Here is a 57671-nt window from a genome sequence, read left to right as displayed (position 1 = left end):
CATCCGACCCACTATCCCGAACTTTTCGAGAAACTTGGAAAAATGACGCAAGTCCCCCGCGCGATTGCAGATCAGGTACTGGCTGAGACTCAGCATGTCGCCAAGACGGCCAAGGAGAGAAGCGGCCTAACCAACGTGCAGCTTGAATCTGCGCTGTGCGACTTGGATAAGCAAAAAAAATCTGAGGGAAGCCGCTTCAGCGAGCTGCTCAATGGTCGTAGAAGTGCATGCCGTGGCCTGGTAGGAATGCATAACGAATTCGTGGCGGCCGGTTACATCGACCCTCCTGGCGATGACTTTGGCATCATCACGAGCAACGAGGCGCGCCGCTCACGGGAGGTTGACTTTGCGGCGGAGGCCAAAAAAGCCGAAAACTTTTATAAGGCACGCAACAAAGCTGCGCAGGCCTTGCAAGAACTGGCTGAAGTCATGGCGCACCCTTTGACTCCTGACCCCGATCGCCATAGCTACCAACCATCGCGCTTTCTTTTTTCGCTGCTGCGGAACTACTATCTGCGCGAGGTGGACAGGGTTGAGGCGACGGCAGCAGAACAGGTCGATCGGCTAGCGGGCTGGGTCTCTGACATGTCCTTCATGTCCACTAGTGGATGGGACTGGTCGAAGTCAAAGAGTGGTGCAAAAGTGGTGCACTCAGAGCCAAAATTGAAGCCGAAGGTAGATGAGTGACGAGGGATGTAGAAGAGAAAAAATCATTGTTGATCAACGACTTATCATGCAAAATGACGATTGATCATTGGCGTTGATTCTGGCTTTTAATCCGTTGGTCACAAGTTCGAATCTTGTACGTCCTACCACCCGATTCAAAATGCGCTCATGAGTGCGTTTGTTGCCAAAAGCCTCCCTCGGGAGGCTTTTGTTTTTGGCGGTGAGGTCGGCGCCAGTTACTGGGCCGTCATGTCTCGTGACTGGCGTGCTTGGCCACGGCCCAGCGGATATCAGTGGGGGGGGGCGTTCGTCTCAGCCGGTGGTGCGAAAAGGTCCCAGCTGGCCATGAACAAGGCCGCTATCACGGGCCCGATCACAAACCCAGTCAGGCCGAACAAGGCCATGCCGCCGAGGGTGGAGATCAGCACGATGTAGTCGGGCATCTTGGTGTCCTTGCCCACCAGGATGGGGCGCAAGATATTGTCGACGAGCCCGATCACGAAGACGCCAAACGCCGTCAACACCACTCCCTGCCACACGGCGCCGGTTGCCAGAAAGTAGATGGCCACCGGCACCCAGATCAGCCCGGCACCCACGGCCGGCAGCAGCGACAGGAAGGCCATAAGGACACCCCACAGTACCGGCCCCTGGATGCCCAAGACCCAGAAAATCATGCCGCCCAGTGCGCCCTGAGAGGCGGCCACCACGATGTTGCCTTTGACCGTGGCCCGGATCACGGTGGTGAACTTGGTGACCAGCTGGCGCTTATGGGTCTCTTCCAGAGGGGTTGCCTGACCGATGTGCACCGCCAGGCTGGCGCCGTCGCGCAGCAGGAAGAACAGCAGATACAGCATGATGCCGAAACTGACGATGAACTCCAGCGTGTTTTGCCCGATGCTGAGCGCTTGGGTCGCTACAAATTGACTGGCCTGCACGGCAAAGGATGAAAGTTTTTGTTGCAGCTCTACCGCGCTGGTGAGCTGCAGGCGGTCGAGCAGACCGGCGGCCCAGGCTGGCAACGCCGCTATGACCTGTTGCAGGTAAAGCCCAAAATTGATCTGTCCGGAGCGTACCCGTTCATAGATTGCTGTAGCTTCCTGAATCAACGATACCGTGATGGCTGCCATGGGCAAGATCACCACCACCAAACACAATCCGAGTGTGCACAACGCAGCCAGCGTGGGCCGTTTGGGCATTCTTTTCAGCAGTTTGCGGTGCAGGGGGGCAAAAAGAATTGCAAGGATGACGCCCCAGAAAACGGCGCCGTGGAACTGCCACAGGATGGCACCGAATGCGACGGTGACAAGGGCAAGCAGCAGCAAAAAGGCTTTGTCCTGAAGGTGGTGGTGCGGCATGTAATGAGCGTTGCAACGGGATACCCGGAATGTACGCGAGGCGCTGATCAGCGCTGCCTTTTTGCGCTGCGCGGAAATGGCCTGTATCCAAGCTTTTGAGGGTGGACGTCCGTTCGGTGGCACAATGTCGGCCGTACCAAGGCCCTTCCCCAGCCACAGTCGCATCCGCCAACCGGTTCAGCCGTGTCGCGGAAGGTTTCTCAACCAGCTAATGCTTTCCCAAGGAAAGCGGAGGTCAGCGGAATATGAGCGATACGACATCCGTCTATCAAGCCTACCAAGGCAATACTTACCTCTTCGGCGGCAATGCGCCCTATGTCGAAGAGATGTACGAAAACTACCTGGCTAATCCCGGTAGCGTCCCCGACACGTGGCGCGAGTACTTTGATGCGCTGCAGCACGTTCCCGCGGTGGATGGCAGCAACGCCAAAGACGTTCCGCACCTGCCCGTCATCAATGCCTTTGCCGAGCGCGCCAAGCAAGGCGGCACCAAGGTCGTGGTTGCCACCGGCGCTGATTCTGAACTGGGCCGCAAGCGCACCGCCGTTCAGCAGCTGATCGCCGCTTACCGCAACGTGGGCCAGCGTTGGGCCGATCTGGATCCCCTCAAGCGCACGGAGCGTCCCGCGATTCCTGAGCTGGAACCCTCGTTCTACGGCTTCAGCGACGCTGACCAGGAAACCGTGTTCAACACCAGCAACACGTTCTTCGGCAAGGAGTCGATGACGCTGCGTGAGCTGATCAATGCGCTGCGTGAAACGTACTGCGGCTCCATCGGCGCCGAATACATGTATGCCACCGACCAGAACCAGAAGCGCTGGTGGCAGGAAAAGCTGGAAAAGATCCGCAGCAAGCCCAGCTTTGGTGCCGACAAGAAAAAGCAAATCCTTGATCGCTTGACGGCTGCTGAAGGCCTCGAGCGCTTTTTGCACACCAAGTACGTGGGCCAGAAGCGCTTTTCTCTGGAAGGCGGCGAGAGCTTCATCGCTGCAATGGACGAGCTCATCCAGTCTGCTGGCGCGAAGGGCGTGCAGGAGATCGTGATCGGCATGGCCCACCGTGGCCGCTTGAACGTGCTCGTCAACTCGCTGGGCAAGATGCCCAAAGACCTGTTTGCAGAGTTCGATCACACCGCCCCCGAAGACCTGCCTGCAGGTGACGTGAAGTACCACCAGGGCTTCAGCTCGGACGTGACCACCCCTGGCGGCCCCGTTCACCTGTCGCTGGCGTTCAACCCTTCGCACCTGGAAATCGTCAATCCTGTGGTCGAAGGCTCGGTGCGCGCGCGCATGGACCGTCGTGCTGACCCCCATGGCAAGCAGGTTCTGCCTGTGCTGGTGCACGGCGATGCCGCCTTTGCAGGCCAGGGTGTCAACCAGGAAACCCTGGCGCTGGCCCAGACCCGTGGCTACTACACGGGTGGCACGGTGCACATCATCATCAACAACCAGATCGGGTTCACGACGTCTGACCCGCGCGACACCCGCTCCACGCTGTACTGCACCGACATCGTGAAGATGATCGAGTCGCCTGTGCTGCACGTGAACGGTGATGATCCAGAGGCTGTGGTGCTGGCCACCCAGCTGGCTCTTGAATTCCGCATGGAGTTCAAGAAGGACGTGGTGGTGGACATCATCTGCTTCCGCAAACTGGGCCACAACGAGCAGGACACCCCGGCGCTGACCCAGCCGCTGATGTACAAGAAGATTGGTGCGCACCCTGGTACGCGCAAGCTGTATGCCGACAAACTGGCCACGCAGGGCTTGGGCGAATCGCTGGGCGATGACATGGTGAAGGCCTACCGCGCAGCCATGGACGCGGGCAAGCACACGGTTGACCCGGTGCTGACCAACTTCAAGAGCAAGTACGCGGTGGATTGGAGCCCGTTCCTGGGCAAGAAGTGGACGGACGCTGGCGACACGGCCATTCCCCTGGCTGAGTGGAAGCGCCTGGCTGAGAAGATCACGACCATCCCGGAAAGCGTCACACCTCACCAACTGGTCAAGAAGGTGTACGACGACCGTGCGGCCATGGGCCGTGGCGACATCCCGGTGGACTGGGGCATGGGCGAGCACATGGCTTTTGCCTCGCTGGTGGCCAGCGGCTATCCCGTGCGCCTGTCTGGCGAAGACTGTGGCCGCGGCACGTTCACGCACCGCCATTCGGTGATTCATGATCAAAAGCGTGAAAAGTGGGATATCGGCACCTACACGCCCCTGCAGAACGTGGCTGAGAATCAGGCTCCATTTGTTGTCATCGACTCCATCCTGTCGGAAGAAGCGGTGCTGGGCTTTGAGTATGGCTATGCATCGAACGACCCCAACACCCTGGTGATCTGGGAAGCGCAGTTCGGCGACTTCGCGAACGGTGCACAGGTCGTTATCGACCAGTTCATTGCCTCCGGCGAAGTGAAGTGGGGTCGCGTCAACGGCATCACCCTGATGCTGCCCCACGGTTACGAAGGCCAGGGCCCAGAGCACAGCTCGGCCCGTCTGGAGCGTTTCATGCAGCTGGCAGCTGACGCCAACATGCAGATCGTGCAGCCCACCACGGCCAGCCAGATCTTCCATGTGCTGCGCCGCCAGATGGTGCGTGATCTGCGCAAGCCGCTGATCATCATGACGCCCAAGTCGCTGCTGCGTAACAAGGATGCCACCTCGCCGCTGTCCGAGTTCACCAAGGGCAGCTTCCAGACGGTGATTCCCGAGCAGGACGAGGCCATCGTGAAGAAGGCTGCCAAGGTCAAGCGCGTGATCGCCTGCTCTGGCAAGGTGTATTACGACCTGGTCAAAAAGCGTGCCGAGAAGGAAGTCGATGATGTGGTGATCCTGCGCGTTGAGCAGCTCTACCCCTTCCCGCACAAGGCGTTTGCGGCCGAACTGAAGAAGTACCCCAATGCCACCGATGTGGTGTGGTGCCAGGACGAGCCACAGAACCAGGGCGCCTGGTTCTTCGTGCAGCACTACATCCACGAGAACATGCTCGACGGCCAGAAGCTGGGCTACTCCGGCCGCGCTGCTTCGGCATCGCCAGCCGTGGGTTACTCCCACCTGCACCAGGAACAACAAAAGGCGCTGGTGGACGGCGCGTTTGCCAAGCTCAAGGGTTTTGTCCTGACCAAGTAAGGCCAGTTGCGACCCGACAACAGAACAAAACCCCATTCCGAAAGAATTGATATGGCTATCGTAGAAGTCAAAGTCCCCCAGCTGTCCGAATCCGTGGCCGAAGCCACCATGCTGACCTGGAAGAAAAAGGCCGGTGAGGCCGTCGCCGTCGACGAAATCCTCATCGAGATCGAAACCGACAAGGTTGTGCTCGAAGTGCCCGCTCCGTCGGCGGGCGTGCTGGCCGAAATCATCCAGGGCGATGGCGCCACGGTGGTGGCCGAGCAGCTGATCGCCAAGATCGACACCGAAGGCAAGGCGGGTGCGGCTGCTCCGGCTGCCGCCCCGGCGGCTGCAGCGCCTGCTGCCGCAGCGGCGCCTGCTGCTGCAGCCCAACCCGCCGCTGGCGGTTCGAAGGGTGATGTGGCCATGCCTGCGGCCGCCAAGCTGCTGGCCGACAACAACCTGTCTGTCTCGGCCGTGGCCGGTTCGGGCAAGGACGGCCGCGTGACTAAGGGCGATGTGCTGGCCGCTGTGGCGGGCGGCGCCAAGGCTGCCGTTGCTGCTCCCAGCGTGATCCCCACCGGCGTGCCTACGAAGGCACTGCCCCAGGTGGCAGCGCCCGCTGGCAAGGAAGACCTGAGCGGCCGCCCCGAACAGCGCGTTCCCATGAGCCGTTTGCGCGCCCGCGTGGCCGAGCGCCTGCTCCAGTCGCAATCGACCAACGCCATCCTGACCACGTTCAACGAAGTGAACATGGCCCCGGTGATGGACCTGCGCAAGAAGTTCCAGGACAGCTTCACCAAGGAACACGGCACCAAGCTGGGCTTCATGTCCTTCTTCGTGAAGGCTGCCGTGCATGCCCTCAAGAAGTACCCTGTGTTGAACGCGTCGGTGGACGGCAACGACATCGTCTACCACGGCTATTTCGACATCGGTATCGCCGTGGGCTCGCCCCGTGGCCTGGTGGTGCCCATCTTGCGCAATGCCGACCAGATGAGCTTCGCCGACATCGAAAAGAAGATCGCCGAGTTCGGCAAGAAGGCGGCAGAAGGCAAGCTGGGCATTGAAGAAATGACCGGCGGCACGTTCTCGATCTCCAATGGCGGCACCTTTGGTTCGATGATGTCCACCCCGATCATCAACCCTCCACAGTCGGCCATTCTGGGCGTGCACGCCACCAAGGACCGCGCCATGGTCGAGAACGGGCAGGTCGTGGTGCGCCCGATGAACTACCTGGCCATGTCCTATGACCACCGCATCATCGACGGCCGCGAAGCCGTGCTGGGCCTGGTGGCGATGAAGGACGCGCTGGAAGACCCATCGCGTCTGCTGTTCGACATCTGATCCCCTGACTGCATCGACCCACCCGCGTGGCCCGACCTCTGGTCCTGCCCGCCGGTGGGTCTTTCTCCAACTGACTGAACGAGATTTCCCATGAGCAAACAATTTGATGTGATCGTCATCGGCGGCGGCCCTGGTGGCTACATTGCCGCCATTCGCGCGGCCCAGCTGGGCTTCAACGTGGCCTGTATTGATGAGTGGAAGAACGACAAGGGCGGCCCTGCACCCGGCGGCACCTGCACCAACGTGGGCTGCATCCCCTCCAAGGCGCTGCTGCAGTCGTCCGAGCATTTCGAGCATGCCAACAAGCACTTTGCGGAGCACGGCATCACCGCCACCGGCGTCAAGATGGACGTGGCCAAGATGATCGCCCGCAAGGACACCGTCGTGAAGCAGAACAACGACGGCATCCTGTACCTGTTCAAGAAGAACAAGGTCAGCTTTTTCCACGGTCGTGGGTCGTTCGTCAAAGCGGCTGAAGGCGGCTACGAAATCAAGGTGGCTGGCGCCGCCGACGAAACGCTGACCGGCAAGCAGATCATCATCGCCACGGGCTCCAACGCCCGTGCGCTGCCTGGCACGCCGTTCGACGAAGAACTGGTGCTGTCCAACGACGGCGCGCTGCGCGTGGGTGCGGTGCCCAAGAAGCTCGGCCTGATCGGCTCGGGTGTGATCGGCCTGGAAATGGGCTCCGTGTGGCGCCGCCTCGGCGCTGAAGTCACCATTCTCGAAGGCCTGCCCACGTTCTTGGGTGCAGTGGACGAACAGATTGCCAAGGAAGCCAAGAAGGCGTTCGACAAGCAGGGGCTGAAGATCGAACTGGGTGTGAAGGTCGGCGAGATCAAGACTGGCAAGAAGGGCGTTTCCATCGCTTACACCAACGCCAAGGGCGAAGCCCAGTCGCTGGATGTGGACAAGCTCATCGTCTCCATCGGCCGCGTGCCCAACACCATCGGCCTGAACACCGAAGCCGTGGGCCTGGCCCTGGACGAGCGCGGCGCCATCGTGGTGGATGCCGACTGCAAGACCAACCTGCCCGGCGTCTGGGCGGTGGGCGACGTGGTGCGCGGCCCCATGCTGGCGCACAAGGCCGAGGAAGAGGGCGTTGCCGTGGCCGAGCGCATTGCCGGCCAGCATGGCCATGTCAACTTCAACACCATCCCCTGGGTCATCTACACCAGCCCCGAGATCGCGTGGGTGGGCCGCACCGAGCAGCAGCTCAAGGCCGACGGCGTCAAGTACAAGGCCGGTAGCTTCCCGTTCCTGGCCAATGGCCGCGCACGGGCGCTGGGTGACACCACCGGCATGGTCAAGATGCTGGCCGATGCCGAAACGGATGAAATCCTGGGCGTGCACATCGTGGGCCCACAGGCCAGCGAGTTGATCTCCGAAGCCGTGGTGGCCATGGAGTTCAAGGCGAGCAGCGAAGACATCGCGCGCATCTGCCATGCGCACCCCAGCTTGAGCGAAGCCACCAAGGAAGCGGCGCTGGCCGTGGACAAGCGCACGCTCAACTTCTGATATTTGGATATCAATCGGCTGCAAGTGCATGATTTTCATGCGCTTGCAGCTATCAATTTTGTAGTATCAGAGCATCCGTAACGTGACCGTCAAACAGGCTTACCTGGCCGAGCTGGCCGCCAAAGGCTACCAAAGCGACCCCGCCCAGCTGCGTGCAGTGGATGCCCTGCAGCGCTGTGCTGACGAGTGGGCCCAGTACAAGGCACGACGCTCCAACGCGATCAAGAAGCTGATCAACCGCCCGGAGATTCCGCGGGGCGTCTACATGTACGGCGGCGTGGGGCGGGGCAAGAGCTTTTTGATGGAGTGCTTTTTTGATGCTGTGCCCCTGAAGCGCAAGGTGCGCCTGCACTTTCACGAATTCATGCGTGAAGTACATCGCGAACTTGCAGCCCTTCAGGGCACGGTCAATCCGCTGGACGTTTTGGGCGAGCGCATCGCCAAACGCTACAAGCTCATTTGTTTTGATGAGTTCCATGTGGCGGACATCACGGACGCGATGATCCTGCATCGGTTGCTGGTGGCGTTGTTCGACAACGGCGTCGGCTTTGTGACCACTTCCAATTTCAAGCCTGACGACCTTTACCCCGGTGGCTTGCATCGCGACCGCATCCTGCCGGCGATTGACCTGCTCAATGAGCGGCTCGAAGTGGTCAACGTGGACAACGGCACAGACTACCGCCGCCGGACGCTGGAGCATGTGAAGCTGTATCACACGCCGCTGGGCTCGGAAGCGGACGCCGAGATGAACCAGGCGTTCGATCAACTGGCCGAAGTGCATGACGAAGACCCGGTGCTGCATATCGAGGCGCGCGAGATCCGGGCCCGTCGCAAGGCCGGGGGCGTGGTGTGGTTCGACTTCAAGACCCTGTGTGGTGGCCCTCGGTCGCAAAACGACTACCTGGAAATTGCGACGCAGTTCCACACGGTGTTGCTGTCCGATGTCCCCTATATGCCAGTGAGCATGGCGTCGCCTGCGCGGCGGTTTACCTGGCTGGTGGATGTGTTGTACGACCGCCGAGTCAAGCTCATTCTGTCGGCAGCGGTGCCGCCTGAGCAGCTGTACACCGAAGGGCCTCTGGCTCACGAGTTTCCTCGCACCGTGTCCCGTCTCAACGAGATGCAGTCCAAGGAGTTTCTGGCGCTGGAGCGTCGCACTGTGGATACGGGGCTGACATGAGCAGATCCGATAGGCGGTGGGTTGCGCTTTCGTGGGTGCTGGCCGCCGTCATGGCGCCCGTGGTGGTGGCTTCTGCAAGGGCAGCAACCGCACCAGAAGAAGAGTCCGTGTCCGCGCCTTCGGCGGCCGCCGCGCACCGCAAGGCAGAGCATGGCCGCATAGCGCACGAACGCGAGGCACTGACAGCTCGGCGCCAGCAAGAAGAGGCCGTGTGCTACCAGCGCTTTGCGGTGGAAGATTGCTTGCGCGGCGTGCGTGCGAAGGTGCGGGAGGCGCAAGACCGATTGCGCGCGCAGGAAATTGAGCTCAATGATGCAGAGCGCCGTGAGAAGGCGGCGCTGCGTCTGCGGGTCATCGAAGAAAAGCAGGCGACCGTGCTGCCAGCAGGCAAACGCGCCGATGCGCAGGTCCGCAAACCAGCCGCCGACCCGGATGCTGCCAAGGTGCAGCGGGATCAGGACGCACACCAGCGCGCGCAGCAACAAAACAGCCGTGCACAGACCCAGGCCAATGAACAGGCCGCCCGCGCCACCGCGACAGCCGACCGCGCTGCCCAGTCGCGCGCCAAACATGCCCAGGCGCTGCAAGCTGCCGAGGAACGCCGTGCACGGGTCGAAAAATCTCAAGCCGATGCGCTGGCCCAAGGCCGCAAACCTTCGGCGCCCTTGCCAGTACCTGCGGCCTCTGCGCCGCTGCACTGAGCCATTGAGAACCGCTGGGCCGGGCGATGAAAGGCCCAATGGTTGTCTGTAGGGTGGGTCTATCTACTGGTTGCCCGATGGACCTCCGCGCACCCATCGGCGCTCCCGATGGGTGAGGGTGACCTAACCCTCAGGGTCGGCCCATATCCAGCGGTGTCAGGCGTGCAATCTTCTTCTCTTCGGCCAGCGCCTCGATTTTGACGACGACGAGGGACAAGTTGTCGCCGCCTCCGCGCGCCCGCGAGCGGGCCTTTTCAATCAAAAATTCCGTGGCTTCGCGGGGCGACAGCGAATCGACTACCGACGCCAGTTCGGTGGGAGAAAAGTAGTGCCATACCCCGTCGCTGCAGGCCAGCAAGACATCGCCCGGTTGCAGCTGCGGAATGATGTGGGTGGTAATGGGCGGGTCGCTCTCGGTGCCAAGGCAGCCGACCAGAATGTTGGAGTGAGGATGGTTGTTGGCCTCAGCCTCTGTCAGCTCACCCCGGTCCACCAGCGCTTGCACGTAGGAGTGGTCGCTGGTGCGAAACGCGAGTCGGGGACCTTGAAAGTGGTAGATGCGCGAGTCGCCTGCATGGACCCAATGGCAGTCGCCTCGGGGGTTGATGAGAAATGCGGCGATGGTGCTGTGCGGTTCCTGCTCTGCCGAAATCGCCGTCAGTCGAATGACGATGTGGGCCTCTTCCACCATGTTCTTGAGCATTGCCACCGGGTCATCGGTGTCGGGGGAATAGCGTTCGAACAATTGCCGTGCCGTCATCATGACCTGGTCCGAGGCCTTGCGCCCCCCGCTGCGGCCACCCATTCCGTCGGCGACCACCCCCAGAACACAGCCGTTGTGCCGTTCGTGAGAGATCAGTGCCACCTGGTCTTGCTGGTATTCGCGGTCACCCTTGTGGATGCCGGTGGAGGCGATGAGGCGAAACGCTTTGGTCATGCTGCAGATTGTGGGGGCGCCTACGCGAACGCCTGTCGTGGAAAGCGGGCCAAGCGCGTATTATCCGCCCGCCTGTGGCATTTTTGCCATGTCTGCGGCCTCCTGCCTTGAAACCCAGCCTGCACTCCCCCCACCGTCAGTTGATCGAGCTACGCATGGAGCATGCCGATCTTGACGCGTTGATCGACCGGTGTACGCCCGACGTGGCGCCTGACGAACTCACCCTGCGTCGACTCAAAAAGCGCCGTCTCGTGCTGCGCGACGCGCTTGAGCGGCTTGAGCAGCAGCTGCAACCCCAAGAGCCTGCCTGATGTCGCTGGTGGCCATGGTGCCGGAGGTCTTTGCCCCCGATGGCGTACTGGCTCGGGCAGATGGGCATTTTCAACCGCGTGATGGCCAGACCCAGATGGCCGTTGCAGTGGCGCACACCATTGCCGAGGGTGGGGCACTGGTGGTGGAAGCGGGCACGGGAGTGGGCAAGACCTATGCGTATCTGGTTCCGGCCTTGCTGAGTGGCGAGCGGGTGCTTTTGTCCACGGCGACCAAGGCCTTGCAAGACCAGCTGTTTGCGCGAGATCTGCCTCGCTTGGCGCAGATCCTGGGGCTGCCCGTCCGCATGGCCCTGCTCAAGGGGCGCGCCAGTTACTTGTGCCTGCATCGCATGGAGCAGGCGCGCCTGGATGTCCAGGCTCAGGACCGTGGAGTGGTGCGTGTGCTGGCCAAGGTGGAAGACTGGTCGCGCCATACCGTGTCGGGCGATCTGGCGGAGCTGACAGGACTGGATGAACGCTCCCCCGTGATTCCGCTGGTCACTTCGACGCGTGAGAATTGCCTGGGCTCACCGTGCCCCCGGTTTCGCGAATGCCACGTCCATCGTGCGCGGCGCGAGGCGCTGGCGGCCGATATCGTGGTCATCAATCACCATCTGTTCTTTGCTGATGTGGCGGTGCGCGAATCGGGCATGGCCGAGTTGTTGCCCACGGTGCGTGTGGTGGTCTTCGACGAGGCCCACCAGATCAATGAGACAGGCGTGCAGTTTTTAGGTGCGCAGATTTCCACGGGTCAATGGACGGACTTTGCCCGTGACCTGCTGATGGCCGGGTTGCAACATGCGCGGGGTCTGGCTGACTGGGCAGGTATTGCGCAGCGTGTGGAGTTGTCTGCGCGGGACCTGCGTCTGGCGGTGGGCGTGGTAGCGGTCAATGGCGGGGGCAGCGTGTCAGGGGGGAGCAGGCTGCGCTGGACAGACGAGATACCCGAGGGGGTATCAGGCTCTGCGTGGCAGGCCGCGCTGCGCGCTGTGGCATCTGCGTGTGCGCAGGCCCTGGGGGCACTGGACACCGTGAGCGAAATGGCACCTGATCTGGAGCGCCTGTACGAGCGCGGTAACGCACTGTTGGCCAGGATGGCGCGGTTTTCGGGCCCTTGCCAGGCCGATGGAGTTCGCTGGCTGGATGTGGGCAGCCAGTTGCGCTTGATCGAGTCCCCGCTGGACATTGCTGATGCCATGCGCACACGGATTCTGGCGTCGCCCGCAGAGGCCTCGCAGGGAGATGCCTGGCCCGAGGACACTTCCGCAGGCGTTGGTCGGGCGTGGATTTTTACCTCGGCCACCCTGGGTGACGATGAAGCTTTGACCTGGTTCACCGAACGTTCCGGGCTGCAGGATGTGCGCATCCTGCGCGTGACCAGCCCATTTGATTACGCTCGGCAGGCTGCACTCTATGTGCCGCGCGAGTTGCCGTCGCCTGCCGACCCGTCCCACAGCCGCAGCGTGGCTGATTGGGTTGCCTCTGCCGCCGAGCCATTGGCGGGGCGTACGCTGGTGCTCACGACCACATTGAAGGCCTTGCGCACCATCGGTGATGCGCTCAAAGCGCGGTGGCAAGGTTCGGGTGCACTGGAAGTGCTGGTGCAGGGCGACTGGCCCAAGCGGCGCCTGATGGAGCGTTTTCGCGAGGGGGCGTCGCACGGCCGCCCGGGCTGTGTGCTGGTGGCGTCGGCCTCGTTCTGGGAGGGTTTTGATGTGCCGGGCGATGCTCTGCAGCTGGTGGTGATCGACAAGCTGCCGTTTCCGCCGCCGGGAGATCCCCTGGTGGAGGCACGTACGCAGCGCATCGAAAAGGCGGGGGGCAAAGCGTTCAAGTCCTATGCACTGCCGGAGGCGGCGGTAGCGCTCAAGCAAGGTGCGGGCCGCTTGATCCGGCATGAAACGGACCGGGGCATTCTGGTGGTGGGCGACACGCGCCTTGTCACCATGGGTTATGGCAAGCGCTTGCTGGCCGCTTTGCCACCGATGCGGCGGCTGGAATCGCCTGAGGCGTTTGAGGCTGCGCTGCTGGCGCTCACCAGACCTTCCACCATGGATCCGACTTGCCCTTGACGCCGCCACTCAGATAGGCGCTTTGCGGGTAGGACTTGTCCATCACGCGGCGCGCATCGTCCCGCAGCTGGGTCATCCCCAAGGCGTCGTACGACTGGATCAAGATGTACAGCGCCTCTTCGAGCGCGGGAACACCTTGGTAGTCGGCCAATGCCACTTGCGCACGGCCAATGGCGGCCACGTAGGCGCCGCGCTCAAAGTAGTACCGTGCCACATGTACTTCGTATTGGGCCAGCGAATTGACGATGTAGGTCATGCGTTGGCGAGAGTCCTGCGCATAGCGGGATTCGGGAAAGCGTGTGACCAATTCACTGAACGCTTCAAACGAGTCCTTGGCGGCCTTCTGGTCGCGCTCGGACAGATCCTGGCGTGAGATGAACGAGAAAAGGCCCAGGTTATCGTTGAAGTTGACCAGGCCCTTCAGGTACAGCGCATAGTCCAGTGCAGGGCTGGCGGGGTGCAGCTTCATGAAGCGGTCCAGCGTCGCGACGGCCTGTGCCTTTTCGCCCGCCTTGTAGTGGGCATAGGCTTTGTCGATCTGGGCTTGCTGGGCCAGTGGGGTACCTGCTGCACGGCCCTCCAGCTTTTCCAGCAGCGGAACGGCCTTGTCATAGGCCCCGCTGTTCATTTCGTCCTGGGCTTCGGAGTGGATGCGATTGGGGCTCCAGCCCGCCGTTTTATCGACCGTGGTGCTGGAGCAGCCAGCCAGCAGACCGGCCAGCAGCAAGGCGGAAACAAGGGGCAGTGGGGCACGCAGCATCGCAAGCAGCTTTCAGCAAAGAAGGAAAAAGGTGCGCAAGAAGGGGCTCAGGGGCTCTGCAGCGGGGGTGTGCGCCTGACGCACTCGACACGGCAGCCCTCACTGTCATTCTGGGCACGAAAAAGCATTGTACTGGGGCGCCCGCGGTCTGACGGTACAGCGGCCCGGGCAGTCACAGGTGGGCCGCCGGGGTTTCTACAATGCCTGCATGTTTGTTCATTTGCGCCTGCACACCGAGTTCTCCGTCGTTGACGGTACCAATCGTATCGATGAGGTGGCCAAAGCCGCTGCCAAGGACGGCCAGCCTGCGCTGGCCATCACCGATCTCAACAATCTCTTTGGCGCGATCAAGTTTTACAAGGAGGCCCGAGGCAAGGGGGTCAAGCCCATCTTGGGCGCCGAGATCTTTGTTGAAGGCGAGGCGGGTGCTGCTCCCTCACGTCTGATTGTTCTGGTGCAAAACCGCCAAGGTTATTTGAACCTGTCGGAACTGCTGGCCCGGGCCTGGACCCGTAACGTCGCCAAAAACCTCGCGCTGAGCACCTGGACCTGGCTGGAGGAGCTGTCGGAGGGCTTGATCGCCCTGTCTGGCGCCCAGGCGGGCCCAGTGGGTCAGGCGCTGATGAAGGGGGACGAGTCGGGTGCGGCCGATATCGCGCTGCGTTTGGCGGGCATTTTTCCGCACCGGTTCTATGTTGAGCTGCAAAGGGCCGGCCGAGGCGACGACGAAGCCCATGTGGTGGCCGCAGCGCAGCTCGCAGCCCGGCTGAACCTGCCGGTGGTGGCAACCCACCCTGTGCAGTTTGCCGAGCCTGATGATTACGAGGCGCACGAGGCGCGCATCTGTATCGCCGAGGGGGAAATCCTGGCCAACCCGCGCCGGGTGCGCAAGTTCACTCGCGACCAGTATTTCAAGTCTTCCGCCGAGATGGAGGCCTTGTTTGCCGATCTGCCATCGGCCATCGCCAATACGGTCGAGATTGCGCAGCGCTGCAATCTGACCCTGGTGCTTGGCAAGCCGCAGTTGCCGGATTTTCCGACGCCCAACGGCATGCCCATCGACGAGTATTTCCGCTATGCCTCTTTCGAGGGGCTAGAGGATCGCCTGAAACACCTCTTTCCTCGCGAGGCCGAGCGCGAAAGCCAGCGTCCACGGTATGTGGAGCGTCTGGAGTTCGAGCTGGGCACCATTCTCAAGATGGGGTTTCCTGGCTACTTCCTGATCGTGGGTGACTTTATTCAGTGGGCCAAGCTGAACGGCTGCCCGGTGGGGCCGGGTCGTGGGTCGGGCGCCGGCTCGCTGGTTGCGTATGCGTTGAAGATCACCGATCTGGACCCGTTGCAATACAACCTGCTGTTCGAGCGCTTCCTGAACCCAGAACGGGTATCGATGCCCGACTTCGACATCGATTTCTGCCAGTCCAACCGCGACCGGGTGATTGACTACGTCAAGGAAAAGTACGGCAAGAATGCCGTGAGCCAGATCGCCACCTTCGGCACCATGGCCGCCAAGGCCGCGATCCGCGATGTCGGCCGGGTGATGGACATGAGCTACACCTTCTGTGATGGCATCTCCAAGCTCGTGCCTGGCAAGCCTGGCATGTCCTACACCCTGGCCTACCCACCCGAGGTGAAAAAGGAAGGCGACAAGAACAACTACGCGCTGGAACTGGAGCCCATGCTCTACGAGCGTGTGCGCAAGGAAGAAGACGTCAAGACCGTCATCGAGATGGCGCAGAAGCTTGAAGGCATGACACGCAACATCGGCATGCATGCCGGGGGTGTATTGATTGCGCCGGGCAAGCTCACCGATTTTTGTCCGCTCTACCAGCAGCCGGGCAGCGAGTCTGCCGTGAGCCAGTATGACAAGGACGACGTGGAAGCCATCGGCTTGGTGAAGTTCGACTTCTTGGGCTTGGCCACGCTCACCATCCTGGAGATTGCGCGCGAGTTCATCATCCAGCGCCACAAGGGGCAGGAGAACTTTGCGTTCGAGAACATACCGCTCGACGATGGGCCCACCTACCGGCTGTTCTCCGAGGGCAAGACGGAGGCCGTGTTCCAGTTTGAAAGCCGCGGCATGCAGGGCATGTTGAAAGAGGCGCGTCCAAGCCGGCTGGAGGACTTGATTGCCCTGAATGCGTTGTACCGGCCAGGGCCCATGGACCTGATCCCCAGCTTTGTGAATCGCAAGCATGGCAAGGAAGTGGTGGAGTACCCCCACCCGCTGGTCGAACCCGTGTTGGCTGAGACCTACGGGATCATGGTGTACCAGGAGCAGGTGATGCAGACCGCCCAGGTACTGGGCGGCTACAGCTTGGGTGGCGCAGACATGCTGCGGCGCGCCATGGGCAAGAAGAAGGCCGAGGAGATGGCCGAACACCGCGCCATCTTCCGCAAGGGGGCGGCAGAAAAGGGCATCAGCCAGGAAAAAGCCGACGAAGTGTTCGACTTGATGGAGAAGTTCGCGGGCTATGGCTTCAACAAGTCGCACGCTGCTGCTTACTCTTTGCTGGCTTACCACACTGGTTGGCTCAAGGTGCACTACACGGCCGAGTTCTTCTGCGCCAACATGACCGTGGAAATGGATGACACCGACAAGCTCAAGGTGTTGTTCGAAGACGCGCAAAAGATGGGTCTGTCGTTCGAGCCGCCGGATGTGAACCGGGGCTTCTATCGGTTCGAGCCGGTCACCGACAAGATCATCCGATATGGCCTAGGGGCTGTGAAGGGTACGGGTCAGCAGGCGATTGAAGCCATCGTCGCCGCCCGGGAAGGGCGTGGCGAAGGGCCGCAGGGATCCACCACGGGGCCTTTCAAGAGCCTGTTTGATTTTTGTGTGCGTGTGGACAAGGCCCGCATGAACAAGCGCACAGTGGAAGCGCTGATCAAAGCGGGCGCCTTTGATTCCATCCACCTCAACCGGGCGGCCCTGGTGGCCTCCATTGATCGGGCCTTCGACTTTGCCGCCGCCACGCTGGCCAATGTGAACCAGGGTGGTTTGTTCGACATGATGGGCGATGACGCCCATGGCTCGAGCACCCAGGAGCCGGATCTGGTGGACGCAACCCCTTGGGGCATCAAGGAGCGGCTCACGCTCGAAAAAACCGCCGTGGGGTTCTACCTGTCCGGTCACCTGTTCGACGAGGTGGCCACCGAGGTGCGCCGTTTTGTGCGCACGCAGATTGATGAACTGCTCGACAGCCGCGAGCCCCAGGTGCTGGCCGGCATCATCAGCGACTTTCGTGTCATCAACGGGCAGCGCGGCCGGTTGGGTCTGTTCAAGCTGGATGACAAGTCTGCCGTGATCGAGGCTTCTGCCGATGAGGCATTGCTGAACACCTACCGCAATCAGCTCAAGGAGGACGAGTTTGTGGTGATGATGGGGCGGCTGCAGCTGGACCACTTCAGCGGAGGCTTGCGTGTGAAGGTGCAGCAGGTGTGGGACCTGGCGGGAGCGCGTTGCCGGTTTGGCAAATACCTGCATGTAGCGGTGGCCGACAAGGCGCCAGACGTGCCGCGCCTGGTGCGCGAATTTCCGCCGTTGCGTGAAGAAATCGCCGAAGGAGAACTGGTGCACGGACTGCGCGTGCGCATGGGCGTGCGTTGCCTGTCAGATGACGCGGTCGCAGTGGCGGAGTTGCAACTGGGCGAGAACGCACGTTTTTACCCCAGCGATGCCGCTCTGGCCGCATGGACGGCGCAGGTAGGTGCAGGCGCTGCCACTGTGGTCTACGAGTGATGGATTGCCCGGCGCAAGTTTCTGTACGCCATGGGTTGAAAAATACCTGTTCAACAACCAGCTTCTCCAGCAGCAGCCTCCCGTGCGGGTCGCTAGAATGATTTTCATGGCAACAAAACCACCTTCACCCCCCACCGCGCCGCCGGCGACAAGGCCTGCGCGGGATGATGGCGGTTCGGTCGTGCTCGAGAGGCGCACCCAAAAGACCCAGCCGCCACAGATGTATCAGGTGGTTATGCTCAACGACGACTACACCCCCATGGAGTTTGTCATCGTGGTGCTGCAGGAATTCTTCAGCAAAGACCGCGAAACGGCCACCCAGATCATGTTGAAGATCCACCTTGACGGTAAAGGCGTTTGCGGCGTTTATTCGCGCGACGTTGCCGCCACCAAGGTAGAACAAGTGCTTGACGCCGCCCTCAAAGCGGGCCACCCACTGCAATGTGTCAGTGAGCCTGTTGAATAACAGGTTTTTGATCCCGATCTACAGTTATCCCTTCCACGCAAGCACAAAGGAGTTCACATGATTGCCCAGGAACTGGAAGTCAGCTTGCACATGGCCTTTGTTGAGGCCCGCCAGCAGCGCCACGAGTTCATCACCGTGGAGCATCTGTTGCTTGCATTGCTCGATAACCCCAGCGCAGCGGAGGTGCTGCGCGCATGTTCGGCCAACATTGATGATCTGCGTTCATCATTGGCCAACTTCATTAAAGACAATACCCCCCAGGTTGCAGGATCTGACGAGGTGGACACGCAACCCACACTGGGATTCCAGCGCGTGATCCAGCGCGCGATCATGCACGTGCAATCCACGGGCAACGGCAAGAAAGAGGTCACGGGCGCCAACGTGCTTGTGGCCATCTTTGGCGAGAAGGATTCGCACGCCGTGTACTACCTGCACCAGCAGGGCGTCACGCGCCTCGACGTGGTCAACTTCATCGCCCACGGCATCAAGAAAGGTGAGCCCCCAGAACCCGCGAAGGCCGAAAACCAGGCTGAAGGCGAAGAGGGCGGTGGCGGCGAGCGCAACGAAAAGGCGTCGCCTCTCGAGCAGTTCACCCAGAACCTGAACCAGGCTGCCAAGGACGGCAAGATTGATCCGCTGATCGGGCGCCACTACGAAGTAGAGCGCACGATCCAGATCCTGTGCCGTCGCCGCAAGAACAACCCGCTGTTGGTGGGTGAAGCTGGCGTGGGCAAGACGGCGATTGCCGAAGGTCTGGCTTGGCGCATCACCCAGAACGACGTGCCCGAGATCCTGGCCGAGGCCACGGTGTATTCGCTCGACATGGGCGCGCTGCTGGCGGGTACCAAGTACCGGGGTGATTTCGAGCAGCGCCTCAAGGGCGTGCTCAAGTCCCTCAAGGACAAGCCCAATGCCATCCTTTTCATCGACGAGATCCACACCCTGATCGGTGCAGGCGCTGCGTCAGGTGGCACGCTGGACGCGTCCAACCTGCTCAAGCCGGCGCTTTCCAGCGGGCAGCTCAAATGCATTGGCGCGACCACATTCACGGAATACCGCGGCATTTTTGAGAAGGATGCTGCCCTGTCCCGCCGCTTCCAGAAGGTGGACGTGGTCGAGCCGAGCGTGGCTGAAACCATCGATATCCTCAAGGGCCTGAAGTCGCGTTTTGAAGAGCACCACAGCGTCAAGTACGCTGCGGCTGCCCTGCAGGCGGCTGCTGAGCTGAGTGCCAAGTACATCAACGACCGTCACCTGCCTGACAAGGCCATCGACGTGATCGATGAGGCCGGCGCCGCCCAGCGCATCATGGTGCCGAGCAAGCGCAAGAAGACCATTGGCAAGGCCGAGATCGAAGAAATCGTGGCCAAGATAGCGCGCATTCCGCCTGCCAATGTCTCCAACGACGACCGCGGCAAGCTGCAGACGCTGGAACGCGATCTCAAGAGCGTGGTGTTTGGCCAAGACAAGGCTCTGGAAGTGCTTGCCAGTTCGGTGAAGATGGCGCGCTCGGGCCTGGGCAAGGGCGACAAGCCGATCGGTTCGTTCCTGTTCAGCGGCCCCACGGGCGTCGGCAAGACCGAAGCCGCCAAGCAGCTCGCCTATATCATGGGCATCGAGCTGATCCGCTTCGACATGTCTGAGTACATGGAGCGCCATGCGGTCAGCCGTCTGATTGGCGCGCCGCCCGGCTATGTGGGCTTTGACCAGGGCGGCCTGCTGACCGAAGCCATCACGAAGAAGCCGCACGCGGTGCTGCTGCTCGACGAGATCGAGAAGGCGCATCCGGACATCTTCAATGTGCTGCTGCAGGTCATGGACCATGGCACGCTGACGGACAACAACGGCCGAAAGGCTGACTTCCGCAACGTGCTCATCATCATGACCACAAATGCTGGCGCCGAGACCATGAACAAGGCGACGATCGGCTTCACCAACCCGCGGCAGGCGGGCGACGAAATGGGCGATATCAAGCGCCTGTTCACGCCCGAGTTCCGCAACCGGCTGGACGCCATCGTCAACTTCAAGGCGCTCGACGAGCAGATCATCCTGCGCGTGGTGGACAAGTTCCTGCTGCAGCTGGAGACCCAACTGGCCGAGAAGAAGGTGGAGGTCACCTTTACCGACACGCTGCGCAAGCACCTGGCCAAGAAGGGCTTCGATCCACTCATGGGTGCGCGCCCGATGCAGCGCTTGATCCAGGACACCATCCGCCGCGCATTGGCCGACGAACTGCTGTTTGGTCGCCTCACCGAAGGGGGCCGCCTGACAGTGGATATCGAAATGAAGAAGGACGACAAGGGCGTGGAAACATCCGAGGTGCTGCTCGACATTCAGCCCTTGCCCAAAAAAGAGCGCTCTGCCAAGTCGGAACCTGCTGAGCCCGAAGAGGCCACCGCAGACTGATCTTCGCTTCGCTGCAAGGCAGCAAGAAGCCCACGGTGAAAGCCGTGGGCTTTTTTATTGGCGACGGTCATGCGGCGGGGCATCACTGGGGCATGAGGGGTACTCCATGAGACTGCTGCGCGACCCTCGGGAGGATCAAGACAGGCTCTAGCGTGAAGGCGCGCGTGCTGCGGGCGTGCCCGCTGGCCCTGCCCGGACCGGTTGCGTGGCCTGTGCGAGCAAGGGCGCACACTGAGCATCGTCGTCGGCGCCGGGTACCGTCACAGGTACCAAGGCCAGGGCTGCGGGCGCGGCCACGGCAGCGGCAATCGCTGCGCCGGCACGCAACAGCAGGGGGCCAGGCTCCACGCCCACCTGGGGTTTGCCCAAAGTGCCGCGCACATACAGCGGAGTGCGCAGGGAAAAGAATTTCCATTGCAGCGAGGAGGGTTTGACACTCAGGTTCAGGCGTTCCTGTGCCAGGTCGATGGTGCCGGTGACATCCACCACTGCCTCGTTGGTGCTCAGCTTGGCGGTGCGGACAGTGGCAACGCCGCTGCGCACAGCCAGGTCGGCCACCGCGCAACGCAACTGCACTTCCTTGTCATCACCAAACAGTTTGCCCACCACGATGCTGCCGACGTTGAGGGCTGCGCGGTCCAGCAGTTCGCGGCTCAGGGTGCCGTCGCGTACATACAGCCGGGCTTCCCCGGTGCTGGTGCCTAGCCACTGCGCCACCGAGCTGCCCTTGCCATTGAGTGCCAGGGCGCCATCGAGTCGTCCCAGGCTTTTGCGTGTGAGTTCCACTTCAGGAAACAGCGACGCGAGCCGCAGGTTTTGCACGCGGGTGTCCATGCGTACCGTGAGCGGCCGGTTGCGGCTGTCCAACACCAGTTTCGAGTCGATCTGACCTTTGGCCACGCCAAAGTGCAGGGGCTCGAGACGCAACACGGCATCTTCCAACCGCGCGTGCACGCTCAGGTCTTCCAGCGGCAAGCTGTTGGGTCTTACCACGCGCTGCCCTGCGAACTTCAGGTCCATGTCCATGGCATTCCATCGGTCGGTTGCAAACGCGGCGTCTGGCAACACTTTGCCGTTGCGGCCTGCCTGCTGGGCCGTCGCAGTGGTAGCCGTGCCAAGCACCGGGCCCAGGTCCACGAGGCGCAACTGGTTGGAGGTGATGTCGCCCGACAGTTTGCCCCGCGGCGCACCCGACACAAAGCGCAGGGTGCCATGCAGATCGCTCTGGCCTACGGTGCCGGTGAAGTCGCGGTAGTCCCACACAGCCCGGCCCGGCTGCAGGCTGCCTAGTAGTCGCCCCCGGGTTTGAAACGCCGGCGTGTTCGGTAGGACCAAGCCTGTGAGCGCATACAGATCCGCCATGCTGGCACCTTTGAGCATGACCTGAAAATCCATGCCTGACAGCGCGCCTGGATTGGCCAGAACGCCTTCCACGGCTGTCTCCACGCTGCCCGCCTTGGTCGTGAACTGCAGCGGGTAATTCACCTCCTTGTCGCGCAGCGTGAGCACGCGGCCCGCCTTCCCCTCGCCTTGGACGCGTGCCTTCCCCAAGGTGCCCTTGAAATCGAAGCGCACACCATAGGCAGAGGGACTGGCTGCGTCGGCCGTGGCGGACGCCGGAAAGGCCGTTTCTTGTGGGGCGGCGGCTTGTGGCCTATCGTTCAGCGTATCGACGTGCGCGGTCAGGTCAAGGTCCCGGGCTGCGTCGGCATAGGCCAACTGCCCTTTGCGAACCAACAGCTGGTCGATGCGGAATGTCCACCGCGGCATGGTGTCGTCGCGCGTCCGCGGGGGGGGCAGCGTCCAGTTGTTGGAGCCGTCGCGCAGACGGGCGAGGGCGATGTCCGGGCCAGTAAGTTCCAGGGAATCAATGACCACTTCCCGCGCCAAAAGGGGCCAGAGCTTGAGCGATGCACGCGCCATGTCGGCACGCGCCGTGGGGCGGGCCGCTGCGGCCTTGGCAGGGCGAACAAACCCCGGTGGGTCCTGCATGACCAGTTGGGTGCCTTCCAATGTGATGCCTGGCACCCAGCGGTGCCAGCTCTCTTCAAGAGGCTGTGGCCAGCGCCATGAGGCCGATAGATTGCCTTCCACCGCAAACTGCCGGCCCGTCGCCTCGCTGATGGTTTGGCTGAGCCACGGTTTGGCGCGGTTCCAGTCCCACTGGCTCACTGCTATCACGCCGATCAGCAGCAACCCCACAATGGCTGCGAGAAGCGTCCATCCCACGCGCACCCAGCGATGGCCTCGCCGTAGTTGGGACGCGGCAGGCAAGGCAGCCGCTGCTGATTTGTTGTGGTGATCGATCTGGGACTCTGTCATGGAGTGGTCATGCTAGCCCCGCACAACGCGGCTTTGGGCACCACGCGACTCTTTGGCGCGCTTGTCCTACAACGCCGGCCTGTGTGGCGTCCGCGATGTGTCTTTGGGTTGGTGTGAAACACCGGCCGGAGTCGACCGTGGGCCTATCGCGATACTGATCCAACCCCCTAGAATCCGCGCACCATGCACAACCCTCGCCATCCCCACGTACTGCCTGTGCGCGATGGAGTCAGCCCCAGTTGCGTGGTGCTGCCGACGCATGGGCAGGGCAGCATGCTGGATTTTTTGGCAGAACGGCTGCCTGCGGTGCCCCGCGATGAATGGTGCCAGCGCATGGAGGCTGGCGATGTGATCGACGAGCGCGGACAGGCCGTGCTGCCTGTGCGGCCGTTTGAGGGGGGACTGCGCCTCTACTACTACCGCAGCCTGTCGGCCGAGCCCACCTTGCCGTTCAGCGAAACCGTGGTGTATCAGGACGAGCATCTGGTGGTGGCGGACAAACCGCACTTCATGCCGGTCACGCCCTCTGGCCGGTATCTGCACAACACGCTGCTGGTGCGCCTCAAACGCCGTCTGGGGCTGCCAGAGCTGTCGCCGCTGCACCGGATCGACCGCGATACCGCTGGCTTGGTGATGCTGTCGGTACACCAAGCCACGCGCGGTGCGTACCAGGCGCTGTTCCGCGACCGACAGATCATCAAGCGCTACGAGGCTGTTGCGCCCTGGCGTGCCGACCTGGTCTTCCCGCGCGACCATCGCAGTCGCGTGGAGGAGAGCCCGCAGTTTTTTCGCATGCAAGAGGCACCGGGCGAACCCAACAGCCACACGCATATGCAGGTGCTGGAGACCGACGGTGACTGGGCACGGTATCTGTTGTCGCCCGTCACCGGCAAGCGGCACCAATTGCGGGTGCACATGGCCGCCCTGGGGCTGCCATTGCGCAACGACGCTTTCTATCCCGTTGTCAATGACCCGCCCGATGGCGATTATTCGCGGCCCCTGCAATTGCTGGCCCGGTCTCTCGAGTTTGTGGACCCCGTCACTGGTGAGCACCGCGTGTTTGCAAGCAGGCAGTCGCTGCACCTGCCCTGAACACGCTCGCAACCCTGTCGCTATCGGTCAGGGCCTTTCTGCGGCTCGTGAACAGGGCTGTTGCAAGGTGGAAATGGCAAGGGTTTTCCCTATGCTTGAAAAGGCCATTGCACTCGCGATGGTTTTGTTTTTGCGCGAGATCGGGTACTTTGGTTCTTTCATATGCACGCCGATGCATAAATTACAGAAAAGCACCAGATGATTTCCTCAAGCACCCGCTATTCCATCGCCTTCAAACTCTCCTTGGCGGCGTTGCTCAGTCTGTTGGTGGTTTTGCTGGCCACGATGGGCATCGTCAGTGCCTTGCTCTGGAACGATTTCGGCCGTCTGGCACGTGGTGATGCCACGCAGTACGTGGCCCAGGTGCGCACGCTGGTGCAAACCTTCGACGAAACGGCGCAGGAGCAAGCCAAGCGTGACTTCAGCTTGTTCAAGGCGAATTTCCCGGGCCGGTTCACCGTCGCTGAATCAGCCGGGGCCGACGGCAAGTCAGAAGCAGTGCTGTCGTTCCAGGGGGCTGCCGTCAATGGTGATTTTGAAGTGGTGGACCGCTTCTCCAAGGACAGCATGGGCGCCGTGGCCACGATTTTTGCGCGCACGGGAGACGATTTCATTCGCGTGACCACGTCCCTCAAAAAGCAGGATGGCGAGCGCGCGTACAAGACCCTGCTGGACCGCAAGCACCCCGCCTACGCCCTTGTGAACGAGGGCAAAACCTACATCGGCCGAGCCGGTCTGTTTGGCCGTGAGTACATGACCGTGTACGAGCCCATCCGCGAGGGCAATCGCACCATTGGTATCTTGTTCATCGGGTCTGACATGGGAGCCATTCTGGGCAAGCTCGACACCGTGATGGCGGGACAAAAGCTGTTTGCTACGGGGGCCGTGTATGCGGTCAATCTCTCATCGGGCCCCGCGCGGGGCACTGTTTTTGGATTGCCTGGTGCTGGCAAATCGCTGAAGCTGGATGACAAGGACGACAACGCCAAGGCATGGATGGCGTCGCTGGCTGCAGTTGAGCCGTCGGGCGATCTGGAGTCCCGTTGGTCACCCCGTCGCAATGGCGAGAGCGATACCGCCACCCGCTACGTGGCGGTCGAACACTACAAACCCTGGAGCTGGGTGATCGTTGCCGAGGCACCTTTGTCAGAGATGATGAGTGAAGCGCGCGGTGTGCTGACCTGGCTTTGGCTGGGTGTCGTTGTGGCACTCACGCTGCTCACGGTCGTGTTGTTGGTCGCAACGCGCCGGCTGGTGGGGGCCCCCGTGCAGCAGCTGAGCAAAGCCCTCGGCTATCTGGCACAGGGGGATCTCGCGCACGCGGTTTCCGTTCAGTCCCGCGATGAAATCGGTTCTCTGGCCCAGGCCATGGAAGGTTTTCGGGTCCGGTTGGTGGAGAGCCTAGGCACGGTGCGCACCAGTGCCGACAGCGTATCGGCGGCCAGTACGGAGATTGCGCAGGGCAATCAGGATCTGTCGGGACGGACAGAGGGCCAGGCCAGCGCCCTGGAGCAGACAGCGGCCAGCATGGAGCAGCTGGGCGCCACCATCCGCCACAACGCTGACAGTGCGGGCCAGGCCAATCAGCTGGCCGTGGGGGCCAGCCGGGTCGCACAGCAGGGCGGAGAGGTGGTTTCCAAGGTGGTTCGCACCATGCAGGACATCCACACCAGCAGCCAAAAGATCGCCGACATCATTGGCGTGATCGACGGGATCGCCTTTCAGACCAACATCCTGGCGCTCAATGCTGCTGTCGAAGCGGCCCGTGCGGGAGAGCAGGGCCGCGGCTTTGCGGTGGTGGCGGCCGAGGTGCGCAACCTGGCTCAGCGCACGGCGGCAGAGGCCAAGTCCATCAAGGAGCTGATTGGCGCCAGCAGTGCCATGGTGCAGCAGGGCTCGGCGCTGGCGGACGAGGCGGGCACCACCATGCAGGAGGTGGTCAGTGCCATCCGGCGCGTGGCGGACATGGTCTCTGAGATCAGTGCGGCCAGTAACGAGCAAACCGCAGGCGTCGGCCAGGTGGGGGAGGCAGTCACGCAGCTCGACCAGACGACCCAGCAGAACGCTGCGTTGGTAGAGGAAATGGCCGCCGCTGCCAGCAGCCTGCGGGTGCAGGCCGAGCAGATGGTGACTGCGATTGCTCGATTCAATCTGGGGCAGGATGCATCCTCAGCGCACACACATGCGCCCGCATCGCCACATGCCATGGGGCTATCGCCCACGGCACCGCCAAAGCTACAGGGCTAGGGTGCCTCTGCACGAAGGCATCCGCCCATGAAAAAACCTGCCATGCATTGCTGCCTGGGGTGATCTCACTTTCGGTGCAAAACACCCGGTTAGGAACCAAGGGTAATCCCTAGTATTTTGTCAGCTGAACCCATGTCGTCTCCCCTTCTCGGTGTAATTCAAGGAAGGCCTTGCTGATGGGCTACAGGTTACGAACCACAGCGTGCGCCTAGCCCCAGCGGCTACCATTGGGTAGAACACATCAACCGAGATCACCTATGCAGATTTCTGCTTCAGGCGAAGGCCGTAAATTGAATGCTCCGGATGAGTTCTTGCCGCAGGGATCTGTCGGCAAGGTGGTGGGCCTCATTGATCTGGGGAAGAACAATGGATCCAATGATTTCGGATGGTCTGGGGTCAAAACGGTCATTGACTTCGAGGGCGACGCTTACGTCCTGGATTTTCCGGAGCACACTCGCTTGGTAACCGACGATGGGCTTGAACTCGTGCAGACAGATGCAGGGGACGTTGGAGGCTGGTGGCCTGATTCGGGCGACATGCAGCGTTATGGACTGCGCTGGATTGAATTGACGAACTGAGAAATCCTGAGGCTTGCAAAGTGCAGTTTCAGTAGGGCCTGGCGAGACGGCCTTGAAAGCTTGGCTGCGCATCAATCACCCAGTGGAAACCACTCAAGCTACCGTAGTTCGCATCAGCTTTCGCCGAAGTTCACGGCGGACTTCGGGGTTGGAGAGACCAGTGGTGCCGTCACAAGCGACCAAGTTGTCGATGGCTTGAGAGGGCCAGTCCTCAACGTCATCGTCCAAGGCGATCCAGTGGCGTGGCCTTCTTCTCCGCACATCCGCGAGGATCTGCACCCCCCGGGGCGTACTCTGGAACGATGCGAGGGTCCCTGGATCGGCCCCATGGACGCGCTTATGGTAGGTGCCTCCGATGAATCGGGCCCGAAGCTGCGCCGGTAGGCGCTCAAGTGTTTTGGCATAGCCTGGCCTGACACACCAGGAGCTACTCAGCACGAGTGCTGCGGAGGGATACGGTACCAGCGCCTCTTCCAAAAATGGAAGCCACTCAAACAGCGTATGGCCTGCGGCTTCGTAGGGACTCATGTAGATGCCACGGCGCGGGTGCCAGAGGACGGCTTCATGGTGAAGCACGCCGTCGAGGTCTAGGTACACGATCAAGTCAGCGCTGCGGGGAGTGGACGCTGGGATGTAGGGCTCCAAATGGCTTGAAATCATGCTCAATGAAAGAAAAACTCTCGTAGCTACGTGTATCGAAATCGGTGCCCGTCATCACTTCGGGGCGAGCTGATTGCCCAACCTTCATGTCTGACGACGTGTGATCCACCGTCCTCGCTTTCCTTTTATAAAAGGCTGTGAAGGCGCGTTACCAACTGGTATGCGGTGGCTTCTGTGAGTCCATTACGACCATCGACCAAGAACAGCGACTTGCAAAACGGTCTGTAGAGCCAAGATCGGTCATCGATCGCAAGCCAATTGCAATGGGGCAAGTTGTTGGACCAAAGCCAGGCATGGCACTCTGCTTCCCGCTGATAGCTGACCAAAGTGTTCGGAACGTTCTGCAGGTCGCAGTACCTAGGGGTGACACCTTGGATCATGTTGGCTATGTCCGGCGAGAACCGGCTCCGCAAGTTCGCCAAAGTCTGCTCCAGTCGCCATGTGCTCGTGATCACTACTTTTGTTTCGGGCACCTGCCGCAGCACATCCTCCAGAATGGGCAGACGGCAGAAGTGTTTCGATTCATGGCAATGCTCTGGGTGCAGGACCCCATCAAAATCCAGAAACAGTACGGCCATGTCGCTGATTCATATCCTGCTCTCCAACAGCCACTGAGTTTCTGTTGGGATTTGAACGCCGATGGGACTAGTTGGTCGTGGTCTTTTTAGTCTCGTTGGGCGGAAATCGGGGAGATGTCTTCCCGAAAGCGTTTCCCACCCCAAGCCGACTTCGGTCGAGCGCTGCGCCAACTGCGCGCGGCACGCGGCTTGGTGCAGGAAGACATGCTCCTGGCCACCAGCCGCCGCCATATCAGTCGCATTGAACAGGGTCATCAGGTACCCAGCATCCGCACTATTGAAGTGCTGGCCGAGCAGATGCAGATTCATCCGTTGACGCTGGTCGCCGCCGCATACTGCCCGGATCTGGACGCCGCCTCGGTCAGCGAACTCCTCAAGACCATCAAAACGGACTTCAAAGGCATGGCGCCGGATTAGGCGTGGCAAGTCGAATCGGCATGCTCCCTGGCGTGTTGAACCAGCATCTGAAGACCCTGTATCAGGCCTGTGCCAATCGGGGTGACATCTCGGCGCTGCAGCATGCGGTTGACGATCTCGCGGTCAACGGCGGTGTTGAGCAGACATAGTGCCTCCTGCAGAGTTTCCAGACCGACTTCAAAGCCATCTTCCGATGAGTTGGCACCGGCTTTGGTAAGCAGCAACAAGGTCAGCGGTAGAGCTGCGCTCGCAGGTTCCGGGTCATCATCGTTCCAATCGCTGCCGGAAAGAAGGTCTCTGATTTGGTCTGACATGAGCAACAGGTGGCTGTCCTGGAGTGCGTCGGGCAAGATGGCCTCCCAGCCCTGTGACGTGATCAGGCCCATCATGTCCTGTGGTCCAAATTTGCCGAGGGTGGCTTTTTCCAAACGTAGCATCGTTCATCATTCAAGTTAATATGAGACCAATTGGTCCCGTGTAAGGCCGTCGCGCACGAAGATAACGGAGCAGGAATGCCATTTCTGTGTTTCTGGTGCGCACGCCGTTCAATGGAAACAATCCGGTTGCCTCGATATGGTCAGACAGGCAACCATCCTGTTGCCTTGCCCATTTGCCCCTTGAAAAACCGCCTGAATCTCACCCGCTTGGCCGAACTCGACAGACAGTTTTGCGAATTCGCAAAACTGCAGCCAACGGCCGCCCCTAGGTGCGGCTGGACGAAAACGGTCCGACTAGCGCTGGGTATGAGTTCCCAAGCGCTGGGAGCGCGTTTGGGCGTGACAGCCCAGGGTGCCCGCAAACTGGAACAGGCCGAGGCGAGTGGGAACATTACGCTGAATACCCTTGCGCGCCTGGCCCATGGGCTGGATTGCGAAGTGCGCTACGTGTTCGTTCCGCGAACCAGTTTGATGGAGCAGGTGCTCAGGCGCACCCATGAAGTTGCCGGATTTCCGATGCCGCCAATGCTTGCTGCGACAGACCTTCTGACGGAGGCCCAAAAGCTGCAGGCCCTGTCTGCCGTGCTCGCCCAAGTGAACAAGCGAGGCCTCTGGTGAGTTAGGCGCACTTGAATGTAGGCGTTTGACACTAACGCGCGCGTGTTATCACCCATCCGCCTGTTACGTTGATGACTAAAACGAGACCTTGCACAGAGCATGGTCCATCAGCGCAGCCCTCGACGCAGAGCAACCCTTGGTGTGATGTGACCCCTGCGAAGGCATGCCCACAGGGCCGACATTTTCTCAAGGGCGGCAACTTTTCTCTGGTCTAAGGAGCTTTAGCGCTTGAACGCAAGCACCAGGACTCCCGACGCAACCAGCGCGATCCCTGACCACTCGCGCAGCGATGGACGCTCCCCCAAGAAGGCGAACGCAAAAAGTGCGACCAGCACCAAGCTGAACTTGTCCACCGGCGCCACCTGGGAGGCGTCCCCGATCTTCAGCGCCCGGAAATAGCACACCCAGGATGCCCCCGTCGCCAACCCCGACAGCCCTAAGAAAACCCAGGTCTTTGGTGACAGGCTCATGGGGTTGGTCCACTTGCCTGTCAACACCACGAATGCGCAGAGCACCACGATGATGATGGCGGTGCGAATGAGCGTGGCCAGGTCCGAGTCCACGCCCTGGATGCCGACCTTGGCGAAGATGGCGGTGAGTGCGGCGAACACTGCGGACAGTGCCGCCCAGTAAAACCAGCCGGTTGAAGTTGTCATATCAGACTCCTGTCCCTGTTGCTATTGCGGCTCCGATGCCGATCCGGTAATGCCGAATTCAATCGGTGTCTTGACGTAGAAAACACTCACTTGTTCATCGCGCAGGCGCTGGAAATACCGCTCCGCATCCTGTGCACTCACCGCCATGGTGACTTCGATGGGCTGGTCGGCCAGGTCGAAGAAGTGGGCTGAATGCACGCGTCCGTCGTGGCCCACGCCCTCGCTTGCAGCAATGAGCGTCACCCCATTGATGCCCATGTCGCGAGCGGTCTCCACAAGCCATTCGGCCAGCGGTTTCCAGCCATGCCTGCGGTCCTGTTGGGTAAAGAAGGTGAGTTGATAGCCTTGCATGCTGCCCTCCTACAGGGCCAGTTCACACTGGAGCAGCACGGCATGCACATGGCGCAGCTCCTGCGCGTGCTGCTTCACAAAGTGCCGCAGTCGGTCTTCGGCATCAATCAGTTCCATGCACAGGGGATGGTGCGCAGGGGTGGATTCGATGTGGTGGTGAGTGAGCTTTTTGCCAGGCAGGTAACCCGCGTGCACGTTGTGCACGATCACTTGGTGAATGCCTGCCTGGCGCGCCGCTTTCAGCAAGTGGTGACTTAGCGCCGGGGCAGACAGGTGGTGCCAAAAGCGCGTGGGCTTGGCGCGGGCTGACTGGGGAAAATACAAGCGCAGTGCGGTCATGTTCTGCATGGAAGGGCCTCAGAGTTCTCGGGATTCGGTGCTGGCACGTTCACGCTCGGCCTTGCGATAGGCGGGCAGCTCACCCAGCTTGATGCCCTCGGGGGCATGGCGGTGCTTCGCGTGCCCCACCCGCTGTGAGCGATAGATGCCCGTATGGCCTGAAAATAGATAGCTCACCATGCAGGCAATGGCGGCGTAGATGCCAATCTCGGTCCCGAACAGCTCCATGGCCATCAGCGTGGACGCGATGGGGGTGTTGGCAGCGCCCGCAAAAACTGCCACAAAGCCGATGCCCGCCAGCAGCGCCACCGGCATATTGAAAAGCGGCGCCAGCGCATTGCCCAGCGTGGCGCCGATATAGAACAGTGGGGTGACTTCGCCCCCCTTGAAGCCCGTTCCCAGCGAGGCGACGGTGAACGCCATCTTGGCCGCCCAGTCATAGGGCGCCAGCGGCTGCTGGAAAGCTTCTACGATGACGGGAATGCCCAGCCCGATGTAGCGGTCAGCACCCAGATACCAGGCCGTGGCCGCCACCACCACCCCGCCAAGAAACGGGCGCAGCGGCGCATAGCGCACGTGCTTCTTGACCCACGCGCTCAGGGCGTGGGTGGCGTCGGCAAACACTTTGCCCGTGAGCCCAAACACCGCGCCCGCAATGAGCATCACCACCAGAGGCCAGAGTGCGATGGGCGGAATGGCACCAATGCTGTAGTGCGTGTGGTGCACGCCCCAAAGCAGCCCCACCTGATCAGCCACGATGGCTGCGACCAGGCAGGGAAACAGCGCGTCGTAACGCAGCCGTCCAATGGCCAACACTTCCAGCCCAAAAATCGCACCTGCCAGCGGCGTGCCGAAGACAGAGGCGAACCCCGCGCTGATACCCGCCATCAGGATGATGCGGCGGTCCTCATGCTTGAGCTTGAATACGTGGGTGAACTGGTCGGCCAGCGCTCCACCCATTTGGACTGCAGTGCCTTCACGCCCCACAGAGGCACCAAACAAGTGGGAGATGACGGTGCCACCCAACACCAACGGGGCCATCCGCAGCGGAATGACTTTCTTGGGGTCGTGGATCTCGTCAATCAGCAGGTTGTTGCCCGCCTCGACATGCTGGCCAAAGCGCAGGTAGAGCCAGCCCACGACGAAGCCTGCCAAGGGCAGCAGCCCAATGAGCCAGCGATTGGCTATCCGGGTGCCCGTAGCCCAGTCCAAGGCAAAAAGGAAAAATGCGGAGGCCGAACCGGCGAGTGCGGCTACGGCGCTGGCAAGTGCCAGCCACTTGCCCAGGTAGGGCAGGAGATCCAGTATTTCGGGGCGTCCGGAAGGTTTCATGTACGTCCTGTGGTTGTCTGTGTTGCGAAAGGCACAAACAGTCCCGGACGTGTGGCAATTGCGTGGACGCGAGCCTACATCACCCCCCACCGGGAATGTCTGTAGGCATCATCAGCACTTCCACCCGTAGGCAGAAGGCGGTTGAAGGAGGAATGCCATCTCCGTGGGGCGAATGTTACCGGTACCTTGGTAGACGACCAAGTGATCGAATTGCCCAGGGCGGACTACTGCAACCTTTGACGGTCGCCAGAGTCGCTTGCTACAGTGTGGAACGCCGGTTACGGCACATTGCTCACCGAGCGTGGGAAGGAGGCGTACACCAACGCTAGCGCACGATTTGGCACCAGGCCCATTTCAAAAAGGGGCGGCAATAAGCCCTATGGCAACTTCTGCCAAATCGAGCAGCACATTGAGAGTGCTAGAACTGATCAGCCAACCTCGGAGTCTTCGTCATGCTGACCGCACTGGTAAATGGACAGAAAAGCGCTCCATCCCCGGGTCTGAGAGGCGTTTGCCCTGGTTGCGGCCTATTTGGTGGATCGATACAGCGAGCGACGCGAGAGGGCAGAAGCGCTGTCCAAGCGGGTGAACCAGCGCAGCATTTGATTCGAGTTTCTGCGGCGTGTGCATCCGCGGCTCTCTGGGCGGCTGGCTACGCTGATGCATCCCGTGGGGGCCGGACTGCTCGCCGCCGCTGCTCCTCCGATGGAAGCAGTGTTTGCGGTGTTTCACGGAGCTGGAAATGGCATTCTGACTATTACCAAGGGGACAACGCCGCTGGTGCTGTTCGGGCCAGCGGGGTCCGGGCAACGCCAGGGCTTACTGATGGTGCCCGCGCATATTGCTCAAGTGGCTTCGCCACCGGTGTTTGGGATTTGCTTGGACCGATTGGGGGCCGGCGTACTGTGAATTTCTGCCGGATTGGGTGTAGAGGCGCTCGCGGCGCTGCTTGCCGTATCCGCCCCGACTGCCACACCCCTCGCGGCTACCGTTGACTGACTGGCATCGATCACTTCACCTGATCACTTGCTCTCTTGGCTGTTTCTTCGGACGGGCCGCGCCGCTTGAGTTCGCCTTTTTCTACCATTCGATCAAAGACTTCTTTTTGTCTCTTGCGGTGTTCTGCAATCTCGTCCTTGCAGGCACCTTCCATCGCCTTGAATCCTATGTCTATCGTGGACTCAGGATGCTGAAGAAGGCGAACGGTATCTTTGCCGAGCCAACGGGAGTTTTTCTTCGGTGTAACCTCTAGCACCAGGCCTTCGTGGTGCAGCGCGAACTCTGCGAACACCGTCGTGCGCCCCCCAACGAATTCATAAATCTGAATCTCGGCGCTATTCCCGAAATGGGAGATAGTCCCCCGCACGAGCTTGAAGTCCTGCGGCGGAAAAATACCGCACAGCCGCTTCTCAGACATGCCCCCGTCGATGGTGTTTCCCGCAGCCTGCAGCGCGAGCGTCATTGAAGATTCAGAGAGGTTGAGATCCTCCATGTTCACGATTCCCTCAAACCAATTGCTGAAATAGCCATTCCAGAGGTTTGTCTTGTAGTGCCAGGCTACTGCGCGATCCGCATACATCTTGAATGTCGCCTCATCACTCGCGTAGATCTTGAGAAGAGTCAGGAAGCCAGAGGCAAGAGCAACGACGGCGACCAGCAATCCGACGAGCAACTTGGACTTGTTGAGAGCGCCCTCAGAAATGCCAAAACGCCACCAGCGCCGAGGTGTCGGCGATGTTGCGCCTGCACTTGGCTTTCTCAGTTTCTTGCGTAAAACGCGGTGGTGATGTTGCTTTGCCATTCTTGGTTATTTACAGGTACACATCCAAACTGCTCCCAGGGCAGGCGAACGTCGGATACGCTACACAACGGCCTTCACTTTGGATATGCACATGCCGAAGCGATCCCGGTGCTGCCGGGCCTGGTACAAGTTGAAGGGACGATAGCCAGCTTTTTTGCGTTCGAGATTGAAGGTGTGAATTGCGTCCCGCGTGCGCTCCGATGCCTTCGCGCCCAATATGACCCCTGCTATCGCGTCAGATCGAAGTCGAATTCCAAAATTGTTTTGAGGGATGACAACCCGCCACTCGCGCTCATACGACCACGCCGTGGACTTGGATAGGTGGCCCCGAAGGGAGTCACGCCGGTCAGCGTGGGGTAGCGTGATCGTCGGAAATGTGGAGGTGTAGACCGCTTTTTCTGCGAGCAAAAAAAGCTCTTCCCGTGATGTATCAAACTGAACGCAGAACCCTTTGTGGTCCGCAGCGTAGTGTGCCCACATCGGCTCATTTCGTGGGTCTTGGGAGGCGCAGAAAACTCCCATTGCCTTCTCCATGCTTGCCCGGAACTCGGCAATGTCGTTAGGGCGCAGCTTGCGGCGCCGCAGGACCTCGCGCATAGCGATCCGTCGCGCTGGCGGCATGTGCCGAAGTAGATGAGCATTGTCTGTCAGCCAGCGGTCGATCACATTGGGATCAGACGACTGCTCCACGTTAAAGCGCATGTCGTGGAGATCGTTGAGGGAGTCGGTTGACGCAACCCACACTTGACCGTGCACGAGCAAGTCGCGTGCTCGGTTGAGTAGCGCGTCACGCGCATGTTGTGACGGGTCGTTGGTCTCCAGGTGTCGGTATTTGTAAAGGTAAAGCGGTAAATGGTCCCCTCCGGCATCCCAGCGGCGGCCTTTGATGCTCATATGACGACGTTCCCGCTCCGTCCCCTGCATAAAAGAGGCAGCTAGCGCGCCCAATCCGAATGCAAAACACACGTCAAAGGAGGAGCAGGTCGGCGCCGCACCCTTGCGAACTGGCGGGTCGAGCGGAATTGAGAAATCAAGGCCCATCGAAGCTCACACCTTGATGGGACCAAACATGCCGGTGTAAATGAGTTGCTCCCAGATTTTCTTCATCGCCTGGCCAGTTTCTTGGTTGACAAATAGCGAAGAGCGACTCCCGTGCGGGCTGCCCAAAAAGTAGCTACGCATTGATTCCCACGTTTCCGCGAGTTGCGACCACTCCCAGCATTGCAGTTCACTCTCCAGCAGCAGCGGCATCGCAATGTTCAAAGGAATGCTACGGTCCGCTGGCATAGGCCTGTGCCATTCGCATTGAACCAGGATCGCCGTAGCGTTAGGGCTGTAAAACTGAACGTCTAATCTCTCGGCAGTGATGGTGGCAACGTGGTGTTTGTAGGCCAGCTCTTGAACAGATTCCAGCAGAAAGGTCCCGTCACCATAGGGGCAGCTGACGAAGCCGTTGACAAAATACCTGGTGTGATCCAGTCCCCTGTAGCCGCACTCCTCGCGAGGAGTAACTACGGGATGTCTACTGTCATGATTTCGCACCAACGGATGCCATGACGGATAGGAATCGACCACGGGACCGAGACGTTCCACGATATCGGCAAAGGCTTCTCGGCTTTTTTCACGCACCTCAGGAGATGCATCCCGCGCACGTGGGACGAGATAACTTTCAGCTTCCTCGTAACGAGTTCTTGCGGCTTCGTCTGCTCTGAATGCCATGGATGCATCTCCAGTTGGTCCAAAGCATGATTCTAGTTTTCTTTGCACGAAAGCGCAATGTTATGCGCTAAGCAAACATTTTTTGCATGAACTATCTGATCTCTGCGGTCCCAAGACAGGCTTCATGACTCAAGAAGAGCCCGCCAGAACGCCGCGCTCACTGGGTAGACCACCCCAACTTATGTTGACGTGAAGTCTGGTCATGGCGGGTACCAGCGCTCTCAGATCACCGGTTCACCGACGATGACGGTCGCGTGTACTGACGGGGGTAAGTCACTGATGGAGGTAGTGCGCAACGGAGAGTTTTCAGTTCTGCAGCAGAAAGAACCCGCATCCATGGTCACCATCTATGGGAAGCAATACGAAGTCCCTCCGACCACAAGCTATTACTCGCCCGTGAAACTGCATATCCTGAGCAAAAAGAAAAAGAAGGAGAGCATTGACTTTCGTCTGCGAATCGAAATGGCGGACAACTTCACAAGCCAAACTTTCTTCGACGTACAGCAGTGATAGGGGGGCGCTTCGTAAGTTCGGAGGCTTCTATGATGCAGGCCAGTTGCTCTAAGAGAGGTGTTCAGTGCCAAAGACGCTGAGTCAAATGAAGAAACGCTTGGAAGAGGCAATGAGCCAGGCCGACGATGCGGAGGAGATCATTCCCCTGGCAAAGAAGGCTATTGCTCAATATGAGTTGATGCCCGGCGATCTGTTTGATCAGTCCGATCAAGCACCCAAGTTGACTACTCAAAAACACCTGAAGACGCCAATTGCGCGGCCACAGGCACAGGTGATCTACGAAGACGGAAATGGCAACACCTGGGCGGGATGCGGGCGGCGGACAACATGGCTGATCGAAGCCCTTGAACGAGGGCACACCCTAGAGAACTTCAAAGTTCCCAGCAAACGTTTGAGCCGAGCTAAGTGATTGTTATCAGTTGATTTTTTTCTAATGATTTCAGGTTTTGCTCAAAAACCGAGATCACCCCTTCGACAAGAGCTTCGGCGGCCACTTCAGTGCGGGTGCGGTTCAGTCGAACTTCAGGGCATCCAGTTCGATGTTGAGTGCGATGGCCGGATGACAAGCCATCGCGGAACGCATGGAGTGCGTCCTCTGAGACACATCCTCCCTGAAGGGGTGGGACTCGAAAGGCGTTCAGATGTCGTCGAGTAAAACCGAACCGTCGGTGTCCCAACGTACCTTTGTGATCCCCGGCTCAATTGCCTCGAGACGTTGTATCTCCAACTCCTCTGCAGAGAATTTCCCTTCGCTCTGCAAATGCGCTTGTGCCAAGCTTTTCGTAATTGCAATCTCATCGTGCTTGGAGAACGCTTCCCCTAAAGTTGCAAGAACTGCTTCATCTGACCAGGGTTTAATCAAATACTTGAATGCATCCGCCTGATTGATTGCACCCTGAACCGCCTCGAAATCAGTCGATGCCGATAAAACAATTCGGATCGAATCAGGTTGAATTTCTTTCCACTTCGAAAGAAATTCAACGCCATTCATCTGCGGCATTCGATAATCGGAAACGACCACATCGTAAATAGCGCGACGGGCAAGCGTTAAAGCCAGCGTTGGGTCTGGGCACACGTCGACATGCACATCCCTCAGTGGGAGAGAACGAGCCAATAACCGCTTCAACGAACTCAGTACATTAGGTTCGTCGTCTACCAATATCATACGGCGCATCTTGGAGTCTCCATTGTTCGCGGACTATGCAGCGAATCCTTCGTCATAGGGGACGAAATCGATCGTTTAATAATAGATGTTCAAACCTGAAGATATACATGCGTATAATGAAAAGGCATCGAATTTCTGATTAAAAGTAATAAATTACTCTAAGAATTTGTACCCAGTATTTCATCGATAGTGCCCATACGATCAGCAAGCTTGCTCTGTAGGTTTGTTATTTCAGCGGTACCGAGTGATAGATGCAATAAGCTGCTGTCGATAGTCTGCTGGTCGTGAGACGTTCCGTCGGAGCATGATACGCCGTAGCCACTGGCCAAAGCTTCCCCGACCAGAACCACATGGGGGATAGCGGTGCATGCCTGTGTGGGCTGATGGTGGTTTTCAATTGCGTCTACCACCGCCACAGGAAAGTGCCAATGTCTGCCCAGCGTGGCCCCAATGTGGGCATGAGTCATTCCTAGAACTTCGCTCTCTGCATGCAGGAGAGTTGACTGAGAAGAGTCTTTGTATGCGTAGCAAGCCTGCATGTGATCGGGGAACTGGCAGGCCAACGCAAGGCGCCCGATGTCATGAATCAACCCCGCTGTGAAGGCAACTCCTTCAGGTTCCCTGCACTCCCGGGCGACCAGCTCACTCGCTATTCCCGTGGCCATTCCGTGGCTCCAAAACTGGCGGTAGTCGAAGCCTGGAGGAAGCCGTTGGCCCGCGAAGTGGGATATGGTGGACGCAGCGATCGCCATGCTACGAAGGGCGGCAAAGCCCAGTACTACCGCCGCATCGCGAACAGTTCCGACTTGGCGCGTTAGCCCATAAAAAGAAGAATTTGCCACACGCAAGAGCTTTGTTGAAAGCGCTTGGTCCATCTCAATTTGCTTCTCTAGTTCCCCGATGTTGGAACGAGGATCCTCAAGGCTTCTAACTAGCTTGAAAACAACTTCTGGGAGAGGCGGCAAGGCTCGAATGGATGACATCAACACATCGGCATCCAACCGCTTGAGACTCGACATGTTGGTCATTGACTGTGCTCGGGAAAGATCATGTACAGCCAACCACGTGCTTGTGCATTCAATTCGATAGGGCGACACTCAATTCTGGCCCGCTTGCCCGCGATCGCGATGTTGTGACCTTTCCAAGGCCGTTCTGGCTCGGATAGTTCGGGCCAGAGGCTCTGAATGTCGATTCCAAGTGGACATATGGGATTACCCTCGGGCCCCAAAAAGGACTCGGCTGCCTCGTTACTCAGCACTACCATCCCCTGGTGATCACATCCAAAGATGGGTAGCGGGATCTGCCGGAGCACTTCCTGGAGCGTTTGCAACGCGGTTTCATCCCTAAAAAGACTGAGCTGCTGTTTGCTCACCAACGCAGCCAATTGAGCGTTCGCCTCTGTCAATTGAGCGTTCACCGTGCGCAGTTGCTCGCTGATGCGCCGGTTCTCATCTTCCAGATTCTTGTGTCTGATCGCCGCTGCGATGTGTCCGCGCAGTTGGGCTGCGTCCCAAGGTTTCGTCAGGAACTTGTAGATGGAACCCTCGTTGATCGCTGATGTGACTGAGTTCAGGTCCGTATAACCCGACAGCACAATTCGGATGGAGTGGGGCCTCAACTCCTTAGCAAGCCGTAGGAAATCCAGCCCTGTCATTTGAGGCATTCGCTGGTCAGAAATGATCAAGTCGTAGTCCTCTGACTGCAAGCGTTCGATGGCTGCGTTGGGATCCGTTTCTGAGTCAATTCGATATCCATCTTGGCGCAGTAGTCGCCGCAGAGCGGTAAGGATGTTCGGCTCGTCGTCGACCAGAAGCAATTTTCCCGTCGGTGCGACTGAGAACTCTGATGTTGGTGTCATGTGTCCGGATCTAGTGGCGTGCGCTCATTGGGGTCCACGTTTGCGTCTTCGAGAGGCCGCTTGACGGTCGCTATGGGCTTCATGCCAAGCCTGGATGCCGCAGCTTCAGTAGCCTCGCCATCAATCGAGTAGGTTGTGCAATTCGGCTGAGGTTGGCAGTCGAAGGGACAGTATAGTCACACGCGCTAAGGAGCGATCAGCAGACAACATCCTATCCGTTTTTTTGTCGCATGCCGTCCTCATATGTTGACAGCATGGTTATTTGAGAGATTCGATATATATGTCAAAATGTCCTGAGGGTGGATAAGTTGCAGCTTATTTAAAAATGTATATATTCATAATTAAATATTAATTTAAAATGTTTGATTTTAATTGCCGCAAATACGCTCATGTCAGATGACTTAGAAGTCGATAGCCTCTCAATTTTTAAACCGTTTGCTGATACGCGTGACGCACTCGGTGCAGTTTTGACGTGTTTGAAGGATTTTGTTCCATTCAAAGTCTGGCTCGTCGCTCGGCTTGACGATAATGACTGGACCATCGTTAAGAGCTTGGATAATGGTTATGGGATCAAGCGCGGACAAATATTTGACTGGGATTCCACGTATTGTGCGCGAATGGTTGCGGGCGATGGCCCCATGTTCGCTGAGGATGCGCGTCAGGTGCAAGCGTATCGCGAAGCACGTATCAATGATGTGTTGAGTCAACCGGTGGGTGCCTACATCGGGGTACCTCTGCTGCGGGAGGGCGGAGAGGTCATCGCGACTTTATGTGCGCTTGATCCAGACCCGAGTCCTCTACTAGATGAAAGGACACGTCGCTTGGTCAGCACCTTTGCGCGAGCGCTTAATACGCTTTTGACGATCAACCTTCAGGCGGAAGCCGCAGAACGCGAAGCAGAGCGTCTTCGTTTCGCCGCTGAGAGAGATGTTCTCACCGGCCTCTACAACCGCCGGGGATGGGAGCTTGCATTGGAGGAGCAGGAGCTGGCGGCATTTCGCCATGTCAGAAACGCACTGGTTGTGATTGTTGACCTGGATGAGCTGAAAACAGTGAACGACCGTGATGGTCACCATGCAGGCGATGTGTTGCTGAAAAAGGCTGCCGACACGATGCGAAACCAATTCCGGGAACAAGATGTTGTTGCTCGTGTGGGAGGGGACGAATTCGCGGTCTTGGTTGATGGGGCAACTTCACGCGAAGCTCAAAAAGTGATCGAAAGGCTGAGAGAAGCGTTTGACGAGGCGGGTGTCGCTGCATCAGTAGGCTACGCCCTTCGTTCCTCCCATGATTCCATGCTCATGACGGTGCAGCATGCGGATGCTGCCATGTATGAAGACAAAAGGCGCAGACATTCGCACTGAGCAACGGGGCTGCAACCTCTGACCCTGAGCAGGGGGTACTGGAAGTTGTGGGCACGCTCACATGAAATTGGTTATGAATCGATTGGCTCGTCAGCGAACGCGAACGGGTGCAACTGGGTGCAACTGGGTGCACAGGTGGCACTGCCGACCAATTCACCGGGGCAAGCACCTCAGTGCAAGCGTTCTAAGTAGAGGGAAGTGCCTATCAGTCGAGCGACATCGGTTCTGGGATCTCTGGCTGAGTCTGCGTTTCTGCTGCTTCCAGGTTGTTGCCGAACAATGTTTCGACGTTGACGCCCAAGGCTTGAGCGAGGCGAAGCAGGACTGAAAGCGTGGGATCTGCGGCGCCTGATTCGATGCGAACGATGTACGTGCGATACAAGGACGCAGCCTCGCCAAGTTGCTCCTGGGACATGCGAGCGCTTCGACGGAGCGCCCGCACTCGCTGACCCAACACTATGCGCTGATGGACGCGCTTCATCGTGACACGCCTTTAGGTTGCGACGGGAAATGATACTGATACTGCAAAATTTTACAAATCAGTCAGAAATGAACACTTATTCATACATAATTAACTGCAAAAGCGCAGCATCTTGGACTCCAATGCCAAACATCGAGTGACTACTTATTCTCAAGCAACTCGACTAGGTCAATGCCCCCAGAGCCGCTGCACGGGCGCCTGTGTGACACCGCCAAGGCGAGTTGGAGTTTGTTTGGTTAGGGTGTGAGTTGCTCGTATGGCTCTGTTGGCTACCTCGGTGACCAAGCAGTGAGCAAGATTTGAGCCAAGAGTCCAGAGGAGCACAACATGTACGCACAGCTTGATGTGGAAAACCTGACGAAAATCAGGCGTCTTGACTTCGGTCAAATCCTGTTTGACGAAAATCTCAAGATTGTTGAAGTTAACTCGTTTGTCGCATCACATGCGAATGTTGTTGTTGATCTATGTCAAGGCCTGCCAATAAGCCAAGTATTTCCCACTCTGAACATTGACCGCTTGGCCACATTAGTCGCGCATCTCGTCAGGAGTGGCAGTAGTTGCCTGGTCGATGGCGTGGACGGCGATCCTTTGTGGCCGGATCTTTTTCAGGAATCAGGAGATGTCCAACTCGGACGACAATTGAGCTTGCTCAGTCAAATTGAGCGACGCGAATCTCCTACGCACTACACACTCATTCTTTTGCATAGAGACGATTTAGACCCTGTTTACGAGCAATCCCTTGAAAAACAAGCTCTGGCTAATCAGAGAATGTTGCAATCAGAAAAATTAGCGGCCATCGGCCAATTGGCGGCTGGCGTGGCACACGAGATCAACAATCCGTTGGGTTTTGTTTTCTCAAATTTAAAGACCTTGGGCGAATACGTTCGCGACATGATTCGCATTGTCGATGAAGTTGATAACGCCAATGATCTTGAAATGGTTAAGGAGCTTAAGCGTCGCCTGGACTATGAATACATACGCTCCGATGTCGGGTCACTCCTTTTGGAGTCGGAGGATGGAATCGATCGGGTCAAAACCATCATTACTGCACTCAAGGATTTTTCTCACATTGGAGAAGAAGAGTTCAGGGCGGCTGATTTGCATCGTGGCCTCGATACCACCCTTAGTGTGGTAAATAATGAATTGAAGTATAAAGCGAACGTCTTGAAAGAGTATGGAGATCTTCCTGAAGTCGAGTGTATTGCTTCCCAGATTAATCAAGTTGCAATGAACCTCCTTGTAAATGCGGCTCATGCTATAGATGGTTTTGGGAAAATAACAATCAGAACGGGCCATGAAAACGGCTGGGCTTGGTTTGAGGTCCAGGACTCAGGCAAAGGCATTGAGGCCACAGTTCTCAACCGTATTTTCGAGCCGTTTTTTACAACCAAACCTGTCGGCAAGGGGACAGGACTGGGGCTGGCGTTGTCATACAACATAGTGCAGAAGCACCATGGTCGTATCGAGGTAGAAAGCCAAGTCGGCGTGGGAACCAGTTTCCGCGTGTGGCTGCCTGTGTCGCAGCCTGCAGCGATCGCCGAAAGACGGTCATGACATCAAGTGAGTCACAGAGCAGAATCTTGTTGGTGGACGACGAGGTCAATGTGGTGAGCGCGTTGAGGCGATTGCTTCGCAGTGAGAACTATCAGATTGATGTCGCTTCCGACGGGATCCAGGCGCTGGAGTTAATGGAAGGGCAAGAGTACGACTTGATCATCTCAGACGCTCGAATGCCGGTCATGGACGGGCCGACTTTCCTGGCTCGGGTTCAGGAGCGTTGGCCCAGCTGTATGCGTATCCTTTTGACAGGGTATGCCGACCTCACAATGACCGTTAAGGCCATCAACGAAGGGCATATCTATCGGTACATCAGCAAGCCGTGGAATGATGATGAGCTCCGAATCATGGTGCGACAGGCACTCCAGTATCGTCATCTGGAACGTGAACGGTTGCGTCTGCTAGAGCTGACGCGTGAGCAAAATGATCAGCTCAAGGAATTGAACGCAACGCTTGAACAGCGTGTTCTCGATCGTACTGCTGAGCTTAAGCAAACCGCCGACTGGCTCGACTTGGCGTACGCAGATCTCAAAAAGAGCTATGTGACTGCAACGCAAGTATTCTCAAGCTTGATGAATTTCCGCATCAGCAAGGATCGTCAGACCAACTCCCAAGTGGTGGCGGTTGTCAGTGCGTATTGTAGACATCACAAGCTCAGCGAGCGAGTTTCCAATGACCTTGCCATGGCGGCAGCACTCTACAACGTCGGCAAACTGACATGGGACGAACATCTGCTGAATCAACCTGCTGATCTTCTCAGAGATCGTGACAAAGTCAAATATGCGAAGTATCCGGAACTGGGTGCCAGTCTCTTGATGACTTTGGAGCCACTGCAAGAAGCGGCTCGCATTATCAAGCACCACCAAGAGCGTTGGGACGGTGCAGGAATCCCGGACGGCCTTTCCAAAGAGGAAATACCATTTGGCTCGCGTCTGCTCAGATTGGCTGTCGATTTCGTCGAGTTTCAAAAAGGAGGCATTCTCAGCAGAAAGCTCGGGCGTGACGAGGCATTGTCAGTCCTTGAAAAGTATGCTGATCGGCTTTATGACCCAGAGTTGAGCAAGACGTTTGTTGCACTCTGTCGCGAGATTACGCCGGATGCTCTCGCCGAGGATCCTCGAATGTCCTCCCTAGATACTCGTAGGCTGGAGCCCGGCATGGTAATAGCCCGCAACTTGCTGTCAGATCGAGGTCTACTGCTTCTGAACGAGGGCAAGGAACTGACCAGAGAGCTGATCGAGCGTGTCAGGACTTTTGAGAGTAGCGAAGGTTCATCCTACTCAGTCGTCGTCTATCGGCAAGCTCACTCCGGTACGGCGAATTAGCAATATGGTCGGAGCGAAAAATGCCTGAATACATAGCTAGCAAAAGGCGTCTCGACCTCAAGATTGTGTATTACGGACCGGCGCTAAGCGGGAAGACGACCAATCTCGTACAGCTCCACACGCTTTTGCACCCACAACGCAAAGCCGAATTGATGGTGCTGGAGACGCAAAATGACAGAACGCTTTTCTTTGACTTACTGCCTATAGGCCTGCGCTCTGCCAACGGGCTTGATCTGCGCATGAAGCTGTACACAGTCCCTGGCCAAGTTCAGCACGATAGCACTCGAAAGGCCGTCCTATCTCGTGCAGATGGAGTCATTTTTGTTGGTGACTCCGTGGAATCTCAGCAAGAGAACAATGCCATCGCATTTGACAACCTTGCCGACAATTTGGACAAGTTGGGAATGGCGATTGAGCGAATCCCCTTGGTGCTGCAATTCAACAAACGAGATGCTTCAAACGTCGTGCCGGAACACGAAGTGCTTGCGCGGTGGCGATCCACTCCGTGGCCGGATGTCGCTTTCGCTAGCGCGATCCAAGGAAAAGGGGTCCTTGAAACGTTTCGTGCAGTCCTTACCAAGCTGTATCCAGTTTTGGACTCAGAGTTTGGACTGAGTCGCACCGAGAGCCTAGATCTGGATGCATTTCTCCGTGGATTGACAGGTCTGGAGGCTAGCGCAGATGCCCAGCTTTGATGATGACTTGCAACTGAGTGATTTGCTTGATGCAAAGCATCAATCTCAATTGATGGCCATGTTGGAGCGGCTTTGCGGGAGTCGCTTCGAGCTGGCCGAGGTGGCGACTGAAAATTCCGAGCCGATTGATTTTAATTTGATGACGGTTGCTTGGTTAACGGGAGGCACCCAGTATCAACGGACGGCGGCTACCCAGTTGCTCCAGTTTATATTGTTGTTCGTTGGCAAATACCGCCTTGCTGCAGATTTCCATCGTGATCTCACGGAAGAAAATTACAAGGAACTCACTTTAAAACATGAAGCGCTCAAGCAGTCTGAAAACAGATTTCGTGCACTATCTCTGGAGCTGCAGCAAAGGGTTGATGAACAAGTCTTGTTGATTGACAAGGCCCATCGGGATTTGTACGAATCTGCACGCTTACGAAGTGTGGGTCAGCTCTCCGCCGGAGTAGCGCATGAAATCAACAATCCGATTAGCTTTATTATTAGTAATCTTAGGATTGCGCAAGATTATTTAACAGAACTGAGCGCGGTATCGTTTGATCCGCCTCAAAAGGATCTGTTAAATGATTTTCGCGAACTTATCTCGGAGTCCCTAGGAGGTGCTCATCGGATATCCGCCATTGTTAAGGACCTACGAATATTTTCGAACATCGATAAATCTGATTTTGTTTCCTTCGATCTGGAGGAACTCCTTAATGCAACGTGTCGATTGGTTCAAAATGAATGTACAAGGGGTCAAAGAATAGAACTGACGTTAGGCCCCTTGCCACCATGGCGCGGATACCCAGCCAAATTATCGCAGGCGTTTTATAACGTACTTGACAACGCAGTCAAGGCGAGCGATGAAGGAGGGCTCATAGAGGTCCGCTGTGCTGTTAAATCGGATATTGTCGAGATTACGGTGAAAGATCTTGGCAGTGGGATGTCCAATGAGACCCTGGCGAGGGCATTCGATCCGTTTTACACGACTCGGGACGTGGGAGGTGGCACCGGTCTGGGTCTTACCGTCACTCGCGACATCCTTCGCGCTCATGGAGGCGAGATTGTCATAGTCAGCGAACCAGGTGAAGGATGTACCGTCAGCATGTCTTTGCAGTTGGCGGATAAAGGTTAGAAATGTCCAAGCGTTACGGCTCTTTGTTCCTCCAACCCGGCAGCGACGATGTGGGGTCGGCGCCAGCACGTTTACCTTACAGGCTGCTAATCGTGGACGACGAACCAGGTGTTCTGTCGGCGCTTCGTAGAGTATTCATGCGCGAGAACTACGAGCTGCACTTCGCGCGCAACGCGGACGAGGGCCTCAAGATACTTGAATCAAGATTCATCCATTTGGTGGTGAGCGATTTCTTGATGCCTGGTATGACAGGTACTGAATTCCTCTCAAAGGTGAGGGAGCGCTGGCCTGACACAATCCGAATCATGTTAACAGGCCAGGCGAATACAAACGCCGTCATGGGCTCGATACGTGAAGGTGCTGTATATCGGTTTATTCTCAAGCCCTGGAGTGATGACGACTTGCGCGTGACCATTGCATTGGCACTGGAACAGCATGCGCTACTGCTCAAAAACAAGGCGCTAGAGCTGCAAAACCAGCTGCAACAGCATGACCTGGAAACCCTTTCCAAGCTGAATGCTAGCAACCGTCGCCAATTGGCCATCATGTTGCACAAAAGGGGACTTTTAAATCCTCAACAAATTCAGCTGCTTCAAAAAGAAATGCAGGCAAAAAAAGCGCCTGTGATCGTCCAACTCATGCAGCATGACTGGGTGGATAGCCAGAAAATTTTTGAATTATTGCGTCAGGACTTGCTTTTTGAAGAAGTAGACCTGCTTGATCTCCAGCCGGACTTGACAGTGTTGAGTTTGATTCCGCGCCATATTTGCACCAGCCAAATGGTTCTTCCGCTGAGATTGTCCGGTGCCAAGTTACGATTGGCAATGGCAGATCCAATGGATGCTGGATTAATCGAAGAATTAGGATTTTTGACTGGTCATGGCATTCAACCGCTGCTGTGTTCATTCGATCAGCTACGTCAAAAATTCGTTGAACTGTTTGGAGAGTCGGCTAACGAGGAATTTAGCGAATTCAATACCGTCGTAAACACTGCGGATCCCTTTGAAAGTATCGAGGTCGTAATCGATGACAGTGAAGGGATTGATTCCCTAGAGAGACTGCTAGGGGGATCAGAAGAGCCGCCAATCATTCGATTAGTGAATGCCATAATTTTGGAAGCATTAAGACTAAGGGCCAGCGATATTCACATTCATCCGCGTACCAAATGCATTGCTGTACGCTATCGAATAGACGGGGTTTTGCAGGAAAAAATTCAAATTCCTCCGAATCTACTCATACCGTTGGTCTCCCGTATTAAGGTAATGTCAGAGCTTGATATCACCGAGCGGAGACGCCCTCAGGATGGCCGCATAACAATCAAAACGTCTATGCGGATTGTGGATTTAAGAATATCGACATTGCCCACGATCAATGGCGAAAAGGTTGTGATGCGGGTTTTAGACCGCCAGTCGGTGGTTCAATCGTTGGAGGACCTTGGCTTTTCCTCTGCAAATCTCCGCAGGATATTGCACGTCGTAAACAAGCCTCAAGGCATGATTTTGGCAACGGGGCCTACTGGCAGTGGCAAGAGCACCACGCTGTTCGCCATGCTGCAACATGAGGCGAGTACCGATAAAAACTACGTCACCATCGAAGATCCCGTGGAGTTCCACGTTGATATGGCTGGCCAAGTGCCAGTGAGGGACAGGATCGGACTGAATTTCGCCACCATTCTTCGGGCAATACTGCGGCAAGACCCTGATGTCATTCTTCTCGGAGAGATCCGAGATCGGGAGACCGCTGAAGTGGCCTTTCATGCAGCGCTGACGGGGCACACGGTGTTCTCGACGTTACACACCAATTCGGCATCCGCGACTGTGGCCAGGCTGCTTGATCTTGGACTCAAGCCATATGTACTGGCTACGGGCCTGGAAGCAATCATCGCTCAGCGTTTAGTTCGCAAGATTTGCCAGCATTGCCGGCAAGAGGTGAGTCCGCCGCCGGAATTGCTTCGCAGCCTGGGTGCTGGGTTCACAGAAGCAGGGCTCCGATTTTTTCATGGTGCAGGCTGTGACAAATGCAATCATGGCTACATCGGGCGAGTGGGTATTCATGAAGTTTTGGCTATGAATGACGTCATTCGCGAGGCCGTGATGCATGGTGCGGGAGCCGTGCAGGTACAAGCTATCGCACGACAGCAGGGGATGGCGTCCATACTGGATGATGCGCGCGAAAAAGTCATATCGGGATTGACGACGGTCGATGAGATCCTGAGAACACTTGGCCCCCAAGAGCTCGGGGAGGCCGAATGATGGTGTCTCGCTCACTGCGCGTATGCGTTGTTCTTCTTACTGTCTATTCACTGGCAGCAATAGGCCTGTCCAGCATCGTCGCAAACTGGGCCGGAGTCGACGCTAAACGGCAAATGTTCCTTCTGCCGCAGGCGGGTCCTCTGCTGCTGGCACTCGCAACTGTTCTCTATTTTGGCGTCAAGGGGAAGAGGAAACTTGCCATTGGTGCAGCAGGGATGCTTCTCCTGTGGTGTGCCGTGGATATATTTTCCATGTCCGTTGCGAGCCATGTTGCTGCCAGGTTGACATGGCCAATTCTTCTGTGCGCGATTTCATATTCCTTGGCGCTGCAAGAAGGCAATATCGCGCGAAGAATCGCCGTCGCCATAGGTGCGGCGGTTGTATTACTCGCATTGACGTCTTTTTTGTCCTACTGGATACAGGATTCATCGACGCTGCAGCATCTTCAAGTGCCCCTGTTATTTCCAGCCGGAGTCGTTGCCACCGTGGTCATTGTGCTCATGGGAGCGGCTGCGGTTAGTCTCGGTCTCTCACGGAATACTGAGGATTTAGTCGCATCCAGGGTGGTTGCAGCCACGGGTCTTGCAGGCGTCATTGCAACCTGTTTGGCATGGGTACTGATTGTTTGGATTGTCAGTCTGGCCTATGACAAGCAGGCCGCATTGCTACAAGGGCGTACAGAGCAGGCGATCAAACGAACCGTTCAGCAACGCGTAGAACTGCTAGAACGGATGGCCGCACGTTGGAAGGCGTTGGGCAGGATGCCTCAGCAATCTTTCTGGAAAGCGGAGAGCGGGACCTATTTAAGCGATATCGCCGACCTCGACATCCTGGGTGTTCTGGATTCCAACTTGAAGCCATTGCTGTCTGCCAATCGTGAGGGTGCGCCTCTGGCGCTTGTTGAGGGACAACTGCAGTCGGCAGCAACCAAGAGCTGGCTCATCCACGCATTGAAAGAGCGAAAGGCACATGTTGATAGCGCCAGGGTCATTACTGGAGATGCGTCCAAGTATGTTGTCGTAGGGGTCCCGTTAGAAATACCTTCCCAAGCAGAGGGCTTGCTCGTTGGATTGTTCGACTCGGAAAAGCTTTTCTCCGTGTTTGGTAGTGAACTTGGTGGAATGGGCTTGCGCGTCTATGACGACGACTTGTTGGTGTTCGAGTCTGAGCAGAGCCTAGTGGGGCCGCTCAGTGTGCTCTTGGACGAGCGCCCGGTCTCCTTGGACACTATCCATGCGAGTTTCCAATGGAAAGTTCAGGTCTTTCAATCGATCGCGCCCGCCGGCTTAGGGGCGTCTGCGGCAGTGCCCATCTGGGTCGTGGCTGTTGGACTGGCTGGGACGCTCCTCCTCATGCTGCACCTTTGGAAGTCGCTGACACTATTTCAAAGAACGCAGGCTCTTGAGAGTAGCTTAGAGCGACAGCTGATTCAGCAGTCATACAGGCAGCGCATCATTGAGCACTCCCTGGACATGCTGTGCACTATAGACCGCGAGGGACGATTTATTGAGGTCAACCCCGCTTCCAACAGGATGCTTGGTTACCCTCCCGGGGAACTTCAGGGCAAGCATTTCATGGACCTGGTGTTTCCTAAAGACCGTGAGGCGACAGAGGCTGAGGCTGAGTCCATCATGCGCGGGCGGTCCACGATCTCGTTCAGAAATCGATATGTTCATCGTGACGGGCATGTCGTGCACCTGCGCTGGTCCGCAGAGTGGTCTGTGGAAGAGCAAACTTTGTATGCCATTGCCCATGACATCAGTTATTTGGTGCAGGGCGAAAAATACGCCGAAGACCAGCGGAAAGTCTTGGCTCAAATTTCCCGCGGGCATCAACTATCCGACGTTCTGATGAGTCTTTGCAAGATGCTCGAAGAGCAACTACCAGGAGGATTCTGCTCGGTCATGCTGGCTGACGAGAACAAGAAAGTCCTGCACGTTGGTGCTGCTCCTAGCCTGCCTGCCGAGTACTTGGTCGAGATCAAAGACTTGGAGATTGCTCCGGACGTGGGTAGTTGTGGTTCCGCTGCGTTTAAGCGACAACCCGTGATCGTGCCGGACATTCGCACTCACCCCAACTGGAGCCGACTCTGGGCTATTGCACGCAAGCTTAATTTCGTCACTTGCTGGTCGGTTCCCATATTGTCGGATACGGGGGAAGTACTGGGAACAATGGCTGTTTATCACAAACAGGAGCATGAACCGACGACAGACGAGATAAGCATGGTCGCAACGAACGCTGAATTGGCGGGTGTAGCGATTCAACGGTCGCGCGATTTGCACAAGCTGGCCTCAAATGAGCAGCGTTTTCGCTCACTCTTTGAACACAATCCCGATCCGGTGTACTCCTTCGACCTGGAGGGGCGCTTCCTGAGTATGAATGCAGCGGGCTGTGCGCTGACTGGATTCAAGGAGCAGGACTTCGTCGGGCAGCACTGGGGGATGTTGCTGGACGAGGACAGCAAGGCCGAAGTCGCAATTCGTCTTGCATCCGCATTTAAAGGTGAGCCACAGCGGTTCTCGATACGCGTCCAGGACAAAACACAACAGACATTGACGCTCGATCTTTCGTACATGCCAATCGTTATAGATGGGCAGATCGAAGGTGTTTTTGGATTGGCCAAAGATCTCAGCGATCGCGAACGCATTGCAGATGAATTACGGAAAACACTAGACCGCTCTAATCGTCGTGCGAGCCAACTCCACGCGCTCAATAGAGCAGCCACCGCAGCCGCGCAATTTACTGATGAAGAAGCGTTACTGGAATACTTATCACGGGAAGTCCGTTTAGTAATTGGCGCTCATCAATCGACCATTTGTTTTAAGTATGCCAGTGATTTGAATCGCCAGATCAATAGTATTTCCATTTCAGAAAAATATCAAAATTGGGAATCTTTTGAAATTAACCCCCGGTTGTTGAGCGTTTGTGCCTCCGTTTTTGCCAAAAACGAATCAATACTTATAACGCAGGATGATTTAACAGTATGCTCTGAGCCTGATGCTCAGTACTCACAGGCGAGTGGTCTCCTACCGGTGTATGGCTTGCTAGCAGTGCCTTTAATTAGCCGAAGTGGGATGAACTTGGGATTGATTGGCCTTTCGGATAAATTTGATAGTGATTTTGATGAAGATGATTTGGCTATCGCGCAACAGTTTGCCGCCATGGCCGTCGCCGTTCTTGAGAATATACGTTTGTTCTCTGAAGTGATTCAAGCGCAGGAGGTTCTCAAAGATCAACTTGAATTTAATAGTCTCATTACTCATACCTTGGGTGAAGGGCTGATCGCGGTTGACTCCCTTGGAGCAGTCACGTACTTCAATCCAGCGTCACGGCAGCTACTGTTCGGGAAGAGGGAGATAGACGATGGCCAGCGAATCGACAGACTAGTGCCGCTGCCTGATTTTGAGAAATGGAGTCTTCTGGCAGGTCCGCAGGGAGAACTTCAGGGGGAAATCGAGCTGGAAGGCCCCCCTGCTCGAGAAGCTGGCTACGTGATCAGGCGAATGGACGATGGATGGTTAGTCCACCTTCGCGACGTCACACAGGAGCGGCAGGGTAGTCGCGCCCTTCAGGAAAGAGATCACTTTTTTGAACTCTCTTTGGACATGTTCTGCCTATTGGATATGCAAGGTAATTTCGTTCAAGTTAACCCTGCATTCGCAAGTACGCTGCGCTACACCGTCGATCATCTGGTCGGTACCTCATATCTTCGACTCCTTCCAGACGAGGAACTCCCATACATCCGCCAGCAGGCCCGGAATGTCATGGCTGGAGGGGTTATTCGTGAGATTGTCCTAACGGTTCGTGATGGAACTGGCCAAATAAGAAAATTACAAGCCAGTGCCACTGTTGGCGAAGACCGGGTCGTCTACTGTGTATCACGCGATATCACAGAACGATATGCAGCCGATCAGGAAATGCAGCGCTTGAATCTGCTGCTCGTGATGGCCGGACAATCCGCAGGTCTGGGAGGATGGTCCGTGGAGGCTGACGGAAGAGTGAACTGGGCGCCAGAGTTATCTGCAATGCTGGGGTATCCCCCAGGCTTCATTCCTCCTTTGGCCGAGTCTCTGGCGCTTTACCACAGTGATGACTATCCGGTCGTTGTTGGTGCGCTTGAAACGCTTCTTCGAGATGGAACGCCTGCAGATCTCATGGTCCGAATTCAAACGAAGGACGAGAGATGGTTGGATGTCCGAGTTACGGGACAAGCTGTCCGTGACGACAAAGGCAATGTAGTTCGAGCTGTTGGTGCCCTGCAAGATCTTACTGAATGGAAGCGCGTTCAAAACGAGGCGGCACGCCTTTCAAGTCGACTACTCAGCACATTGGAAAGTATTACTGATGCTTTTTTCATGCTGGATCGCAATTGGCACTTCAGTTATGTTAATCATGAGGCATTGCGAGTGCTTGACGTACAAAGAGAGGACATGCTCGGGAAAGAAATATGGCAGGCATTTCCAGGTTCATACGATTCCGATATTGGGATACGGTATCGGTCCACGATGAGTTCAGGCGAGGCGCAGCATTTTGAGTCCTACTATGAGCCTTACGAAGCCTGGTTCGAAGTCCATGCTTATCCTTCTGAGGAAGGCTTGTCTGTCTACTTTCGCGACATTACTTCCAAAAAAATATCTGAACAGTCTTTGCGCAACACCATGGCCGAACTGGAACGTAGCAATCGGGAGCTTCAAGAATTCGCATTTGTCGCCTCGCATGATCTGCAAGAACCGCTGCGTAAAATTCAAACGTTCTCGGAACGCATTGGAGACCGAGAATCGATGTTGGATGATGAGGGTCGAGACTACTTGCGGCGCATGAGCTCTGCTGCCTCGCGGATGCAGGCACTGATTATTGATTTACTCAATTATTCACGTGTAGGCACCCGGGCGCGGGATTTTTCCCAAGTGGAAATGGATGGCGTGGTGCAGGATGTGATTCAGGATTTAGAGGCAGCCATTACAGAAAGGCATGCTCAGATTGAATGTGAGCGCCTCCCAGCGGTGCATGGTGATGCCTCGCAACTTCGCCAGGTAATACAAAATCTGATAAGTAATGCGATCAAATTTTGTCCTCCTGAAAAAGTGCCGAAAATTTGTATAAGAGCAGAGCACTTGACGGTTGATGGTTGGACATTGATTGTTGAAGACAACGGAATTGGATTTGATGAAAAGTATCTTGATAAAATCTTTGCTCCATTTCAAAGACTTCATGCAAGAGGCAATTATCCCGGGACAGGAATCGGACTGGCAATAGTAAAGAAAATTATCGAGCGCCATGGCGCGGAAATAACGGCGAGTAGTCAAATTGGCATTGGATCGATATTCAAAATTCGATTTCATAAATATTTAAATTAACTCGATCTTATTATGCCATTTTCCCGCAATGTGCACATACTCATCGCAGACGATGACGTTGACGACTGCCTATTGATCAAGGATGCGTTTGAATCATCCAAAATAGGCAATAGCATTAATTTTGTCCATGACGGTGAGCAGTTGGTCCGTTATTTGAGAAGAATGCAGCCATATGATGATAGTGTCAACCATCCTATGCCTGGCCTTATATTGCTGGATTTAAATATGCCATTGAAAGATGGGCGTGAAGCGCTGACAGAAATAAAGGCAGATGAAAAATTACGATCGATTCCCATTATTATTTTGACAACATCCTCTTCCGAGGAGGATGTTGCAAATAGCTATGCAGATGGTGTCAATTCCTTTATTACCAAACCTGTTACGTTTACTGGCTTGCAAAATGTGGTGAAGGGTATTTCACGATACTGGCTGGAAATTGTTGAGTTACCTGATTGATGTAAAATTGCGAGTCTATTATGCCGAAGATTAGAATTCTTTTAATCGAAGATGATGAGGATGATTTTGTCATTACCCGCAATCTATTGAAGGATTCTAAAGGCATTGACTACGAACTGGATTGGGTGTGTGATCCCGAACAAGCACTCATAAAAATTAAAAACGCAGACCACGATATCTATTTACTGGACTATCGTTTGGGTGCTAAAACAGGTTTGGAGGTACTGGAGGAAGCCAAAGAGTCCGGCATCGATCGACCATTCATAATTTTGACAGGATTGGGAGATTCTGCCGTTGATAAAAATGCGATCGATCTCGGTGCAGCCGATTACTTAATTAAAGGGCATTTTGATAGTCAGTTGCTGAGCCGCAGCATTCGATATGCGCTTGATCGGCATCAATCCCAGCGGAAACTTATCGACAGTGAAGCTAGATATCGATTGCTGTTCGATGCAAACCCTGAGGCCGTTTGGGTTTTTTCTCGTTCGTCAAAAAAGATTTTGGCGGCGAATGCCTCCGCTAGCAAATTCCTTGGCTATGCCAGAGAAGAACTTCTAGATATATGTGTTCATGACCTTCGGGATGAGGCTGAAAATCAGCGCTGGGTCGGATTTTACGAAAACTACATCGCAAATCCTGCAGGGGTAAGAGCTGCCGGAGTTTGGCGATATCTGCATAAGAGCGGACGCTCGGTTTTTGGCGAAGTCATCGTTCATGGACTTGAATATGATGGCCAAAGCGCGTGCATGGTTGTCGTTGTTGACATCACTGAAAAGTTAGCGGCGCGCAAGGCCAAGGAACGCCAGGAGGAACTATTTAGAAGCGTGCTGAGTGATGCACGTGACGCGCTAGTTCTCGTTACCTTTGACGGTGAACTCTGTTATGCGAACCACGCGGCAGAGCAGCTCTTTGAATCGCCTCTCGAACTCCTTCAAAAGAATTCGCCGAACTTTCCCGTGACTGATGCCAGTGTGTTCGAGTGGCTCGTAGTTAGCCCCTCGGGTCGAAGAATAGATCTGGATGTCCATCAATCAGAGACCGAGTGGAACGGCGTCTCCGCAAGACTTTTGTCATTTCGAGATGTTTCTGGACAGAAAGATTCACAAAGAGAGCTTCGTTTATTCAAGCGAAGTCTCGATTGCACCTTCAATGGAGTAGTGATTTCCGATGCACGTCAGCCAGATTTACCGATAATTTACGTCAATCCTGCTTTTGAGAGAATTACGGGTTTTAGGCAGGAGGAGGTCATTGGTAGAAATTGCAAATTTCTGCAGGGTGATACCCGTGACGAACTTGCGGTGGAGGAGGTGCGGCAAGGATTGAATCAGCAGCGCGACGTCAATGTAATTCTAAAAAATTATCGCAAAGATGGTTCGTTGTTTTGGAATGATCTCTATATATCGCCAGTCGTTGATGAGCAGGGTGTAGTCACCCATTTCGTAGGGGTACAAAATGATGTAACTGAACGAATGCGGTTTGAACAAGAACTAAGTTACAACGCAAGTCATGACATTTTGACTGGCTTGCCAAATCGTGCTGTTTTTGAGGACCGTTTGGCTCAGGGCTGCCAGATTTCTCAACGATACGGTAGGCGCTTAGCAGTTGTTTTTGTCGATTTAGATCGATTTAAGCCGATCAACGACTCCTATGGCCATGAGATCGGTGATTTAGTGCTGATTGAAGTTGCCGCCAGAATCGAAAAATCTTTAAGACCTGGCGACACGGTCTCTAGACTCGGCGGCGATGAGTTTATCGCTTTGATGCCAGATCTTGCGCGCGATGAGGACGTAATTCCCGTCGTTGAGAGGTTGATGGAAAATCTTGCTTCTGTTTACCGGATCAAAGAACTTGATCTTCACTTGACCACTAGCCTTGGTATTGCCCTGAGTGACGGGCATATCAATGATCCATCCCAGCTCATACAACAGGCAGACCTTGCCATGTACAAGGCCAAAGAGGCTGGTCGCAATAATTTTCAGTGGTATACAAGCGATCTCAATCTCCAGCTAATAGAGAGATTGACACTTCGCAATGAGCTTCAAAACGCACTCAATCTGGGACAGTTCGAGCTGCATTATCAACCGCAAATTGATACACGGAGCGGTCGTGTTGTGGGACTGGAGGCTTTGGTTCGCTGGCGTCACCCCGTGCGTGGAATGATTCCGCCGGTTCAATTTATCTCTGTCGCAGAAGACTCTGGACTAATGATCGCCCTGGGCCAATGGGTGCTCGATACAGCATGCCGTCATATTAGTGAGCTGGCACAGCAAGGGCTGCGTGGAATGACCATGGCAGTGAACATATCACCTCGGCAATTTCAGCGAAACAATTTCGTCGAAACGATTTATGAGGCTGTGGAGCGGTTCGGTCTTCTCCCAGGCATGTTGGAGATCGAATTGACCGAATCGGTTTTGATCGACAACATTGAAGAGGCAATCACTCGGCTGCACGAAATAAAGCGAATTGGCGTAAGTATCTCTTTGGATGACTTCGGAACTGGATACTCAAGCCTTAGTTATCTGAAACGCTTACCCATCGATAAAGTCAAGATAGATCGATCATTTGTTCGAGAAGTTATCTCCGATCAGCATGACGCAGCCATCACCCAAGCCATTATCGCTATGGCGCATCATCTCAAATTGCGAGTAGTTGCGGAAGGTGTTGAAACTGATTCGCAAATCGCTTTCTTGATGAAAAATCACTGTGATGAATTACAGGGTTTTTACTTCGCCAAGGCGCTCCCGTTTGAGGATATTGGAAAATTTTTGCGCGACCGATTATCCGTTGGCATACCTTTGCCCGAGACAAATCAAAATGCTACGCAGACGCTACTTCTTCTGGATGACGAAGAATATATCTTGCGCGCCCTTAATAGAGTTTTAAGACGAGATGGATATAAAATCCTGATGGCTACGCGGCCTAAAGATGCCTTTGATCTACTCGCCCAGCATGACGTGCAGGTAATTATTTCTGATCAGAGAATGCCAGAGATGAGTGGTACAGAGTTTTTGAGTCGAGTCAAGGATATGTACCCCAATACTGCGCGAATCGTTTTGTCGGGATATACAGATCTTAAATCAGTGACCGAAGCGGTCAACCAGGGGGCAATATTTAAGTTTCTTTCCAAGCCCTGGGAAGATGAGAAAATTAGAAAAGAGATTGCTGAAGTATTTATTTATGCTCAAACTTTGCGGGAGAGGGGCTGAGCAACTATTTTTGAGAAAATTTCAACATCCGCATTAATAAAGTTAACCTGCAGATGAATTTCACGTCGGAAGATCTGGAAAAATTAGCATAAGTCTATACTTAGACCTGGCGAATAGTGAACCTACCTGACATCCATATGATCGGGGTCATTAGAATATATTTCCTCCAAAAATCGAATAGAAATGTATTGCACAGTCCCATCCTTCTGCGAGTGGTTGAGTCCAGTCATCAATTCATTTTTTTAATTTTCTTGACTTGGAGTCCCTGTAGATCACTCTTACGCACAGCTAGAACTTTGATTGCCATTCTGATATAAAGTAGACGCTCGCAATCTTTTAAGCGGTGTGGGCAAACTCGCAACCGAAAAAATGTAATCTTGGAGAACTCAATCTGATGTCAACTTATGCCGAACTTCTCGCTCAGAAAAAAATTCTGGACGAGCAAATTGCAAACGCTAGAAAAGATGAGGCTGAAGCCGCCCTGCGAACAATCTTGCAGCTCGTTCAAGAGTTTGGTGTTGACGCCGACCGAAAACTGAGCCACTTTTTGGTGTGATGCCGACCTAAAACTGAGCCAGGTGTTTTACCTACCCTGCTGTTTTGTGCAGCAAGG

General features: G+C 56.7%; 46 protein-coding genes, 1 pseudogene and 1 riboswitch (1 of these 48 running past the window's edge). Of the genes and pseudogenes, 29 read left to right on the top strand and 18 right to left on the bottom strand.

Annotation, left to right across the window (positions count from 1 at the left end; all coding sequences use genetic code 11):
• On the top strand, positions 1 to 687 hold the 3' portion of the coding sequence (locus ASD94_RS16760) for a hypothetical protein (RefSeq protein ID WP_056645213.1). It extends 15 nt beyond the left edge of the window; only the last 687 of its 702 coding nucleotides appear in the window; the start codon falls outside the window, past its left edge; it ends in the stop codon at positions 685 to 687.
• A gap of 269 nt (positions 688 to 956) precedes the next feature.
• On the opposite strand, the gene ASD94_RS16755 is transcribed toward ASD94_RS16760, so the two are convergent.
• A complete protein-coding gene (locus ASD94_RS16755) occupies positions 957 to 2021 on the bottom strand; it encodes an AI-2E family transporter (protein ID WP_056645211.1) in 1065 nt (354 codons plus the stop codon).
• Positions 2022 to 2266: 245 nt separating this feature from the next.
• Here ASD94_RS16755 and ASD94_RS16750 point away from each other — a divergent pair, with 245 nt between their 5' ends.
• The 5 genes from ASD94_RS16750 to ASD94_RS16730 all read left to right on the top strand — a co-directional run bounded on the left by ASD94_RS16750 (position 2267) and on the right by ASD94_RS16730 (position 9871).
• Positions 2267 to 5146 (top strand): 2-oxoglutarate dehydrogenase E1 component, encoded by a 2880-nt coding sequence (locus ASD94_RS16750; RefSeq protein WP_056645209.1) that lies wholly within the window; start codon positions 2267 to 2269, stop codon positions 5144 to 5146.
• Positions 5147 to 5197: 51 nt separating this feature from the next.
• Entirely contained in the window at positions 5198 to 6472 is a 1275-nt protein-coding gene (odhB, locus tag ASD94_RS16745; RefSeq protein ID WP_056645207.1) for a 2-oxoglutarate dehydrogenase complex dihydrolipoyllysine-residue succinyltransferase, read from the top strand.
• A 90-nt stretch (positions 6473 to 6562) separates the two neighbouring features.
• Positions 6563 to 7990, top strand: coding sequence for a dihydrolipoyl dehydrogenase (lpdA, locus tag ASD94_RS16740; RefSeq protein ID WP_056645205.1), 1428 nt, complete (start codon positions 6563 to 6565; stop codon positions 7988 to 7990).
• Positions 7991 to 8072: 82 nt separating this feature from the next.
• On the top strand, positions 8073 to 9170 hold the full coding sequence (zapE, locus tag ASD94_RS16735) for a cell division protein ZapE (protein WP_056645203.1): 1098 nt from the start codon (positions 8073 to 8075) through the stop codon (positions 9168 to 9170).
• 107 nt (positions 9171 to 9277) lie between these two features.
• Positions 9278 to 9871 (top strand): hypothetical protein, encoded by a 594-nt coding sequence (locus tag ASD94_RS16730; protein WP_235510694.1) that lies wholly within the window; start codon positions 9278 to 9280, stop codon positions 9869 to 9871.
• Positions 9872 to 10001: 130 nt separating this feature from the next.
• Here the strand turns inward: ASD94_RS16730 and ASD94_RS16725 are convergent, their stop codons facing one another.
• Positions 10002 to 10808 (bottom strand): PP2C family serine/threonine-protein phosphatase, encoded by an 807-nt coding sequence (locus ASD94_RS16725; protein ID WP_056645199.1) that lies wholly within the window; start codon positions 10806 to 10808, stop codon positions 10002 to 10004.
• 107 nt (positions 10809 to 10915) lie between these two features.
• Here ASD94_RS16725 and ASD94_RS23345 point away from each other — a divergent pair, with 107 nt between their 5' ends.
• On the top strand, positions 10916 to 11119 hold the full coding sequence (locus ASD94_RS23345; protein ID WP_108625403.1) for a YdcH family protein: 204 nt from the start codon (positions 10916 to 10918) through the stop codon (positions 11117 to 11119).
• Entirely contained in the window at positions 11119 to 13191 is a 2073-nt protein-coding gene (locus ASD94_RS16720; RefSeq protein ID WP_056645197.1) for an ATP-dependent DNA helicase, read from the top strand. Before ASD94_RS23345 ends, ASD94_RS16720 begins: the two co-directional genes overlap by 1 nt.
• On the opposite strand, the gene ASD94_RS16715 is transcribed toward ASD94_RS16720, so the two are convergent.
• A complete protein-coding gene (locus ASD94_RS16715) occupies positions 13154 to 13951 on the bottom strand; it encodes an outer membrane protein assembly factor BamD (RefSeq protein WP_056645196.1) in 798 nt (265 codons plus the stop codon). The two genes, ASD94_RS16720 and ASD94_RS16715, sit on opposite strands and share 38 nt — an antisense overlap.
• Positions 13952 to 14159: 208 nt before the next feature.
• Between ASD94_RS16715 and dnaE the strand changes: the two genes are divergently transcribed.
• The 3 genes from dnaE to clpA all read left to right on the top strand — a co-directional run bounded on the left by dnaE (position 14160) and on the right by clpA (position 20565).
• Positions 14160 to 17693, top strand: a complete 3534-nt coding sequence (gene dnaE, locus ASD94_RS16710; protein ID WP_056645944.1) for a DNA polymerase III subunit alpha — start codon at positions 14160 to 14162, stop codon at positions 17691 to 17693.
• Positions 17694 to 17790: 97 nt separating this feature from the next.
• Positions 17791 to 18159, top strand: coding sequence for an ATP-dependent Clp protease adapter ClpS (clpS, locus tag ASD94_RS16705; protein ID WP_056645192.1), 369 nt, complete (start codon positions 17791 to 17793; stop codon positions 18157 to 18159).
• Between the two features lie 57 nt (positions 18160 to 18216).
• Positions 18217 to 20565, top strand: coding sequence for an ATP-dependent Clp protease ATP-binding subunit ClpA (gene clpA / locus ASD94_RS16700; protein ID WP_056645190.1), 2349 nt, complete (start codon positions 18217 to 18219; stop codon positions 20563 to 20565).
• 147 nt (positions 20566 to 20712) lie between these two features.
• Here clpA and ASD94_RS16695 read toward each other — a convergent pair whose 3' ends face one another.
• The gene (locus tag ASD94_RS16695) at positions 20713 to 22887 is read right to left on the bottom strand and encodes an AsmA family protein (protein ID WP_056645188.1); all 2175 of its coding nucleotides are present in this window, start codon (positions 22885 to 22887) and stop codon (positions 20713 to 20715) included.
• 183 nt (positions 22888 to 23070) lie between these two features.
• On the opposite strand from ASD94_RS16695, the gene ASD94_RS16690 reads away from it, so the two are divergent.
• From ASD94_RS16690 to ASD94_RS16680, 3 genes are all read left to right on the top strand, one after another.
• Positions 23071 to 23979: a pseudouridine synthase gene (locus ASD94_RS16690; protein WP_056645186.1), complete on the top strand. Its 909-nt coding sequence runs from the start codon at positions 23071 to 23073 to the stop codon at positions 23977 to 23979.
• Positions 23980 to 24177: 198 nt separating this feature from the next.
• Positions 24178 to 26226: a Cache 3/Cache 2 fusion domain-containing protein gene (locus ASD94_RS16685; protein ID WP_082576921.1), complete on the top strand. Its 2049-nt coding sequence runs from the start codon at positions 24178 to 24180 to the stop codon at positions 26224 to 26226.
• A gap of 257 nt (positions 26227 to 26483) precedes the next feature.
• The gene (locus tag ASD94_RS16680) at positions 26484 to 26804 is read left to right on the top strand and encodes a hypothetical protein (RefSeq protein WP_056645183.1); all 321 of its coding nucleotides are present in this window, start codon (positions 26484 to 26486) and stop codon (positions 26802 to 26804) included.
• Positions 26805 to 26897: 93 nt separating this feature from the next.
• On the opposite strand, the gene ASD94_RS23790 is transcribed toward ASD94_RS16680, so the two are convergent.
• Both ASD94_RS23790 and ASD94_RS16670 read right to left on the bottom strand, forming a co-directional pair.
• Positions 26898 to 27464 (bottom strand): HAD domain-containing protein, encoded by a 567-nt coding sequence (locus ASD94_RS23790; RefSeq protein ID WP_056645181.1) that lies wholly within the window; start codon positions 27462 to 27464, stop codon positions 26898 to 26900.
• Between the two features lie 125 nt (positions 27465 to 27589).
• On the bottom strand, positions 27590 to 28042 hold the full coding sequence (locus ASD94_RS16670) for an HAD domain-containing protein (RefSeq protein WP_056645180.1): 453 nt from the start codon (positions 28040 to 28042) through the stop codon (positions 27590 to 27592).
• 114 nt (positions 28043 to 28156) lie between these two features.
• On the opposite strand from ASD94_RS16670, the gene ASD94_RS16665 reads away from it, so the two are divergent.
• Positions 28157 to 28459 (top strand): helix-turn-helix domain-containing protein, encoded by a 303-nt coding sequence (locus ASD94_RS16665; protein WP_200954249.1) that lies wholly within the window; start codon positions 28157 to 28159, stop codon positions 28457 to 28459.
• Here the strand turns inward: ASD94_RS16665 and ASD94_RS16660 are convergent.
• Positions 28456 to 28896, bottom strand: coding sequence for a hypothetical protein (locus ASD94_RS16660; RefSeq protein WP_056645177.1), 441 nt, complete (start codon positions 28894 to 28896; stop codon positions 28456 to 28458). The two genes, ASD94_RS16665 and ASD94_RS16660, sit on opposite strands and share 4 nt — an antisense overlap.
• A 180-nt stretch (positions 28897 to 29076) precedes the next feature.
• Here ASD94_RS16660 and ASD94_RS16655 point away from each other — a divergent pair, with 180 nt between their 5' ends.
• A complete protein-coding gene (locus ASD94_RS16655; RefSeq protein WP_056645175.1) occupies positions 29077 to 29514 on the top strand; it encodes a helix-turn-helix domain-containing protein in 438 nt (145 codons plus the stop codon).
• Positions 29515 to 29735: 221 nt separating this feature from the next.
• On the opposite strand, the gene ASD94_RS16650 is transcribed toward ASD94_RS16655, so the two are convergent.
• Genes ASD94_RS16650 through ASD94_RS16635 form a run of 4 tightly spaced genes read right to left on the bottom strand, consistent with a single transcriptional unit; the run spans position 29736 to position 32192 of the window.
• Entirely contained in the window at positions 29736 to 30170 is a 435-nt protein-coding gene (locus ASD94_RS16650) for an EamA family transporter (RefSeq protein WP_056645173.1), read from the bottom strand.
• 21 nt (positions 30171 to 30191) lie between these two features.
• Complete coding sequence (locus tag ASD94_RS16645) at positions 30192 to 30521, bottom strand: DUF190 domain-containing protein (RefSeq protein ID WP_056645171.1); 330 nt, start codon at positions 30519 to 30521, stop codon at positions 30192 to 30194.
• A 9-nt stretch (positions 30522 to 30530) separates the two neighbouring features.
• Positions 30531 to 30869, bottom strand: coding sequence for a DUF190 domain-containing protein (locus ASD94_RS16640; RefSeq protein ID WP_056645169.1), 339 nt, complete (start codon positions 30867 to 30869; stop codon positions 30531 to 30533).
• 9 nt (positions 30870 to 30878) lie between these two features.
• Complete coding sequence (locus ASD94_RS16635; protein WP_056645166.1) at positions 30879 to 32192, bottom strand: voltage-gated chloride channel family protein; 1314 nt, start codon at positions 32190 to 32192, stop codon at positions 30879 to 30881.
• A gap of 95 nt (positions 32193 to 32287) precedes the next feature.
• A riboswitch (Fluoride riboswitch) is annotated at positions 32288 to 32364 on the bottom strand.
• A 356-nt stretch (positions 32365 to 32720) separates the two neighbouring features.
• On the opposite strand from ASD94_RS16635, the pseudogene ASD94_RS24115 reads away from it, so the two are divergent.
• Positions 32721 to 32798: pseudogene (locus tag ASD94_RS24115) on the top strand (arsenical resistance protein ArsH); the annotation flags it as partial.
• A gap of 403 nt (positions 32799 to 33201) precedes the next feature.
• On the opposite strand, the gene ASD94_RS16630 reads toward ASD94_RS24115, so the two are convergent.
• From ASD94_RS16630 to ASD94_RS16620, 3 genes are all read right to left on the bottom strand, one after another.
• Complete coding sequence (locus ASD94_RS16630; protein WP_156391456.1) at positions 33202 to 33993, bottom strand: hypothetical protein; 792 nt, start codon at positions 33991 to 33993, stop codon at positions 33202 to 33204.
• Between the two features lie 60 nt (positions 33994 to 34053).
• On the bottom strand, positions 34054 to 34887 hold the full coding sequence (locus tag ASD94_RS16625; RefSeq protein ID WP_162255831.1) for a DUF2971 domain-containing protein: 834 nt from the start codon (positions 34885 to 34887) through the stop codon (positions 34054 to 34056).
• A 153-nt stretch (positions 34888 to 35040) separates the two neighbouring features.
• The gene (locus ASD94_RS16620) at positions 35041 to 35712 is read right to left on the bottom strand and encodes a hypothetical protein (RefSeq protein ID WP_056645161.1); all 672 of its coding nucleotides are present in this window, start codon (positions 35710 to 35712) and stop codon (positions 35041 to 35043) included.
• A gap of 189 nt (positions 35713 to 35901) precedes the next feature.
• Here ASD94_RS16620 and ASD94_RS16615 point away from each other — a divergent pair, with 189 nt between their 5' ends.
• Positions 35902 to 36222, top strand: a complete 321-nt coding sequence (locus ASD94_RS16615; RefSeq protein WP_156391455.1) for a hypothetical protein — start codon at positions 35902 to 35904, stop codon at positions 36220 to 36222.
• A gap of 88 nt (positions 36223 to 36310) precedes the next feature.
• Positions 36311 to 36634 carry an H-NS family nucleoid-associated regulatory protein gene (locus ASD94_RS16610; RefSeq protein WP_056645157.1) on the top strand — a complete coding sequence of 108 codons (324 nt, stop codon included), beginning with the start codon at positions 36311 to 36313 and terminating at the stop codon, positions 36632 to 36634.
• 228 nt (positions 36635 to 36862) lie between these two features.
• On the opposite strand, the gene ASD94_RS16605 is transcribed toward ASD94_RS16610, so the two are convergent.
• The 3 genes from ASD94_RS16605 to ASD94_RS16595 all read right to left on the bottom strand — a co-directional run bounded on the left by ASD94_RS16605 (position 36863) and on the right by ASD94_RS16595 (position 39248).
• Positions 36863 to 37399 (bottom strand): response regulator, encoded by a 537-nt coding sequence (locus ASD94_RS16605; protein WP_056645155.1) that lies wholly within the window; start codon positions 37397 to 37399, stop codon positions 36863 to 36865.
• 149 nt (positions 37400 to 37548) lie between these two features.
• Positions 37549 to 38418 (bottom strand): HDOD domain-containing protein, encoded by an 870-nt coding sequence (locus ASD94_RS16600; protein ID WP_056645153.1) that lies wholly within the window; start codon positions 38416 to 38418, stop codon positions 37549 to 37551.
• Entirely contained in the window at positions 38415 to 39248 is an 834-nt protein-coding gene (locus tag ASD94_RS16595) for a response regulator (protein WP_082576919.1), read from the bottom strand. The genes ASD94_RS16600 and ASD94_RS16595 overlap by 4 nt, the downstream gene beginning before the upstream one ends.
• A gap of 389 nt (positions 39249 to 39637) precedes the next feature.
• On the opposite strand from ASD94_RS16595, the gene ASD94_RS16590 reads away from it, so the two are divergent.
• On the top strand, positions 39638 to 40612 hold the full coding sequence (locus tag ASD94_RS16590) for a sensor domain-containing diguanylate cyclase (protein ID WP_056645149.1): 975 nt from the start codon (positions 39638 to 39640) through the stop codon (positions 40610 to 40612).
• 205 nt (positions 40613 to 40817) lie between these two features.
• Here ASD94_RS16590 and ASD94_RS16585 read toward each other — a convergent pair whose 3' ends face one another.
• Positions 40818 to 41093: a helix-turn-helix domain-containing protein gene (locus ASD94_RS16585; protein WP_056645147.1), complete on the bottom strand. Its 276-nt coding sequence runs from the start codon at positions 41091 to 41093 to the stop codon at positions 40818 to 40820.
• Positions 41094 to 41420: 327 nt separating this feature from the next.
• On the opposite strand from ASD94_RS16585, the gene ASD94_RS16580 reads away from it, so the two are divergent.
• The 9 genes from ASD94_RS16580 to ASD94_RS23660 all read left to right on the top strand — a co-directional run bounded on the left by ASD94_RS16580 (position 41421) and on the right by ASD94_RS23660 (position 57614).
• The gene (locus tag ASD94_RS16580; RefSeq protein ID WP_056645145.1) at positions 41421 to 42647 is read left to right on the top strand and encodes an ATP-binding protein; all 1227 of its coding nucleotides are present in this window, start codon (positions 41421 to 41423) and stop codon (positions 42645 to 42647) included.
• A 32-nt stretch (positions 42648 to 42679) separates the two neighbouring features.
• Positions 42680 to 43975 (top strand): HD domain-containing phosphohydrolase, encoded by a 1296-nt coding sequence (locus ASD94_RS16575; protein ID WP_235510693.1) that lies wholly within the window; start codon positions 42680 to 42682, stop codon positions 43973 to 43975.
• 20 nt (positions 43976 to 43995) lie between these two features.
• Complete coding sequence (locus ASD94_RS16570; RefSeq protein ID WP_056645141.1) at positions 43996 to 44670, top strand: ATP/GTP-binding protein; 675 nt, start codon at positions 43996 to 43998, stop codon at positions 44668 to 44670.
• Entirely contained in the window at positions 44657 to 45787 is a 1131-nt protein-coding gene (locus ASD94_RS16565; RefSeq protein WP_056645139.1) for a sensor histidine kinase, read from the top strand. Before ASD94_RS16570 ends, ASD94_RS16565 begins: the two co-directional genes overlap by 14 nt.
• Positions 45788 to 45789: 2 nt before the next feature.
• Entirely contained in the window at positions 45790 to 48039 is a 2250-nt protein-coding gene (locus ASD94_RS16560) for an ATPase, T2SS/T4P/T4SS family (RefSeq protein ID WP_056645136.1), read from the top strand.
• The gene (locus ASD94_RS16555) at positions 48036 to 53396 is read left to right on the top strand and encodes a PAS domain S-box protein (RefSeq protein WP_082576918.1); all 5361 of its coding nucleotides are present in this window, start codon (positions 48036 to 48038) and stop codon (positions 53394 to 53396) included. Before ASD94_RS16560 ends, ASD94_RS16555 begins: the two co-directional genes overlap by 4 nt.
• A gap of 12 nt (positions 53397 to 53408) precedes the next feature.
• The gene (locus ASD94_RS23335; protein ID WP_156391454.1) at positions 53409 to 53852 is read left to right on the top strand and encodes a response regulator; all 444 of its coding nucleotides are present in this window, start codon (positions 53409 to 53411) and stop codon (positions 53850 to 53852) included.
• A gap of 20 nt (positions 53853 to 53872) precedes the next feature.
• Positions 53873 to 57058, top strand: a complete 3186-nt coding sequence (locus ASD94_RS16550; protein WP_056645123.1) for an EAL domain-containing protein — start codon at positions 53873 to 53875, stop codon at positions 57056 to 57058.
• A 394-nt stretch (positions 57059 to 57452) separates the two neighbouring features.
• Positions 57453 to 57614 (top strand): hypothetical protein, encoded by a 162-nt coding sequence (locus ASD94_RS23660; RefSeq protein WP_156391453.1) that lies wholly within the window; start codon positions 57453 to 57455, stop codon positions 57612 to 57614.
• The last annotated feature ends 57 nt before the right edge of the window (positions 57615 to 57671 follow it).

It is taken from the genome of Acidovorax sp. Root70 (genome assembly GCF_001428225.1).
Taxonomy (GTDB): Bacteria; Pseudomonadota; Gammaproteobacteria; order Burkholderiales; family Burkholderiaceae_C; genus Acidovorax.
The sequence above is the reverse complement of the archived record's forward strand: the minus strand, read 5'-3'. Positions and strand labels throughout refer to the sequence as shown.

What these genes read in the sequence shown, in the direction of transcription:
- ASD94_RS16755 (WP_056645211.1), bottom strand. Translation starts at nt 2,021, where the DNA reads ATGCCGCACCACCACCTTCAGGACAAAGCCTTTTTGCTGCTGCTTGCC.
- ASD94_RS16750 (WP_056645209.1), top strand. Translation starts at nt 2,267, where the DNA reads ATGAGCGATACGACATCCGTCTATCAAGCCTACCAAGGCAATACTTAC.
- odhB (WP_056645207.1), top strand. Translation starts at nt 5,198, where the DNA reads ATGGCTATCGTAGAAGTCAAAGTCCCCCAGCTGTCCGAATCCGTGGCC.
- lpdA (WP_056645205.1), top strand. Translation starts at nt 6,563, where the DNA reads ATGAGCAAACAATTTGATGTGATCGTCATCGGCGGCGGCCCTGGTGGC.
- ASD94_RS16725 (WP_056645199.1), bottom strand. Translation starts at nt 10,808, where the DNA reads ATGACCAAAGCGTTTCGCCTCATCGCCTCCACCGGCATCCACAAGGGT.
- ASD94_RS16720 (WP_056645197.1), top strand. Translation starts at nt 11,119, where the DNA reads ATGTCGCTGGTGGCCATGGTGCCGGAGGTCTTTGCCCCCGATGGCGTA.
- ASD94_RS16715 (WP_056645196.1), bottom strand. Translation starts at nt 13,951, where the DNA reads ATGCTGCGTGCCCCACTGCCCCTTGTTTCCGCCTTGCTGCTGGCCGGT.
- dnaE (WP_056645944.1), top strand. Translation starts at nt 14,160, where the DNA reads ATGTTTGTTCATTTGCGCCTGCACACCGAGTTCTCCGTCGTTGACGGT.
- clpS (WP_056645192.1), top strand. Translation starts at nt 17,791, where the DNA reads ATGATTTTCATGGCAACAAAACCACCTTCACCCCCCACCGCGCCGCCG.
- clpA (WP_056645190.1), top strand. Translation starts at nt 18,217, where the DNA reads ATGATTGCCCAGGAACTGGAAGTCAGCTTGCACATGGCCTTTGTTGAG.
- ASD94_RS16695 (WP_056645188.1), bottom strand. Translation starts at nt 22,887, where the DNA reads ATGACAGAGTCCCAGATCGATCACCACAACAAATCAGCAGCGGCTGCC.
- ASD94_RS16690 (WP_056645186.1), top strand. Translation starts at nt 23,071, where the DNA reads ATGCACAACCCTCGCCATCCCCACGTACTGCCTGTGCGCGATGGAGTC.
- ASD94_RS16685 (WP_082576921.1), top strand. Translation starts at nt 24,178, where the DNA reads ATGATTTCCTCAAGCACCCGCTATTCCATCGCCTTCAAACTCTCCTTG.
- ASD94_RS16680 (WP_056645183.1), top strand. Translation starts at nt 26,484, where the DNA reads ATGCAGATTTCTGCTTCAGGCGAAGGCCGTAAATTGAATGCTCCGGAT.
- ASD94_RS23790 (WP_056645181.1), bottom strand. Translation starts at nt 27,464, where the DNA reads ATGATTTCAAGCCATTTGGAGCCCTACATCCCAGCGTCCACTCCCCGC.
- ASD94_RS16670 (WP_056645180.1), bottom strand. Translation starts at nt 28,042, where the DNA reads ATGGCCGTACTGTTTCTGGATTTTGATGGGGTCCTGCACCCAGAGCAT.
- ASD94_RS16665 (WP_200954249.1), top strand. Translation starts at nt 28,157, where the DNA reads ATGTCTTCCCGAAAGCGTTTCCCACCCCAAGCCGACTTCGGTCGAGCG.
- ASD94_RS16660 (WP_056645177.1), bottom strand. Translation starts at nt 28,896, where the DNA reads ATGCTACGTTTGGAAAAAGCCACCCTCGGCAAATTTGGACCACAGGAC.
- ASD94_RS16650 (WP_056645173.1), bottom strand. Translation starts at nt 30,170, where the DNA reads ATGACAACTTCAACCGGCTGGTTTTACTGGGCGGCACTGTCCGCAGTG.
- ASD94_RS16645 (WP_056645171.1), bottom strand. Translation starts at nt 30,521, where the DNA reads ATGCAAGGCTATCAACTCACCTTCTTTACCCAACAGGACCGCAGGCAT.
- ASD94_RS16640 (WP_056645169.1), bottom strand. Translation starts at nt 30,869, where the DNA reads ATGCAGAACATGACCGCACTGCGCTTGTATTTTCCCCAGTCAGCCCGC.
- ASD94_RS16635 (WP_056645166.1), bottom strand. Translation starts at nt 32,192, where the DNA reads ATGAAACCTTCCGGACGCCCCGAAATACTGGATCTCCTGCCCTACCTG.
- ASD94_RS16630 (WP_156391456.1), bottom strand. Translation starts at nt 33,993, where the DNA reads ATGGCAAAGCAACATCACCACCGCGTTTTACGCAAGAAACTGAGAAAG.
- ASD94_RS16625 (WP_162255831.1), bottom strand. Translation starts at nt 34,887, where the DNA reads ATGAGCATCAAAGGCCGCCGCTGGGATGCCGGAGGGGACCATTTACCG.
- ASD94_RS16620 (WP_056645161.1), bottom strand. Translation starts at nt 35,712, where the DNA reads ATGGCATTCAGAGCAGACGAAGCCGCAAGAACTCGTTACGAGGAAGCT.
- ASD94_RS16610 (WP_056645157.1), top strand. Translation starts at nt 36,311, where the DNA reads ATGAAGAAACGCTTGGAAGAGGCAATGAGCCAGGCCGACGATGCGGAG.
- ASD94_RS16605 (WP_056645155.1), bottom strand. Translation starts at nt 37,399, where the DNA reads ATGCGCCGTATGATATTGGTAGACGACGAACCTAATGTACTGAGTTCG.
- ASD94_RS16600 (WP_056645153.1), bottom strand. Translation starts at nt 38,418, where the DNA reads ATGACCAACATGTCGAGTCTCAAGCGGTTGGATGCCGATGTGTTGATG.
- ASD94_RS16595 (WP_082576919.1), bottom strand. Translation starts at nt 39,248, where the DNA reads ATGACACCAACATCAGAGTTCTCAGTCGCACCGACGGGAAAATTGCTT.
- ASD94_RS16590 (WP_056645149.1), top strand. Translation starts at nt 39,638, where the DNA reads ATGTCAGATGACTTAGAAGTCGATAGCCTCTCAATTTTTAAACCGTTT.
- ASD94_RS16585 (WP_056645147.1), bottom strand. Translation starts at nt 41,093, where the DNA reads ATGAAGCGCGTCCATCAGCGCATAGTGTTGGGTCAGCGAGTGCGGGCG.
- ASD94_RS16580 (WP_056645145.1), top strand. Translation starts at nt 41,421, where the DNA reads ATGTACGCACAGCTTGATGTGGAAAACCTGACGAAAATCAGGCGTCTT.
- ASD94_RS16570 (WP_056645141.1), top strand. Translation starts at nt 43,996, where the DNA reads ATGCCTGAATACATAGCTAGCAAAAGGCGTCTCGACCTCAAGATTGTG.
- ASD94_RS16565 (WP_056645139.1), top strand. Translation starts at nt 44,657, where the DNA reads ATGCCCAGCTTTGATGATGACTTGCAACTGAGTGATTTGCTTGATGCA.
- ASD94_RS16560 (WP_056645136.1), top strand. Translation starts at nt 45,790, where the DNA reads ATGTCCAAGCGTTACGGCTCTTTGTTCCTCCAACCCGGCAGCGACGAT.
- ASD94_RS16555 (WP_082576918.1), top strand. Translation starts at nt 48,036, where the DNA reads ATGATGGTGTCTCGCTCACTGCGCGTATGCGTTGTTCTTCTTACTGTC.
- ASD94_RS23335 (WP_156391454.1), top strand. Translation starts at nt 53,409, where the DNA reads ATGCCATTTTCCCGCAATGTGCACATACTCATCGCAGACGATGACGTT.
- ASD94_RS16550 (WP_056645123.1), top strand. Translation starts at nt 53,873, where the DNA reads ATGCCGAAGATTAGAATTCTTTTAATCGAAGATGATGAGGATGATTTT.
- ASD94_RS23660 (WP_156391453.1), top strand. Translation starts at nt 57,453, where the DNA reads ATGTCAACTTATGCCGAACTTCTCGCTCAGAAAAAAATTCTGGACGAG.